The 56,847-nt window shown below is 64.1% G+C and carries 60 protein-coding genes (1 of these 60 only partly in view); 3 read left to right on the plus strand and 57 right to left on the minus strand.

What is annotated here, in order from left to right:
• Nucleotides 1-130, plus strand: a 130-nt coding sequence (locus ACY48M_RS08745) for an integrase core domain-containing protein (RefSeq protein ID WP_462820537.1), incomplete at its 5' end; no start/stop codon positions are given.
• Here ACY48M_RS08745 and rplQ read toward each other — a convergent pair.
• From rplQ to rpoB, 57 genes are all read right to left on the minus strand, one after another.
• Nucleotides 127-729 (minus strand): 50S ribosomal protein L17, encoded by a 603-nt coding sequence (gene rplQ / locus ACY48M_RS08750; RefSeq protein ID WP_462819902.1) that lies wholly within the window; start codon nt 727-729, stop codon nt 127-129. The two genes, ACY48M_RS08745 and rplQ, sit on opposite strands and share 4 nt — an antisense overlap.
• A gap of 58 nt (nt 730-787) precedes the next feature.
• Complete coding sequence (locus ACY48M_RS08755; RefSeq protein WP_462819903.1) at nt 788-1,783, minus strand: DNA-directed RNA polymerase subunit alpha; 996 nt, start codon at nt 1,781-1,783, stop codon at nt 788-790.
• Between the two features lie 185 nt (nt 1,784-1,968).
• Nucleotides 1,969-2,367, minus strand: a complete 399-nt coding sequence (rpsK, locus tag ACY48M_RS08760) for a 30S ribosomal protein S11 (protein ID WP_462819904.1) — start codon at nt 2,365-2,367, stop codon at nt 1,969-1,971.
• A 44-nt stretch (nt 2,368-2,411) separates the two neighbouring features.
• Entirely contained in the window at nt 2,412-2,786 is a 375-nt protein-coding gene (gene rpsM, locus ACY48M_RS08765; RefSeq protein ID WP_462819905.1) for a 30S ribosomal protein S13, read from the minus strand.
• 135 nt (nt 2,787-2,921) lie between these two features.
• Nucleotides 2,922-3,038, minus strand: a complete 117-nt coding sequence (rpmJ, locus tag ACY48M_RS08770; protein ID WP_022893853.1) for a 50S ribosomal protein L36 — start codon at nt 3,036-3,038, stop codon at nt 2,922-2,924.
• Between the two features lie 68 nt (nt 3,039-3,106).
• Nucleotides 3,107-3,328, minus strand: a complete 222-nt coding sequence (gene infA / locus ACY48M_RS08775; protein ID WP_022883252.1) for a translation initiation factor IF-1 — start codon at nt 3,326-3,328, stop codon at nt 3,107-3,109.
• A gap of 201 nt (nt 3,329-3,529) precedes the next feature.
• Nucleotides 3,530-4,354: a type I methionyl aminopeptidase gene (gene map, locus ACY48M_RS08780; protein WP_462819906.1), complete on the minus strand. Its 825-nt coding sequence runs from the start codon at nt 4,352-4,354 to the stop codon at nt 3,530-3,532.
• 4 nt (nt 4,355-4,358) lie between these two features.
• Nucleotides 4,359-4,952, minus strand: coding sequence for an adenylate kinase (locus ACY48M_RS08785; protein WP_462819907.1), 594 nt, complete (start codon nt 4,950-4,952; stop codon nt 4,359-4,361).
• Nucleotides 4,949-6,268: a preprotein translocase subunit SecY gene (secY, locus tag ACY48M_RS08790; RefSeq protein ID WP_462819908.1), complete on the minus strand. Its 1,320-nt coding sequence runs from the start codon at nt 6,266-6,268 to the stop codon at nt 4,949-4,951. The genes ACY48M_RS08785 and secY overlap by 4 nt, the downstream gene beginning before the upstream one ends.
• Before the next feature lie 65 nt (nt 6,269-6,333).
• Nucleotides 6,334-7,140, minus strand: a complete 807-nt coding sequence (gene rplO / locus ACY48M_RS08795) for a 50S ribosomal protein L15 (protein WP_462819909.1) — start codon at nt 7,138-7,140, stop codon at nt 6,334-6,336.
• A complete protein-coding gene (rpmD, locus tag ACY48M_RS08800) occupies nt 7,140-7,322 on the minus strand; it encodes a 50S ribosomal protein L30 (protein ID WP_462819910.1) in 183 nt (60 codons plus the stop codon). Before rpmD ends, rplO begins: the two co-directional genes overlap by 1 nt.
• Complete coding sequence (gene rpsE, locus ACY48M_RS08805; RefSeq protein ID WP_462820538.1) at nt 7,322-7,978, minus strand: 30S ribosomal protein S5; 657 nt, start codon at nt 7,976-7,978, stop codon at nt 7,322-7,324. The genes rpmD and rpsE overlap by 1 nt, the downstream gene beginning before the upstream one ends.
• A gap of 50 nt (nt 7,979-8,028) precedes the next feature.
• Nucleotides 8,029-8,400 (minus strand): 50S ribosomal protein L18, encoded by a 372-nt coding sequence (gene rplR, locus ACY48M_RS08810; protein ID WP_462819911.1) that lies wholly within the window; start codon nt 8,398-8,400, stop codon nt 8,029-8,031.
• Between the two features lies 1 nt (nt 8,401).
• Entirely contained in the window at nt 8,402-8,938 is a 537-nt protein-coding gene (gene rplF, locus ACY48M_RS08815) for a 50S ribosomal protein L6 (RefSeq protein WP_462819912.1), read from the minus strand.
• Nucleotides 8,939-8,942: 4 nt separating this feature from the next.
• Nucleotides 8,943-9,341, minus strand: coding sequence for a 30S ribosomal protein S8 (gene rpsH / locus ACY48M_RS08820; RefSeq protein ID WP_462819913.1), 399 nt, complete (start codon nt 9,339-9,341; stop codon nt 8,943-8,945).
• Between the two features lie 68 nt (nt 9,342-9,409).
• Nucleotides 9,410-10,000 carry a 50S ribosomal protein L5 gene (gene rplE / locus ACY48M_RS08825; RefSeq protein WP_462819914.1) on the minus strand — a complete coding sequence of 197 codons (591 nt, stop codon included), beginning with the start codon at nt 9,998-10,000 and terminating at the stop codon, nt 9,410-9,412.
• Complete coding sequence (gene rplX / locus ACY48M_RS08830) at nt 10,000-10,350, minus strand: 50S ribosomal protein L24 (RefSeq protein ID WP_462819915.1); 351 nt, start codon at nt 10,348-10,350, stop codon at nt 10,000-10,002. The genes rplE and rplX overlap by 1 nt, the downstream gene beginning before the upstream one ends.
• 2 nt (nt 10,351-10,352) lie before the next feature.
• Nucleotides 10,353-10,721, minus strand: a complete 369-nt coding sequence (gene rplN / locus ACY48M_RS08835; RefSeq protein WP_462819916.1) for a 50S ribosomal protein L14 — start codon at nt 10,719-10,721, stop codon at nt 10,353-10,355.
• Between the two features lie 59 nt (nt 10,722-10,780).
• Nucleotides 10,781-11,071: a 30S ribosomal protein S17 gene (gene rpsQ, locus ACY48M_RS08840; RefSeq protein ID WP_462819917.1), complete on the minus strand. Its 291-nt coding sequence runs from the start codon at nt 11,069-11,071 to the stop codon at nt 10,781-10,783.
• Nucleotides 11,071-11,397 (minus strand): 50S ribosomal protein L29, encoded by a 327-nt coding sequence (gene rpmC / locus ACY48M_RS08845; RefSeq protein WP_462819918.1) that lies wholly within the window; start codon nt 11,395-11,397, stop codon nt 11,071-11,073. The genes rpsQ and rpmC overlap by 1 nt, the downstream gene beginning before the upstream one ends.
• A complete protein-coding gene (gene rplP, locus ACY48M_RS08850) occupies nt 11,397-11,816 on the minus strand; it encodes a 50S ribosomal protein L16 (RefSeq protein ID WP_462819919.1) in 420 nt (139 codons plus the stop codon). The genes rpmC and rplP overlap by 1 nt, the downstream gene beginning before the upstream one ends.
• A gap of 2 nt (nt 11,817-11,818) precedes the next feature.
• Nucleotides 11,819-12,613, minus strand: a complete 795-nt coding sequence (rpsC, locus tag ACY48M_RS08855) for a 30S ribosomal protein S3 (RefSeq protein WP_462819920.1) — start codon at nt 12,611-12,613, stop codon at nt 11,819-11,821.
• Nucleotides 12,613-13,008, minus strand: coding sequence for a 50S ribosomal protein L22 (rplV, locus tag ACY48M_RS08860; protein WP_462819921.1), 396 nt, complete (start codon nt 13,006-13,008; stop codon nt 12,613-12,615). Before rplV ends, rpsC begins: the two co-directional genes overlap by 1 nt.
• A gap of 25 nt (nt 13,009-13,033) precedes the next feature.
• Nucleotides 13,034-13,315: a 30S ribosomal protein S19 gene (gene rpsS, locus ACY48M_RS08865; RefSeq protein ID WP_462819922.1), complete on the minus strand. Its 282-nt coding sequence runs from the start codon at nt 13,313-13,315 to the stop codon at nt 13,034-13,036.
• A gap of 27 nt (nt 13,316-13,342) precedes the next feature.
• On the minus strand, nt 13,343-14,182 hold the full coding sequence (rplB, locus tag ACY48M_RS08870) for a 50S ribosomal protein L2 (protein WP_462819923.1): 840 nt from the start codon (nt 14,180-14,182) through the stop codon (nt 13,343-13,345).
• Nucleotides 14,183-14,215: 33 nt separating this feature from the next.
• Nucleotides 14,216-14,515 carry a 50S ribosomal protein L23 gene (gene rplW / locus ACY48M_RS08875; protein WP_462819924.1) on the minus strand — a complete coding sequence of 100 codons (300 nt, stop codon included), beginning with the start codon at nt 14,513-14,515 and terminating at the stop codon, nt 14,216-14,218.
• Complete coding sequence (gene rplD / locus ACY48M_RS08880; protein ID WP_462819925.1) at nt 14,512-15,180, minus strand: 50S ribosomal protein L4; 669 nt, start codon at nt 15,178-15,180, stop codon at nt 14,512-14,514. Before rplD ends, rplW begins: the two co-directional genes overlap by 4 nt.
• A 5-nt stretch (nt 15,181-15,185) precedes the next feature.
• The gene (rplC, locus tag ACY48M_RS08885) at nt 15,186-15,836 is read right to left on the minus strand and encodes a 50S ribosomal protein L3 (RefSeq protein ID WP_462819926.1); all 651 of its coding nucleotides are present in this window, start codon (nt 15,834-15,836) and stop codon (nt 15,186-15,188) included.
• Nucleotides 15,837-15,844: 8 nt separating this feature from the next.
• Nucleotides 15,845-16,153 carry a 30S ribosomal protein S10 gene (gene rpsJ / locus ACY48M_RS08890; protein ID WP_021010896.1) on the minus strand — a complete coding sequence of 103 codons (309 nt, stop codon included), beginning with the start codon at nt 16,151-16,153 and terminating at the stop codon, nt 15,845-15,847.
• A gap of 390 nt (nt 16,154-16,543) precedes the next feature.
• A complete protein-coding gene (locus ACY48M_RS08895) occupies nt 16,544-17,503 on the minus strand; it encodes a DNA topoisomerase IB (RefSeq protein ID WP_462819927.1) in 960 nt (319 codons plus the stop codon).
• Nucleotides 17,500-17,994: a hypothetical protein gene (locus ACY48M_RS08900; RefSeq protein ID WP_462819928.1), complete on the minus strand. Its 495-nt coding sequence runs from the start codon at nt 17,992-17,994 to the stop codon at nt 17,500-17,502. Before ACY48M_RS08900 ends, ACY48M_RS08895 begins: the two co-directional genes overlap by 4 nt.
• A 120-nt stretch (nt 17,995-18,114) precedes the next feature.
• Entirely contained in the window at nt 18,115-19,308 is a 1,194-nt protein-coding gene (gene tuf, locus ACY48M_RS08905; protein ID WP_462819929.1) for an elongation factor Tu, read from the minus strand.
• 107 nt (nt 19,309-19,415) lie between these two features.
• On the minus strand, nt 19,416-21,530 hold the full coding sequence (gene fusA / locus ACY48M_RS08910) for an elongation factor G (protein ID WP_462819930.1): 2,115 nt from the start codon (nt 21,528-21,530) through the stop codon (nt 19,416-19,418).
• 120 nt (nt 21,531-21,650) lie between these two features.
• On the minus strand, nt 21,651-22,121 hold the full coding sequence (gene rpsG, locus ACY48M_RS08915; RefSeq protein WP_462819931.1) for a 30S ribosomal protein S7: 471 nt from the start codon (nt 22,119-22,121) through the stop codon (nt 21,651-21,653).
• A complete protein-coding gene (rpsL, locus tag ACY48M_RS08920) occupies nt 22,121-22,495 on the minus strand; it encodes a 30S ribosomal protein S12 (RefSeq protein ID WP_027692591.1) in 375 nt (124 codons plus the stop codon). The genes rpsG and rpsL overlap by 1 nt, the downstream gene beginning before the upstream one ends.
• Before the next feature lie 334 nt (nt 22,496-22,829).
• Complete coding sequence (locus ACY48M_RS08925) at nt 22,830-23,687, minus strand: hypothetical protein (protein WP_462819932.1); 858 nt, start codon at nt 23,685-23,687, stop codon at nt 22,830-22,832.
• 128 nt (nt 23,688-23,815) lie between these two features.
• Nucleotides 23,816-24,487, minus strand: coding sequence for a hypothetical protein (locus ACY48M_RS08930; protein ID WP_462819933.1), 672 nt, complete (start codon nt 24,485-24,487; stop codon nt 23,816-23,818).
• Nucleotides 24,484-25,179, minus strand: a complete 696-nt coding sequence (locus tag ACY48M_RS08935; RefSeq protein WP_462819934.1) for a hypothetical protein — start codon at nt 25,177-25,179, stop codon at nt 24,484-24,486. The genes ACY48M_RS08930 and ACY48M_RS08935 overlap by 4 nt, the downstream gene beginning before the upstream one ends.
• Nucleotides 25,176-26,219, minus strand: a complete 1,044-nt coding sequence (gene pilM / locus ACY48M_RS08940) for a type IV pilus assembly protein PilM (protein ID WP_462819935.1) — start codon at nt 26,217-26,219, stop codon at nt 25,176-25,178. Before pilM ends, ACY48M_RS08935 begins: the two co-directional genes overlap by 4 nt.
• Before the next feature lie 32 nt (nt 26,220-26,251).
• Nucleotides 26,252-27,100, minus strand: a complete 849-nt coding sequence (locus ACY48M_RS08945; RefSeq protein ID WP_462819936.1) for a prepilin peptidase — start codon at nt 27,098-27,100, stop codon at nt 26,252-26,254.
• On the minus strand, nt 27,097-28,854 hold the full coding sequence (locus tag ACY48M_RS08950) for a hypothetical protein (RefSeq protein WP_462819937.1): 1,758 nt from the start codon (nt 28,852-28,854) through the stop codon (nt 27,097-27,099). The genes ACY48M_RS08945 and ACY48M_RS08950 overlap by 4 nt, the downstream gene beginning before the upstream one ends.
• An 18-nt stretch (nt 28,855-28,872) precedes the next feature.
• A complete protein-coding gene (locus tag ACY48M_RS08955; protein ID WP_462819938.1) occupies nt 28,873-29,589 on the minus strand; it encodes a PulJ/GspJ family protein in 717 nt (238 codons plus the stop codon).
• On the minus strand, nt 29,586-30,980 hold the full coding sequence (locus ACY48M_RS08960) for a prepilin-type N-terminal cleavage/methylation domain-containing protein (protein ID WP_462819939.1): 1,395 nt from the start codon (nt 30,978-30,980) through the stop codon (nt 29,586-29,588). The genes ACY48M_RS08955 and ACY48M_RS08960 overlap by 4 nt, the downstream gene beginning before the upstream one ends.
• A gap of 105 nt (nt 30,981-31,085) precedes the next feature.
• Nucleotides 31,086-31,535: a type IV pilin protein gene (locus tag ACY48M_RS08965; RefSeq protein WP_462819940.1), complete on the minus strand. Its 450-nt coding sequence runs from the start codon at nt 31,533-31,535 to the stop codon at nt 31,086-31,088.
• Between the two features lie 153 nt (nt 31,536-31,688).
• Nucleotides 31,689-32,915, minus strand: coding sequence for a type II secretion system F family protein (locus tag ACY48M_RS08970; RefSeq protein WP_462819941.1), 1,227 nt, complete (start codon nt 32,913-32,915; stop codon nt 31,689-31,691).
• Nucleotides 32,915-35,041: a type IV pilus twitching motility protein PilT gene (locus ACY48M_RS08975; RefSeq protein WP_462819942.1), complete on the minus strand. Its 2,127-nt coding sequence runs from the start codon at nt 35,039-35,041 to the stop codon at nt 32,915-32,917. Before ACY48M_RS08975 ends, ACY48M_RS08970 begins: the two co-directional genes overlap by 1 nt.
• A gap of 78 nt (nt 35,042-35,119) precedes the next feature.
• Nucleotides 35,120-36,787, minus strand: a complete 1,668-nt coding sequence (locus ACY48M_RS08980) for a GspE/PulE family protein (RefSeq protein ID WP_462819943.1) — start codon at nt 36,785-36,787, stop codon at nt 35,120-35,122.
• A gap of 267 nt (nt 36,788-37,054) precedes the next feature.
• Nucleotides 37,055-37,828 (minus strand): hypothetical protein, encoded by a 774-nt coding sequence (locus tag ACY48M_RS08985; RefSeq protein WP_462819944.1) that lies wholly within the window; start codon nt 37,826-37,828, stop codon nt 37,055-37,057.
• Nucleotides 37,825-38,484 carry a hypothetical protein gene (locus ACY48M_RS08990; protein WP_462819945.1) on the minus strand — a complete coding sequence of 220 codons (660 nt, stop codon included), beginning with the start codon at nt 38,482-38,484 and terminating at the stop codon, nt 37,825-37,827. Before ACY48M_RS08990 ends, ACY48M_RS08985 begins: the two co-directional genes overlap by 4 nt.
• Entirely contained in the window at nt 38,481-39,089 is a 609-nt protein-coding gene (locus ACY48M_RS08995; protein ID WP_462819946.1) for a hypothetical protein, read from the minus strand. The genes ACY48M_RS08990 and ACY48M_RS08995 overlap by 4 nt, the downstream gene beginning before the upstream one ends.
• Nucleotides 39,090-39,161: 72 nt before the next feature.
• A complete protein-coding gene (locus tag ACY48M_RS09000) occupies nt 39,162-40,424 on the minus strand; it encodes a hypothetical protein (protein WP_462819947.1) in 1,263 nt (420 codons plus the stop codon).
• 33 nt (nt 40,425-40,457) lie between these two features.
• Entirely contained in the window at nt 40,458-40,760 is a 303-nt protein-coding gene (locus ACY48M_RS09005; protein WP_462819948.1) for a hypothetical protein, read from the minus strand.
• An 81-nt stretch (nt 40,761-40,841) separates the two neighbouring features.
• Nucleotides 40,842-41,129 (minus strand): WXG100 family type VII secretion target, encoded by a 288-nt coding sequence (locus tag ACY48M_RS09010; protein ID WP_462819949.1) that lies wholly within the window; start codon nt 41,127-41,129, stop codon nt 40,842-40,844.
• 115 nt (nt 41,130-41,244) lie between these two features.
• Nucleotides 41,245-45,741, minus strand: coding sequence for an FtsK/SpoIIIE domain-containing protein (locus tag ACY48M_RS09015; protein WP_462819950.1), 4,497 nt, complete (start codon nt 45,739-45,741; stop codon nt 41,245-41,247).
• On the minus strand, nt 45,738-46,940 hold the full coding sequence (locus ACY48M_RS09020) for an RDD family protein (RefSeq protein ID WP_462819951.1): 1,203 nt from the start codon (nt 46,938-46,940) through the stop codon (nt 45,738-45,740). The genes ACY48M_RS09015 and ACY48M_RS09020 overlap by 4 nt, the downstream gene beginning before the upstream one ends.
• A gap of 213 nt (nt 46,941-47,153) precedes the next feature.
• The gene (gene rpoC / locus ACY48M_RS09025) at nt 47,154-51,005 is read right to left on the minus strand and encodes a DNA-directed RNA polymerase subunit beta' (RefSeq protein ID WP_462819952.1); all 3,852 of its coding nucleotides are present in this window, start codon (nt 51,003-51,005) and stop codon (nt 47,154-47,156) included.
• A 45-nt stretch (nt 51,006-51,050) separates the two neighbouring features.
• Nucleotides 51,051-54,563, minus strand: a complete 3,513-nt coding sequence (rpoB, locus tag ACY48M_RS09030; RefSeq protein ID WP_462819953.1) for a DNA-directed RNA polymerase subunit beta — start codon at nt 54,561-54,563, stop codon at nt 51,051-51,053.
• Between the two features lie 354 nt (nt 54,564-54,917).
• On the opposite strand from rpoB, the gene ACY48M_RS09035 reads away from it, so the two are divergent.
• Complete coding sequence (locus ACY48M_RS09035) at nt 54,918-55,775, plus strand: spermidine synthase (RefSeq protein WP_462819954.1); 858 nt, start codon at nt 54,918-54,920, stop codon at nt 55,773-55,775.
• Nucleotides 55,776-55,961: 186 nt separating this feature from the next.
• Nucleotides 55,962-56,847, plus strand: the 5' portion of a protein-coding gene (locus ACY48M_RS09040; RefSeq protein ID WP_462819955.1) for a PQQ-dependent sugar dehydrogenase. 260 nt of this gene lie beyond the right edge of the window; only the first 886 of its 1,146 coding nucleotides appear in the window; it begins with the start codon at nt 55,962-55,964; the stop codon falls past the right edge of the window.

Below are 56,847 nucleotides of genomic sequence, written 5' to 3' on the forward strand. Positions count from 1 at the left end.
CAGCGACGAATCACGAGCCGACACCTATCAGGCCTGGCTCCATCACTACAATCACCACAGACCCCACACCGGCATCGGCGGAGCCCGACCCTCAGACCGCGTTCACAACCTCACGGGGAACTACAACTAGCGGTTGCCAGAGGTCTGCTGACCGGCCGGAGGATTCGCACCCTCATCGGCAGCGGTGGCTGCAGCATTCGACGCCTCAACCGAAGCGGCATCGGCGGGCGCCGCGGTCTCCTCGACGGGGGTTTCGGTCGCTTCGGTCTCGACCGAAGCATCTTCGTTGTCCTCAGCGGGCGCGTCAGCGGGCTCCTCGACCTTGGCAGCCTTGGCGGGCTTGTCGGCCTTCGCGTTCGGCTTGGCGTTCACGGGCTCGAGCACGAGCTCGATCTGCACCATCGACGCGTTGTCACCCTTGCGGAAGCCGAGCTTCGTGATGCGGGTGTAGCCACCCTGGCGCTCGGCGACGAGCGGCGCGATCTCGGTGAAGAGTTCGTGGACGACGCTCTTGTCGCCGATGATCCCCATCACGCGACGACGCGAGTGCAGGTCACCGCGCTTCGCAAACGTGATGAGACGCTCAGCGACCGGACGCAGGCGCTTGGCCTTCAGCTCAGTCGTCTTGATGCTCTTGTGGGTGAACAGCGCCGCCGCGAGGTTGGCGAGCATGAGTCGCTCGTGGGCGGGGCCGCCTCCGAGGCGAGGACCCTTGGTGGGCTTAGGCATTTTCTAGATCTCCAGTAATCAAAAGGGGTGTCAGGGGGCGACCGGTGGGCCGGAGCAGCTAGTTGCTGCCCTCGGCCTCGTCGTAGCCGCTGTAGAAGTGGGCGCCGTCAAATCCGGGAACCGCATCCTTCAGCGACAGGCCCATCTCGACGAGCTTGTCCTTGACCTCATCCACCGACTTCTGACCGAAGTTGCGGATGTTCATGAGCTGGGTCTCCGAGAGGGCGACCAGTTCGCTCACGTTGTTGATGCCCTCGCGCTTGAGGCAGTTGTAGCTGCGCACGGAGAGATCGAGGTCTTCGATCGGCATGCTGAGCTCGGTCGAAAGCACGGCATCGACAGGAGCCGGGCCAATCTCAATACCCTCGGCTGCCGAGTTGAGCTCGCGGGCGAGGCCGAAGAGCTCGGTGAGGGTGCGACCCGCAGACGCGATGGCGTCGCGCGGCGTGATGGCAGGCTTCGTCTCGACATCGACGACGAGGCGGTCGAAGTCGGTGCGCTCACCGGCACGAGTCGCCTCGACGCGGTAGGTCACCTTGAGCACGGGCGAGTAGATCGAGTCGATCGGAATCTGACCGGCTTCGCTGAACTCATTGCGGTTCTGCGTCGCAGAAACGTAGCCACGGCCACGCTCGACCGTGAGCTCAAGCTCGAACTTCGCCTTGTCGTTGAGCGTCGCAATGAGCAGCTCAGGGTTGTGGATCTCAACACCGGCAGGAGCCGAAATGTCGGCCGCAGTGACCTGGCCGGAACCCTGCTTGCGCAGGTACGCCGTGATCGGCTCGTCGTGCTCGCTCGAAACAACGAGCTGCTTGATGTTCAGGATGATCTCGGTGACATCCTCCTTCACACCCGCAACGGTGCTGAACTCGTGCAGCACGCCGTCAATGCGGATGCTCGTGACGGCAGCACCGGGGATCGACGAAAGGAGGGTACGACGGAGGGAGTTTCCAAGGGTGTAGCCGAAGCCGGGCTCAAGCGGCTCGATCACGAAGCGTGAACGGAACTCGGAGATGTTCTCTTCGGAAAGAGTGGGACGCTGTGCAATGAGCACGTGTATTCCTTTCGGCAAAGTGTCCGCTATTTGACACTGAGGCGTTTCGGACGGGTGGCTGGCCCGCCGGTGAAGCTTGTGAAATTGTGGATGTGCGCCGGTTGAGTAGGGCCCGTCAGGCCCGAGTGCAACCCAAGTGAGGTGTCACTACGGCCGCGGGCGGCCTACTCAACCAGCAAAAAGCGTTAGACGCGGCGACGCTTGGGTGGGCGGCATCCGTTGTGCGCCTGCGGCGTCACATCATTGATGCTGCCAACCTCGAGGCCAGCGGCCTGAAGCGAGCGGATCGCAGTCTCACGACCTGAGCCGGGGCCCCTGACGAAGACGTCGACCTTCTTGACGCCGTGCTCCTGCGCCTGACGCGCAGCAGATTCTGCCGACATCTGTGCGGCGTACGGCGTCGACTTGCGCGAACCCTTGAAGCCGACGACACCGGACGACGACCAGCTGAGCACAGCTCCGGTCGGGTCGGTGATCGTCACGATCGTGTTGTTGAACGTCGACTTGATGTGGGCCTGACCCACGGCGACGTTCTTCTTCTCCTTGCGGCGCGGCTTGCGAGCGGCCGATTTCGGTGTTGCCAATGTCTTCTCCTAAAACCTTGATGGCGATGCGTGCCGAGCGGCCGCTATCGTGCCTTCTTCTTGCCGGCGACGGTGCGCTTCGGGCCCTTGCGGGTGCGAGCGTTCGTCTTCGTGCGCTGACCGTGGACGGGAAGGCCACGACGGTGACGGATGCCCTGGTAGCTGCCGATCTCGACCTTGCGGCGGATGTCGGCTGCGACCTCGCGGCGGAGGTCACCCTCCACCTTGTAGTTGCCCTCGATGAAGTCACGCAGCGCAATGAGCTGGTCGTCGGTGAGGTCCTTGACGCGGATGTTGACATCGATGCCGGTTGCCGTGAGCGCTTCGAGCGACTTGGTACGGCCGACACCGTAGATGTAGGTAAGTGCGACTTCAACGCGCTTATCACGCGGAATGTCGACGCCTGCTAGACGAGCCATTGTGGCTTCTCCTGTGTAGTGAGTGGAGGTCTGGAGCAGTACCGGTGCACCGGCCTCCAACCGGTGGTGTCCCCCGCGCTGCGGGATCTGGTGCTGCTCGTTATGTATTCAGTTGTGGGTGGCGCTGGACTTGGCTTAGCCCTGGCGCTGCTTGTGGCGCGGGTTGGACTTGCAGATGACCATCACGTTGCCGTGGCGGCGGATGACCTTGCAGTGATCGCAGATCGGCTTAACGCTGGGGTTGACCTTCATTGTGATTCCTTGGATCTCGCTGTCTTCGTACCCTCGGGATGCCGCGGGCCGTTACTTTCCAGCAGTGCTTACTTGTAGCGGTAGACGATCCGACCGCGGGTCAGGTCATAGGGGCTCAGCTCTACAATCACACGGTCCTCAGGGAGGATGCGGATGTAGTGCTGACGCATCTTGCCCGAGATGTGGGCAAGTACTTTGTGGCCGTTGGTCAGCTCAACGCGGAACATTGCGTTGGGCAGAGCTTCGACTACTGCGCCCTCGATTTCGATGACACCGTCTTTTTTGGCCATAGCCTCTTCGTCGCTAAAAGTATTGATTGCTGGTCATGCGGATTGTGGTGCCAGAAGTCGTGTGAAACACAACGCGTCAGCGCACAGGAGCGGCCAACAGACACCAAGGGTCTATCTTAGGTTATTTCCGCGCATTTCGCCAAGCCGACGCTATACTTCGGCGCCGGGTTCTTTGAACGGCGCCACGCCGAAGAGACTCCACTACGGAATTGCGACCGGCGTTACGCCGAGTGGCGCGAGCGCAGCCGCTCCGCCGTCATGTGCCGTCGTCACCCAGATGCCTTGTGAATGCACCACGACGGAGTGCTCCCAGTGCGCTGCCGCGGTGCCGTCGGCGGTCGCGATAGTCCACTCGTCTTCGCGGGTGAAGGTGTCGATCCCCCCGAGGGTCACCATCGGTTCGATGGCCACGCAGAGTCCGGGCTTCACTGCGGGTCCGCGATCGCGAACCCGGTAATTGAACACGGTTGGCGCCTCATGCATTGCGCGGCCGATGCCGTGGCCGACATAGTCCTCGAGAATGCCGTACTGACCCTGCGCATCAATGTGGTCTTCGATCGCTTCGCCAACCTCGTTGAGGTGTTTCGCGGTGGCGAGCCTCGCGATTCCATGCCACAGCGACTGCTCCGTGACATCCGAAAGGCGCTGTCGTTCGGCGACGATCTCAGGGCGCGTCGCATCGGGGATAACGACGCTTCGCGCGGAGTCGCCGTTCCAGCCACCGAGCAGGGCACCGCAGTCGATCGACACGATGTCGCCCGCCGCCAGCACGCGGTCGCCCGGGATGCCGTGGACGACCTCGTCGTTCACCGATGCACAAATCGTGTGCCGATAGCCGGGGACGAGAGCGAAATTGGGCTCGCCACCGCCGGCGCGAATGACACCCTCCGCGATCGCGTCGAGCTCCAACGTGGTCACACCGGGAGCGATCCGGTCAAACACTGCGTCGAGCGCCTTCGCTGTGAGCACACCTGGGGCGAGCATTCCCCGCAGATCGGCAGCGCTCTTGTAGATGCCCTTGCGCACGAAACTACTGGACGGTGACGGGACGGATGTCGCGGGCCGCGAGCCCGGCGAAGATGCGCTCGGTGATCTCATCCATGTCGCCGAGACCGTCAACCTCGACAAGAAGACCGCGCTGGTTGTACACATCGATGAGGGGACGCGTCTCGCGAGCGTAGACCTCCTGACGGTGCCGGATCGCGTCTTCAGAGTCGTCGACCCGGCCCTGCTCGATGGCACGCTTGCGGAGACGAGCGACAACCTCATCTTGATCTGCGACGAGCTGGATGACAGCGTCAAGCGACGTGCCCTTGCCGCTGAGAAGCTCATCGAGGTAGGCCACCTGGTCGAGCGTGCGCGGGTAGCCGTCGAGCAAGAATCCTTCGCGGGCGTCGTCTTCTTCAATTCGACTCGCGATGAGGGCGTTCGTCAGCGAATCGGGCACGTAATCGCCCGAGTCGACAATCGCCTTCACCTCGACGCCGAGGGGCGTCTCGCGCGCGATGTTGTCGCGGAAGATGTCGCCGGTCGAGATTGCCGGGATGCCGAAGCCTCCCGTGAGACGAGCGGCCTGGGTGCCCTTGCCGGCGCCCGGGGGGCCGACGATCAGCATGCGGGTCATCGGAGAAGTCCTTCGTAGTGCCGCTGCTGCAACTGCGAGTCGATCTGCTTGACGGTCTCAAGACCGACGCCGACGATGATCAGAATGCTGGCGCCACCGAACGGGAAGTCCTGGTTGGCGCCGACGGTTGCGAGCGCGATGAGCGGGATGAGTGCGACGAGGCCGAGGTAGAGCGAACCGGGGAGGGTGACCCTGGTGAGCACGTAGTCGAGGTACTCGGCAGTGGGGCGACCGGCCCGGATCCCGGGGATGAAGCCGCCGTATTTCTTCATGTTGTCGGCGACCTCTTCAGGGTTGAAGGTGATCGCGACGTAGAAGTAGGTGAACCCGATGATGAGGAAGAAATAGATCGCCATGTACAACGGGTTGTCACCCGAGGTCAGGTTGTCTTGCACCCACTGCACCCAAGGCTCGGCAAGGTCGCCGTTCGCCGGCTGATTGAACTGCGCGATGAGGGCGGGAAGATAGAGCAGCGATGAGGCGAAGATGACAGGGATGACACCGGCCATGTTCACCTTGATCGGGATATAGGTGTTGTTGCCGCCATAGGTGCGCCGACCGACCATACGCTTGGCATACTGCACCGGAACCCGTCGCTGCGACTGCTCGACGAAGACGACGGCACCCATGATGAGGATGCCGACCGCGATCACCATAAGGAACGTCTCGAAGCTGCGGGCAACTGCGATGCTCCAGAGCGCGGACGGGAAGGTGGCGGCGATGGAGATGAAGATCAGCAGCGACATCCCGTTGCCGATGCCCCGCTCAGTGATGAGCTCACCCATCCACATGATGAGACCGGTGCCGGCCGTCATGGTGATGATCATGAGCAGGATGGCGTACCAGGCCTCATTCGTGATGAGCGACGAACACTCAGCTGCGGAGGAGCCGAAGAGCGTTCCGCTGCGGGCGACCGTGATGAGGGTGGTCGACTGCAGCACGCCAAGCGCGATTGTGAGGTATCGCGTGTACTGCGTCAGCTTCGACTGACCCGTCTGTCCCTCCTTGTGGAGAGTGTCGAAGTGCGGGATGACCACGCGGAGCAGCTGCACGATGATCGACGCCGTGATGTACGGCATGATGCCGAGCGCGAAGACTGAGAGCTGCAGGAGGGCGCCACCGCTGAAGAGGTTGACGAGCTCATAGAGGCCGGTCGCGCTATTGTCGGCCGCGATGCAGCTCTGCACGTTCGCGTAGTCGACGAACGGCGCGGGAATGAATGATCCCAGCCGAAAGAGCGCAACGATTCCGAGCGTGAAGCCGATCTTCCGCCGCAGGTCGGGCGTGCGAAAGATGCGCGCGATAGCTCTGAACACGAAGCCTCCAGGTTGTGCTTAGGGGAGCCGGTCGGGGGGCCCCATGCAGGGGCCACCCAAAACGACTATTTGACGGAGCCGCCGGCTGCGACGATCTTCGACTCAGCTGAGCCGGAGACTTTGTCCACTGCAACGTTCAGCTTAACCGCAATGTCACCCTGTCCGAGAACCTTGACCTTCTCGTTCTTGCGAACCGCGCCCTTGGCGACGAGGTCGCTCACCGTGACATCTCCACCCTTGGGGTAGAGCTCGGCGAGCTTCTCAAGGTTCACAACCTGGTACTCGACGCGGAACGGGTTCTTGAACCCGCGCAGCTTCGGTGCACGCATGATGCTGTTCAGGTTGCCACCCTCAAGGCCAACGCGCACCTGGTAGCGGGCCTTGGTGCCCTTGGTTCCACGACCGGCCGTCTTGCCCTTGGAGCCTTCACCACGACCAACGCGGGTCTTGGCCTTCTTCGAGCCCGGGGCTGGACGCAGGTGGTGCATCTTGAGCACCTGCGCACGAGCCTCCTCGGCAGGAGCAGCCTTCTTCGCCGGAGCCTTCTTGGCGGGCGTCGAAGCGGCCGTCTCGTCGGATTTCGCGGTCGACGCGCTCGATGCCTTCGCAGGAGCCTTGTCAGCAGCCTTCTTGGCCGGAGCCTTGTCGGCAGCGGCCTTCGCCGGAGCCTTCTTCGCAGGCGCCTTGTCAGCAGCAGCCTTCGCCGGAGCCTTGTCTGCGGCCTTCGTGGCCGGAGCCTTGTCGGCAGCGGCCTTCGCCGGAGCCTTCTTCGCTGGCGCCTTGTCAGCAGCGGCCTTCGCCGGAGCCTTCTTGGCGGCAGCCGGAGCTTTCGTCGATTCCGCCTTCGCGGTCGACTTTTTCTCTTCAGCCATTAGTCAATCTCCTCGACCTTCACCAGGTGAGCGACCTTGCGGACATAGCCGCGGTTCTGCGCGTTGTCCTCGCGGACGACTGAGTCGTTGATCCGCTTGAGGCCAAGGCTGCGAAGGGTGTCGCGCTGGTCCTGCTTCTCGCTAATTTTGGACTTGATTTGGGTTACCTTGAGGCGAGCCATCAGGCACCTGCCTTTGCTGTCGCTGCGGCCTTCGCCGTAGCTGCCTGGATGCGGAGGATCTGCTCGGGGACGACGTCCTCGATCGCGAGACCACGACGCGCGGCGACGGCGCTCGGCTCCTCGAGCTCCTTCAGCGCAGTGACGGTCGCGTGCACGATGTTGATCGTGTTCGACGAACCGAGCGACTTGCTGAGGACATCGTGGATGCCTGCACACTCGAGCACGGCGCGAACCGGGCCACCGGCGATAACACCGGTACCGGCGGCAGCCGGACGAAGAAGGACTACGCCGGCGGCAGCCTCACCCTGCACGGGGTGCGGGATGGTGTTGCCGACGCGGGGGACGCGGAAGAAGTTCTTCTTCGCCTCCTCGACGCCCTTCGAGATCGCGGTCGGAACCTCGCGTGCCTTGCCGTAGCCAACACCGACCAGACCGTTGCCGTCTCCGACGACGACGAGAGCGGTGAAGCTAAAGCGACGACCACCCTTGACGACCTTCGAGACGCGGTTGATCGTGACGACACGCTCCAGGAACTGGCTCTTGTCGGAGTCACGGCTGCCACGCTGCTGGTTGGGGTTGCGCTCGCGACCGCCACGACGGGCTTCACGGGGCTCGTTCCGGGTGGACTCCGTCGATGCGGCAGTCTCCACCGGCACGTCGGCTACTACTTCAGCCACAGCCTGCTCCTTGTTTGTTGTTTCTTCGCTCACAGGTTCAAACCACCCTCTCGAGCTCCCTCGGCGATGGCCGCGACGCGACCCGCGTAACGGTTGCCACCACGGTCAAATACGACATCGGCGACACCCGCCTGCTTGGCGCGCTCTGCGACGAGCTCGCCGACCTTGCGAGCCTTGGCGGTCTTGTCACCGTCGAAGCCGCGCAGGTCAGATTCCATCGTCGACGCCGATGCGACCGTGTGGCCCCGGCTGTCATCGACAACCTGGACGAAGACGTGACGCGCCGAACGTGTCACGACCAGACGTGGACGTGCCTCCGTGCCAACGACCTTCTTGCGAAGACGTGCGTGCCGGCGGCCCTTGGCGGCCGACTTGCTCTTGCCTCGTGTTCCGAGAGCCATGTTACTTACCACTCTTTCCGGCCTTGCGGCGGACTACCTCGCCGGCGTAGCGAACGCCCTTGCCCTTATAAGGCTCCGGCTTGCGGATCTTGCGAATGTTGGCGGCGACCTCACCGACCTGCTGCTTGTCGATGCCCTGCACCGACAGCTTGGTGTTGCCCTCGACCGCGAACGTGATGCCCGCTGGCGGGTCGACGGTGACGGAGTGCGAGAAGCCGAGGGCGAACTCAAGCGAGGCACCCTTCTGCTGCACTCGGTACCCGGTACCGACAATCTCAAGGCCCTTGGTGTAGCCCTGCGTGACGCCGACAATGTTGTTGGCGATGAGCGTGCGGGTCAGACCGTGAAGCGAACGCGAATCGCGCTCGTCGTCGGGACGGGTCACAATGACCTGGCCCTCTTCGACCTTGACCTCGATGGGGCGTGCGACGACGAGCGAAAGCTCGCCCTTCGGGCCCTTGACGGAGACGGCAGTGCCATCAACCGTGATGTCGACACCAGCTGGGATGTCGATGGGAAGACGTCCGATTCGTGACATGGGATTACCACACGTAGGCGAGGACTTCCCCACCCACGCCCTTCTTTGTCGCCTGGCGGTCCGTGAGGAGGCCAGAGGAGGTCGACAGGATGGCGACGCCGAGCCCACCGAGCACGCGCGGGATCTCGGTCGACTTCGCGTAGACGCGGAGGCCTGGCTTGGAGACGCGCTTAAGCCCCGCAATGGAGCGCTCACGGTTCGGGCCGTACTTCAGGTCAAGCGTCAGAGTCTGGCCGACGCGGGCATCCTCGACCTTCCAGCCGCTGATGTATCCCTCCTTCTGGAGGATCTCCGCGAGGTGCGTCTTGAGCTTGCTGCTCGGCATCGACACGGTGTCATGAAACGCCGAATTGGCGTTCCGCAGTCTGGTCAGCATGTCTGCGACCGGATCTGTCATTGTCATGTGTTCATATTCCTTAACTCGGCCGGTTTCGACATCCGTTGCGCGAATGCCGACCCTGCCGATCGGTGTTACTTGGTCTTTGCGTCGTCGGTCTTGAACGGGAAGCCGAGCGACTTGAGGAGCGCGCGGCCCTCGTCGTCGTTCTTCGCGGTCGTGACGATCGTGATGTCGAAGCCGCGAACGCGGTCGATCTTGTCCTGGTCGATCTCGTGGAACATCGACTGCTCGTTGAGACCGAAGGTGTAGTTGCCGTTGCCGTCGAACTGCTTGGGGCTGAGCCCACGGAAGTCGCGGATACGCGGAAGCGCGAGCGAGATCAGGCGGTCGAGGAACTCCCACGCGCGGTCGCCACGAAGGGTGACGTGCGCGCCGATGGCCTGACCCTCGCGGAGCTTGAACTGCGCGATCGACTTGCGGGCGTTTGTCACCTGCGGCTTCTGGCCCGTGATGGCGACGAGGTCGCGAACGGCACCGTCGATCACCTTGCTGTCACGTGCGGCCTCGCCGACACCGGTGTTCACGACGATCTTGACCAAGCCTGGGACCTGGTGAACGTTGGTGAAGCCGAACTGCTCCTTGAGCTGCCCGGCGATCTCGTTGCGGTACTTCAGCTTGAGGCGCGGCTGGATTTTGCCAGTCACGGTTGCTGTGTCAGTCATTACAGGTCCTTACCTGAAGCTTTGGCGTAGCGGACGCGCACGGTCTTGCCTGCGGCGTTGGTCTCTACGCGGTGGCCGACGCGAGTCGGCTTCTTGGATTCTGGGTCGACCAGGGCAATGTTCGAGATGTGAAGCGGAGCCTCATGCGTCTCGATGCCGCCAGTCTTGGTGCCGCGCTGCGTCTGGCCGACGCGAACGTGCTTCGTGACGAGGTTCACGCCCTCAACAACCACGCGGTTCTTCTCGACGAGTACCTCGAGCACACGACCCTGCTTGCCACGGTCTCCGCCGCGAGCCTGGGTGCGACCGGTGATCACCTGGACCAGGTCGCCCTTTTTGATCTTCGCCATGACTAAATAACCTCCGGTGCCAGCGAGACGATCTTCATGAACTTCTTGTCACGAAGCTCACGACCGACCGGGCCGAAGATGCGGGTACCACGGGGGTCCCCATCAGCCTTCAGGATGACCGCTGCGTTCTCGTCAAACTTGATGTACGAGCCGTCTGAACGGCGCGTCTCCTTCTTGGTGCGAACGATGACCGCCTTCACGACGTCACCCTTCTTCACGTTGCCGCCCGGGATCGCATCCTTCACCGTCGCGACGATGACATCGCCGAGACCGGCGTAGCGACGGCCGGAGCCACCGAGAACGCGAATCGTAAGCAGCGACTTGGCGCCCGAGTTATCGGCTACCTTGACCCTGGATTCCTGCTGAAGCATTTGTGTGTCCTTTAAATTTCAAAGCAAGTTGGCTGTTGTCTCGAACCCGAGACTGCGGCCTACTTGGCCTTCTCGAGGATTTCTACGAGGCGCCAACGCTTTGTTGCGCTCAACGGACGGGTCTCGCTGATGACGACGAGGTCGCCGATGCCCGCCGAGTTGGTCTCGTCGTGAACCTTGCGCTTTTCGGTGCGGCGGATGACCTTGCCGTAGAGCGGGTGCTTTACGCGGTCTTCGACCTCAACGACTATGGTTTTGTCCATCTTGTCGGAGACGACGTAGCCGCGCTGCGTCTTGCGATAGCCGCGAACGATGGGCTCGACGGCGACCTTCTCTTCTGCCTTCGCCATTACTTGGCCTCCTCGGTCTTGTCGGCCTCAGGAGCCGCGTCAGCAGCATCCTTCTTCGCCTTGGTCTTCTTCTCAGCCTTCGCCGGAACCTCAACCGGTGCGGGGGTGGCACGGATGCCCAGCTCGCGCTCACGGATGACCGTGTAGATACGAGCGATGTCGCGCTTGACGGCGCGCAGGCGTCCGTGGCTCTCAAGCTGGCCGGTGGCCGCCTGGAACCGCAGGTTGAAGAGCTCTTCTTTGGCCTTCTTGAGTTCGTCGACGAGTCGCTCGTCTTCGAATGTGTCGAGCTCGGGTGTCGCGAGCTCCTTGGAACCGATCGCCATTATGCGTCGCCCTCCTCGCGCTTGATGATGCGCGCCTTCAATGGAAGCTTGTGGATTGCACGGGTGAGTGCTTCGCGAGCGAGGGTCTCATCGACGCCGGCGACCTCGAAGAGCACGCGGCCCGGCTTGACGTTGGCGACCCACCACTCGGGCGAACCCTTACCGGAACCCATGCGGGTTTCGGCAGGCTTCTTGGTCAGCGGGCGGTCGGGGTAGATATTGATCCACACCTTTCCGCCTCGCTTGATGTGACGCGTCATGGCGATACGAGCGGCCTCGATCTGACGGTTCGTGACATAAGCAGGCGTGATCGCCTGGATGCCGAACTCGCCAAAAGTCACCGTGGTGCCACCGGTGGCGTGACCACTCCGGCTGGGGTGGTGCTGCTTGCGGAACTTGACCTTACGTGGGATCAACATGGTTATGCCTCAACTCCTGCTGCTGCTACTGGAGCGGCCTCAGCCCGGGGGGCCGAGCTCGGCGCGCCACCGCGACGCGGACGGTCATCGCGACGATCGTCACGACGGTCCGGACGCGACGACTTCTGGTTCGCCTGCTCGCGAGCGAGCTCCTTGTTGGTGATGTCGCCCTTGTAGATCCAGACCTTCACGCCGATGCGGCCGAAGGTGGTCTTGGCCTCGTAGAAGCCGTAGTCGATGTTCGCGCGAAGCGTGTGCAGCGGCACACGACCCTCACGGTAGAACTCCGAACGGCTCATCTCGGCGCCGCCGAGACGGCCGGACACCTGGATACGGACACCCTTGACACTGCCAGTGCGCTGAGCACCCTGGAGTCCCTTGCGCATTGCGCGACGGAACGCCACGCGAGCGCTGAGCTGCTCCGCGATGCCCTGGGCGACGAGTTGTGCCTCGGCCTCGGGGTTCTTCACCTCGAGGATGTTGAGCTGGATCTGCTTCTTCGTGAGCTTCTCGAGGTCAGTGCGAATGCGCTCCGCCTCGGCGCCACGACGACCGATCACGATGCCCGGACGGGCGGTGTGAATGTCGACGCGGACACGGTCACGGGTGCGCTCGATCTCGATGCGCGCAACGCCGGCGCGGTCGAGCGACGTCTTGAGCAGGTTGCGGATCTTGATGTCCTCGGCCACATAGTCGCTGTAGCGCTGGCCTGCCTTGGTGCTGTCAGAGAACCAGCGCGACACGTGGTCGGTGGTGATTCCCAAACGGAACCCGTAGGGATTGACTTTCTGGCCCATTACTTCTTCCCTGCCTTCGCAGTCGTCTTCTTCGCATCGACCTCGTCAGGCGTGGCCAGCACGACAGTGATGTGGCTGGTGCGCTTGAGGATCTGGAACGCACGTCCCTGCGCACGCGGCTGGAACCGCTTGAGCGTGGTGCCCTCGTCGACGTAGGCCTGGCTGATGTACAGGTCCTGCTCGTCGAGGAAGCTGTTGCTGGCATCCGCCTTCACCCGTGCGTTCGCGATCGCCGAGGCGACCAGCTTGAACACGGGGTCGCTCGCACCCTGGGGCGCGAACTTGAGGATGGCCAGGGCCTCATGAGCCTGCTTGCCGCGGATCATGTTGACGACACGACGAGCTTTCATAGGGGTCACGCGGATGTGTCGCACGCGGGCGATCGACTCCACCATTTCTCTACCTCCTTCACCACCGCGATTAGCGGCGGCGACCCTTCTTGTCGTCCTTCACGTGTCCACGGAAGGTGCGGGTGGGAGCAAACTCACCGAGCTTGTGCCCAACCATGGTCTCGGTGACGAACACCGGGATGTGCTTGCGACCGTCGTGCACCGCGATGGTGTGACCCAGCATGGCTGGGACGATCATCGAGCGGCGCGACCAGGTCTTGATCACGTTCTTGGAGCTGGCCTCGTTCTGTGCGGCGACCTTGCGAAACAGGTGCTCATCGACGAAGGGGCCCTTTTTAAGACTGCGTGGCATTTTCTACCCTGTATTCCTTTTCCTGGGCTACTTGCGCTTCTTGCCGACGTTGCGGCGACGAACGATGAGCTTGTCGCTCTCGCGTTTTGCCTTACGGGTACGACCCTCAGACTGGCCCCACGGGCTGACGGGGTGACGTCCACCGGACGTCTTGCCCTCACCACCACCATGCGGGTGGTCGACCGGGTTCATAGCGACACCACGGACAGTCGGGCGAACGCCCTTCCACCGCATACGGCCGGCCTTGCCCCAGTTGATGTTCGACTGCTCGGCGTTGCCGACCTCGCCGATCGTGGCGCGGCAGCGTGCGTCGACGTTGCGGATCTCACCTGACGGCATACGCAGCTGGGCGTAGGGGCCATCCTTGGCGACGAGACGCACCGAAGCACCGGCCGAGCGGGCGATCTTTGCACCGCCACCTGGCTTGAGCTCGATGGCGTGAATGACCGTACCGACTGGGATGTTCTTGAGCGGGAGGTTGTTGCCCGGCTTGATGTCGGCACCTGCACCCGACTCGATGATGTCGCCCTGCTTCAGCTTGTCTGGCGCGATGATGTAGCGCTTCGAGCCGTCGAAGAAGTGCAGCAGCGCGATGCGCGCCGTGCGGTTGGGGTCGTACTCGATGTGCGCGACCTTGGCGTTCACGCCGTCCTTGTCATTGCGACGGAAGTCGATGACGCGGTACTGGCGCTTGTGACCGCCACCGATGTGACGCGTCGTGATGCGTCCGGCGTTGTTGCGGCCACCCGTCTTGGGCAGCGGACGGAGCAGCGACTTCTCAGGCGTCGACCGAGTGATCTCAGCGAAGTCTGCGACCGAAGAACCGCGACGACCAGGGGTCGTGGGCTTGTACTTGCGAATTGCCATTAGTTATTCCTCTACGCGTCTAATCAGCGCCGGCTAGCCGACAGCCGTGAAGATGTCGATGGAACCGGACTTGAGCGTCACGATGGCGCGCTTGGTGTTCTTGCGCTTGCCGATGCCGAACTTGGTGCGGCGCGTCTTGCCCTGCTTGTTGAGCGTGTTGATCGATGCGACCTGCACGTTGAAGATCTTCTCGATCGCAAGCTTGATCTCGGTCTTGTTCGACCGGGGGTCGACCTCGAACGTGTACTTGCCCTGATCGATCAGGCTGTAGCTCTTTTCAGAGACGACCGGCGCGAAGATGACATCGCGGGGGTCTTTGTACGTGGCGCTCATGCGCTCACCTTCGCTTCCGTATCAGAGGCAGACTTCTCGGCCTTGGGAGCAACGAACGCGTCGAAGGCACCCTTGGTGAAGACGATGTCATCGCTCACGAGCACGTCATACGCATTGAGCTGGTCCTGGGACAGCACGTGAACGCCCGGGATGTTGCGAACGCTCTTGTGGCTGACCACATCATCTCGCTCGAGCACGATGAGCACGTTCCGGCTGTTCGCAATGTTCGCGAACAACTCGAGGACCGACTTCGTCGAGGGCACCTCGCCCAGGGCGAGGGAATCGACGACGTGGATGCGCTCGCCGCGAGCGCGGTCGGACAGAACCCCGCGAAGGGCTGCAGCGATCATCTTCTTGGGCGTGCGCTGCGCGTAGTCGCGCGGCACGGGCCCGTGGACGATGCCACCACCACGGTGCTGTGGCATACGAATCGAGCCCTGACGAGCGCGACCCGTGCCCTTCTGCTTGTGCGGCTTGCGGCCAGCACCGGACACCTCGCCACGACCCTTGGTCTTGTGCGTGCCCTGGCGTGCGGCTGCACGCTGGGCGACGACGACCTGGTGGATCAGGGGGATGTTGGTCTGGACATCGAACGTCTCGGCGGGAAGGTCGACCGAGCCGACCTTCTTGCCCTTCACGTCGATGACGTCAATTGCGGTAGCCATGGAGATCAGGCTCCCTTCACTGCGTTGCGAACGAAAACGATGCGGCCACGAGCGCCGGGAACGGCACCCTTGACGAGCAGCAGGCCCTTCTCGGCGTCGACCGCCTGAACCGTGAGGCTCTGGACGGTAACGCGCTCGCCACCCATACGACCGGCCATGCGCATGCCCTTGAAGACACGGCTGGGGGTCGACGAGGCGCCGATGGAACCCGGCTTGCGGTGGTTGCGGTGCGCACCGTGCGAAGCGGAAACGCCCTTGAAGTTGTGGCGCTTCATGACACCGGCGAAGCCCTTGCCCTTGCTGGTGCCGACGACGTCGACCTTCTGGCCTGCCTCGAAGATGTCGACCGTGAGCTCCTGACCGAGCGTGTACTCGGAGGCGTCAGCGGTGCGGATCTCGGTGAGGTGGCGGCGAGGCGTGACGCCAGCCTTGTCGAAGTGGCCGGTGGCCGGCTTGTTCGACTTGCGGGGGTCGATCTGCCCGTAGGCGATCTGCACGGCCTCGTAGCCGTCGACCTCTGGCGTGCGCACCTGGGTGACGACGTTGGGGGTGATCTCGATGACGGTCACGGGGATGAGCTTGTTGTTCGCATCCCAGACCTGGGTCATGCCGAGCTTCTTGCCCAGCAGTCCCTTTCGGGTCGTAGTAGTAGCCATGGTGATCCTTACAGCTTGATCTCGATGTTGACGTCGGCCGGCAGGTCGAGACGCATGAGCGAGTCGACAGCCTTCGGCGTCGGGTCAATGATGTCGATCAAGCGCTTGTGAGTGCGCTTCTCGAAGTGCTCGCGGCTGTCCTTGTACTTGTGAGGAGAGCGGATCACGACGACCACATTCTTCTCAGTAGGAAGGGGCACCGGACCGACGACGGTCGCGCCTGCACGGGTCACCGTGTCGACGATCTTGCGCGCCGAGCTGTCAATGACCTCGTGGTCATACGACTTAAGTCGGATGCGGATCTTCTGTCCCGCCATGTCTGACTCTCTCTCTTTAGTACCAAGTGCGTCTTCACGCACACGCTGCGGAGCACTTCTGCTGTCGCACCACTGTTTTTATGTCAATCGCTCTGCCTCGCGGCACAGCGCCGTACCAAACTCGACGCTCAGGCAGATGCCATCACTGGGCACACGGCGAACCGCATGTGTATTGAGTGTTGATGAAGCTTCGTTCTGCTCCCCGCGGCCTAGATGCTCACCCCGGCCGTGGCCCGAGCGTCAAATCTATGCACTGCCTGGCAGTGATCCCGACCCCGGCGTTGACCACCGGGCGGAAATGTTGAACTAGAAGAGTTTGCCACATTCATCACCATGCTGCAACCCGGGCGTGTCGCGGCGGCGAGTCGCCGAGGTCCCGACCCTCGACGCCTACGTCAGCAGGTCGATCAGGCTGGATTCTGCGGCGTTCAAGCGCAGCGGATCGATCGTGGCACCGCGCTCGAAGCGATCGAGAACACGCGGGTCGATGTAGCTTTTGCGCGCGATTGCCGGGGTGTTGCCGAGCACCTCGGCCGCAGCATCCGCCGCCCGCTTGATCGCGCGCGCCCGTGCCGCTGCCGAGCGTTGCGGGCCAATGCGCGCGAGGCTCACCGCGGCCGCAATCGTGCCGTGCAGAGTGCGGAAGTCCTTCGCCGTGAAGTCCCCGCCAGTGCGCCGGCGCACATCGTCATTGATCTCCTCAGCCGAAAGCGGATGCCACAGCTCACCATCGCGCCAGGCGAGCAGTCGCTCATCACCACCACGCCGCTTGAGCATGCGCAGGAGCCGCGCAAGGTCGGGATCGGCGATCGTGGACGACCATTCGATGCCGCCCTTCGCCGGAAACTCCAGCGTGATCGCGTCGGCCCCGATTCGGGCGTGGCGGCACAGCAGCGTGGAGAGACCGTGGCTGCCGTTCGCATCGACGTACTGTTCTGAGCCGACACGCAGGCTCCCCCGATCGAGCATCCTGAACGCCCCTGCCAGTATCCGCTCGCGCGACGCCCCGTCGCCGCGCAGGTCGATCGTCACCGATCGCCGCGCCCCCGTGAGGCTGCTCGCAAGCTCAAGCGCCCGGTCGAACTTGACCCGATCTTTCTGCTCGCGCCACGACTGGTGATAGAGGTACTGCCTGCGACCGGCCGCATCGACCCCGGTCGCCTGGATGTGCCCATTCGGGAAGGGAGAGATCCAGACATCCGTCCAGGCTGGCGGAATCGCGAGCGCGGCGATGCGGTCACGAGTCGCGGCATCCGCGGGAGATCCGGCCGCGTCACGATAGGAGAAGCCACTGCCACTGCGGCGGCGAGAGAAGCCCGCCCCCGAGGTGTTGGATCGCCGCAGCCTCATGCGCTCGCTCCGTGCTCTGGACGGCCGAGCCACCAGAGGTGTGTGATGGCGGCCGCGATGATCGCGGACAGCGCGAAGAGTGACGCCGTGACGAGCGAGATCGCCACAATCAGGAGCGCCCAGCCACCCTCAACGAGCGCCACGAGAAACCACCCGAGCGTTGTCGCCCCCGCACACGCGAGCGTGATCACTACCGTCGCCGCAAACAGTCGTGAGCCCGGGCGGTGACGCCAGCGGATGTTCACCGCCACGACGAGCGCGCACCAGACCGGGACCGTGAACCAGAGGGTGCTCCACAGGAGACGCGGCCCGCCAGAGAGAAACGCGGACGCGACATCGTCGCCGCCGACGAGCTCGACGGTGCCAGCACCGAGCAGCGTCAGCAGTGCCGTCACGCCGACCGTGAGGCTGCTCGCCGCGAAAGCCCGTCCGAGCGTGTGCACCGTCGCGGCGGCGTCGCCCGGTCGGAGTCTGCGTTCAACCTTCTCCATGGTGCGCTCAGGCTAGCCCAACGCGCGGGCCCCCAGCAGTCCCGCGAACGGGAATGCCACTGGGGACGACAAAGGGCCCACGACCGAAGTCGTGGGCCCAACGCGCGAGTGGTCTTGCGACTACTTGAGAACCTTCGTGACCTTGCCGGCGCCAACGGTGCGGCCACCCTCACGGATGGCGAAGCCGAGGCCCTCCTCCATGGCGATCGGCTGGATCAGCTCGACCGTCATTTCGGTGGTGTCACCAGGCATGACCATCTCGGTGCCCTCAGGCAGCGTGATGACGCCGGTGACGTCGGTGGTGCGGAAGTAGAACTGCGGACGGTAGTTCGCATAGAACGGGTTGTGACGGCCACCCTCATCCTTGGAAAGGATGTAGGCGGTGCCCTCGAAGTTCGTGTGCGGCGTCACCGAGCCGGGCTTGACGACAACCTGGCCACGCTCGACATCTTCGCGCTTGGTGCCACGGAGGAGCAGACCACAGTTCTCACCGGCCCACGCCTCGTCGAGCTGCTTGTGGAACATCTCGATACCCGTGACCGTGGTCTTCTGCGTCGGGCGGATGCCGACGATCTCGACCTCGGAGTTGATCGCGAGGGTGCCACGCTCAGCGCGACCCGTCACGACGGTGCCACGACCGGTGATCGTGAACACGTCTTCGATCGGCATGAGGAAGGGCTTGTCCTTGTCGCGCACGGGGTCGGGGACGTTGTTGTCCACGGCCTCCATGAGCTCCAGCACGGAGTTGACCCACTTCTCGTCACCCTCGAGAGCCTTGAGGCCCGAGACGCGAACGACGGGAGCGTTGTCGCCATCGAACTCCTGGCTCGAGAGCAGCTCGCGAACCTCGAGCTCGACGAGCTCCAGGATCTCTTCGTCGTCGACCATGTCGGACTTGTTGAGCGCAACGAGCAGGTACGGAACACCAACCTGGCGAGCGAGCAGCACGTGCTCACGCGTCTGGGCCATTGGGCCGTCGGTCGCCGCAACCACGAGGATTGCGCCGTCCATCTGGGCAGCACCCGTGATCATGTTCTTGATGTAGTCGGCGTGACCAGGAGCATCGACGTGCGCGTAGTGGCGCTTCGGCGTCTCGTACTCGACGTGCGAGATGTTGATCGTGATGCCGCGCTGGCGCTCTTCTGGAGCGGAGTCGATCGACGCGAAGTCGCGCTGAACGTTGGTCGCCGACGGGTACTTGTCAGCAAGCACCTTGGAGATCGCCGCCGTGAGCGTCGTCTTTCCGTGGTCGACGTGACCGATCGTTCCGATGTTTACGTGCGGCTTGGTCCGCTCGAACTTGGCCTTAGCCACTATGGTCCTCCTCAGGACTCTGGTGCAGGCATCCGAAATCATCGGACGCGTGCTGGGTGGAGTGTGTATTTATGTTACTCGGGGCAGGCTGCCCCAGCGAATTCGGGCTATTCGCCCTTGTTCTTCTGAACGATCTCGTCGGCGACTGCCTTCGGGACCTCCGCGTAGCTGTCGAAGGACATCGAGTACACCGCACGGCCAGAGGTCTTGGACCTCAGGTCGCCAACATACCCGAACATCTCTGACAGTGGAACCTTGGCCGCGATGACCTTGACACCAGTCGCATCTTCCATCGACTGAATCTGTCCACGACGAGAGTTGAGGTCACCAATAACGTCACCCATGTACTCTTCGGGCGTGCGCACCTCGACCGCCATGAGCGGCTCAAGGAGCACTGGGCTCGCCTTGCGAGCGGCCTCCTTGTACGCCATCGAACCGGCGATCTTGAACGCCATCTCCGAAGAGTCGACGTCGTGGTAGGCGCCATCGAGCAGGGTCGCCTTGACACCGACCGTGGGGAACCCGGCCAGAACACCCGTCTGCATGGCGTCTTTGATTCCGGCATCGATCGACGGGATGTACTCGCGCGGCACACGGCCACCCGACACCTTGTCGACGAACTCGTACGAGACCTCAGGAGTGACCTCCATGGCCTCGAGCATGATCTGCACCTTGGCGAACTGGCCGGAACCACCGGTCTGCTTCTTGTGGGTGTAGTCGTGCTTCTCGACCGTGCGACGGATCGTCTCACGGTAGGCCACCTGGGGCTTGCCCACGTTGGCCTCAACCTTGAACTCGCGCTTCATGCGGTCAACGAGGATGTCGAGGTGAAGCTCACCCATACCCTTGATGACGGTCTGGCCGGTCTCGTAGTTGAGCTCGACGCGGAACGTAGGGTCTTCTTCAGCGAGCTTCTGGATGGCCGTGCCGAGCTTCTCCTGGTCGGCCTTCGTCTTCGGCTCGATCGCCACCTCGATGACGGGCTCTGGGAACGTCATCGACTCGAGCACAACCTGCTGGTTGAGATCGCAGAGCGTGTCGCCCGTCGTCGTGTCTTTGAGGCCGATGACCGCGTAGATGTGACCGGCGGTGACGCTGTCAACCGGGTTCTCTTTGTTCGCATACATCTGGAAGATCTTGCCGATGCGCTCCTTCTTGCCCTTGGTGGAGTTGGAGACGGCAGATCCGCTCTCGAGCTTGCCCGAGTAGACGCGGATGTAGGTGAGGCGACCGAAGAAGGGGTGCACCGCAACCTTGAACGCGAGTGCGGCGAAGGGCTCGTCGGCGCTGGGAAGGCGCTCGATGATCTTCTCTTCGTCGCGGGGGTCGCGGGCCTCGGTGGCACCGACATCGAGCGGGTTCGGCAGGTAGTCGACGACCGCGTCAAGCATCGGCTGCACGCCGCGGTTCTTGAACGCCGAGCCACAAAGCACCGGGTAGATCTCGCTCGCGACGGTGAGCTTGCGGATGGCGGCCTTGATCTCAGCAACCGTCAGCTCTTCGCCGCCGAAGTACTTCTCCATGAGCGCGTCATCGGTCTCGGCGACGGCCTCGAGCAGCTGCGTGCGGTATTCGGCAGCCTTCTCCTTGAGGTCTTCGGGGATCTCTTCGATGTCGTACTTGGCGCCCATCTGGACGTCACCCTTGGAGTCGCCGCGCCACGTGAGCGCGCGCATCTCGACCAGGTCGACGACACCCTCGAAGTTCGACTCCTCGCCGATGGGCAGCTGAATGACGAGCGGCTTCGCACCGAGGCGCTTCACGATCGTGTCGACCGTGAAGTAGAAGTCGGCACCCATCTTGTCCATCTTGTTGACGAAGCAGATGCGCGGGACGTTGTACTTGTCGGCCTGACGCCAGACGGTCTCAGACTGGGGCTCAACGCCCTCCTTGCCGTCGAAGACAGCAACGGCACCGTCGAGCACGCGGAGCGAACGCTCCACCTCAACCGTGAAGTCGACGTGACCGGGGGTGTCGATGATGTTGATCTGGTTCTTGTTCCAGAAACACGTCACAGCAGCGGACGTGATCGTGATGCCACGCTCCTGCTCCTGCTCCATCCAGTCGGTGGTCGAGGCGCCGTCGTGCGTCTCGCCGATCTTGTGGTTGACGCCCGTGTAAAACAGGATGCGCTCAGTCGTGGTGGTCTTGCCAGCATCGATGTGCGCCATGATGCCAATGTTGCGGACCTTGTTCAGGTCGGTGAGCACTTCCTGTGCCACGGTGGTCCTCCGAAAGTTGGGGGTGAAAGGGGTGACGGGCCGAGCAGGCCGCAAGGAACCGTGCCGAAACGAGGTTTCGATACGGCCCTGGCGGGCCTACTCAACCAGCAGAGCTGACTGCTACCAGCGGTAGTGCGAGAACGCCTTGTTGGCCTCAGCCATCTTGTGCGTGTCCTCGCGACGCTTGACCGCCGCGCCGAGACCGTTCGATGCGTCGAGGATCTCATTGGTGAGACGCTCGGTCATCGTCTTCTCACGACGGCCCTTCGCGTAGGTCGTCAACCAGCGGAGCGCGAGCGTGTTCGCACGGTGCGGCTTGACCTCGACGGGGACCTGGTAGGTGGAGCCACCGACGCGGCGGCTCTTGACCTCAAGGGTGGGGCGCACGTTGTCGAGCGCCTTCTTGAGGGTGACGACGGCATCCTGACCGTTCTTGGCGGCGACCGCCGCGAGCGCGTCGTAAACGATGCGCTCAGCGAGGGACTTCTTGCCGTCGAGAAGGATCTTGTTGACGAGCTGGCTGACGATGGGGGCGCCGTAGACCGGGTCGATCGCTACGGGGCGCTTAGGAGCTGGTCCCTTGCGAGGCATTACTTCTTCTCCATCTTCGCGCCGTAGCGGCTGCGAGCCTGCTTGCGGTTCTTGACGGCCTGCGTGTCAAGGGCACCGCGAACGATCTTGTAGCGGACACCGGGGAGGTCCTTGACTCGGCCACCGCGCACGAGCACCATCGAGTGCTCCTGCAGGTTGTGACCCTCGCCCGGAATGTAGGCGGTAACCTCGGTGCCGTTCGAGAGCTTCACTCGAGCGACCTTGCGAAGGGCCGAGTTCGGCTTCTTCGGGGTCGTGGTGTAGACACGCGTGCACACGCCGCGCTGCTGGGGATTGGCCTTCAGGGCGGGAGCCTTGGTCTTGACGACCTTGGGGCTGCGTCCCTTACGGACCAACTGCTGAATAGTTGGCACTGCTTACTCCTTGGATATCCTGCACGGTGACAGTCTGTTGCTCATCGCATCCGACGCCATCTCGAGGTCCGAGATGATCTGGATGCTTGCTAGACCCATCGGAATGGCAGGACGAGTCCTGGATTCACAGTGATGGGTATGCCGTGGGAGCCCGGCGCGACCGTGAGGTCACGCCCGAAACTCGATTCCGGATGGTGCCAGATCGTGCACCCCTCACGCCCCGTCGTAAACTCCCGGGCACGAGCAAGCGCACAGCAAAGCGCACACCTACTAGAGAATAGTCGGCGCGGGTCAGCGGGTCAAATGGCGATGACCCCGGAACGCGGTGAGAATGCTAGCGCTCAACCGCGCCGTAGCGGGCACGGTTCTCTGCCAGCTCGCGCTCGTAGGCCGCGCGCGACTCCACATTGCGCGCCTTGACGCGACGGCCGCGCGACGCGATTGCCGCGCCAAACCAAATCGCCACCTCTCGAGCAACGATCAGGGCGACGAGCATCGGGGCGCTCATCGCGAGCCGCTCCCACGTGCCCTGCGCCTCGGCCGGCGTCATGGCAACCACATTCTGGAGCAGCATGATGATGCCGATCGACGCGAGATAGGTCACAATCGCGACGACGAGGCTGCCGAGCACCCACGCCCACCATCCCGCGCGATTGATCATGAGGACCGCGAGGACAAAGACGACGAGGAACACGAGGGTCGGGACGATAAAGCCGCTCGACGCAATGAACCCGGCGAGGTCGAAGGGCCGACCAGCCGCGACGTAGGCGATTGCGGTGATCATGCTGTGGAGCAGTGCGAACGCGATCGCGCCGAGCACGGCGAGCAACGTGCCGATGCCGCGGTTGCCCTTCTTGCGGGGCGGGGTGGGGGCGGTGACGTAGACGGTCTGCGGCTGCGCGGCCGGCGCGGGAGCAACCGGCTCGGCGACTGGGTGGGCGGACGTTGCATCGGTCTGCGCGCCACCCGTCTCTGCGCTCTCAGCGCTCGTTTCAGTAGCGAGCGGCTCCTGCACCCCTGTCGGAAGCGGGGATGCCTCGGCGGCTTCGGTCTGCTGCGGCTCGACGAGGGGCTCCGGCGGTGTGGGTGCCGTGTCGACATGCTCCTCGACTGCTGCGTCGTCGACGGGTGTAGCGGCCGACTCATCGGCAACGTCGGACTGGGGGCGTTTGTCGTCAGACGCGTTGGTCATGGTGACTCCTCAGGCTCGGGCGCGCCGCGATCCGCGGAAAGCGCGCGCCCCATGCTAGCAACGCCCCCGAATGCGGGGCGGGCGGCGTGCCGACTCGCAGCCGACTCCCTGCACACCAGGGGTTGCACTCAGTTGACTGCGACGTCGTCCTCTTGAGCGACAGAATCCGTCGACTCGGTGGCCGACACCGACGATGCGTCGCGAAGGATGAAGAGTTGGCCGGTGACCGTGGCTGTCGTGACGGGCGAGAGCCCGCTAAAGCCGTCTGGGAGGTCGAGATCGTGGATCAGCGTGTATCGATTGGTCTGCTGCAGGCGGGAGATCGCGTCGAGGACCGCCGATTCCGCGCCCTGGACCTCGATCGTCAGGGTGAGCGTGAGGAAGTTGTCCGGGCTCACGGTGCCGAGTGCCGCTTGCAGCTCGGAGTTGTTTGTCTCCACTTCGGGCGCGATGTAGACCTCGGGGCCTTCGAAGCCCACGAGACTAATGATGGTGCCGGAGGCGACACCGATCGCCTCGATTTCCCGGTAGAAGTCGGAGAAACTCGAATTGGAAGGAAACGCCGCGCGCAGCTCTTCAAGTTCAGCCTCAAGGGCGGGCAGATCTGCATCGAGCGCCTTGAGCTGCTCAATGGTCGCCTCATGTGCAGCGTTCGTCGCCTCTACCGACGCGCGCTCCGCGTCGGCGGTGCTCGCCTCATCGAGCCTCGGCGAGATGCCCAGGAACCAAGTGCCCGCAAGTAGTCCGAGGATGACGACCACGGCGATCAGGGTCGCCAATCGTGATGTCGAGTCGTTCATTCCTGCGTCTCCTCATCGGTCGACTCTTCGTCGGAATCCGCGGCACTTTCGAAGTACCGCAACTCGTGGGCACCCTCATCGATGTTCAGGGAGAGTTCGACGATGTAGCGATTGGACTCGTCGAGAACCGCCTCAGAGATCGAATAGCCGACGAAGCCGGGGAGGTCCTCGATGTTTTCAAGCCAGGCCGCAATGCCCGAGAGGGATTCGAAACTGGCGCCGAAGACGATCGTGCCTGTGCGCGGGGCCTCCACTCCCTCCTTGGGAACAGGAGGAGTTTCGGTCGTGGTCAATGAGTCGACAGTGACCGAGGTGATGATGCCATCACCCGGCAGCACGGCCCGGGCTTCAGTGAAGTAGGGCACCCAGAGCACCTCATTGGCGGAGGCCACCAGCCGGGCGCTCTTCGCCGACTCGAGTGTCATAGAAACGTTTCGCGCTTCTGAATACTCGCCCTGCTCTTGCAGGAGAGCCTGCGTGCGCGTTCGCTCCACATCGAGATTGAGTTGGCTGGCGATCGCGAGCGTCGTGACGGCGCCGTAAGCGACAATACAGACCCCCAGCACGGCGATCGTGAGCAGGATCAGGCCGCGGACTGCGCGGCGCGCCAGCTTCTTCTGCCGTATCTCTGGCGGCAAGAAATCGATGCGGGGCTCGCCACCGATGACGACGGCGGTGTCTTTGGCGCTCATGCCTTGCTCCCCAATGCGAGTCCTAGCGCAACCGAGTAGCGATCGGGGTTGCCTGATCCCGATTCCGCGGACTTGGCCACCTTGACCCCACTGAATGAGTCGTCGCTCACAACCGTGACGCGCGTGAGTTCAAACAGGGCCGCTGCGAACCCAGGGAGCCGCGATGCACCGCCGGTGAGGACGATGCGCACGATCGGGTCATCCGGGTGCGAGTTGACGAAATAGTTGAGCGTGTTGCGGAGGCCGTTGAGCAACTGCCCGGTCGACTCGTAGATGACCTCGATCGCAGGACGATGCTCTGGCGCCGCCCCCGCGGTGATGATCCCGAGTCCACGCTTGACCTGCTCGGCGAGCTCGCGGGTCATGTCGAGGCGCTGGACGAGCGCATCCGTGATGTCGTCGCCACCCGCCGGGATGATTCGCACGAATTGAGGGATGCCATTGCTGGCGATCACGACGTTCGTCGTTGTCGCACCGATGTCGACGAGGGCGGTCGTGCCGCGGGCGTTCTCACCACGTACATGCACTCGGGTGAGCGCGAACGGAATGAGATCGACTTCCACTGGCACAAGACCAGCGAGCTCGACGGCATTGACGTTGGCCATCACGGCCTCCTTGATGGCGGCAACGAGCAGCCCGTGAATGACCGGGCCGTTCTCGCTGTCGCCCTCGGAAACGGGGTAGAAGTCGAGGAGGGCGTCTGCGACTGGCACCGGCAGCATCTCCTGCACCTGGAACGGCAGGGATTCACGGATGCGTGCGAGCGGCATCCTCGGCACGGTGAGGTCGCGCGCGAGCACCCGCTGGTTGCCCATGCCGAGCGCGACGGTCTTGCTCTTGAAGCCGCCCTCACTCCAGAGCCGCTTGAGGCTCGCCGCCACCGTGTGCACTTCGAGAACGTCCCCGCTTCGCGCGGCGCCCTCCGGCAGCGGCACTTCGTGAAATCGCTCGATCGTCGGACGCGAGCCCGCAGGATCGAGTACCTCAACGGCTCGGATGGCATCGTTTCCGATGTCGACTCCGACAATGCGTTTGGCCATAGTTCAGCCCTCCCCCGGGTCGTAACTTGGCATCAAGCCAGACCGAACAGTGACAAGTAGGTATGCCACAGAAATTCCCCCATAAACACGCCCACCCAGGCGCCCCCCAACATCCAGGGCCCGAATGGGATTCCACTCTTGCGGTTCACCTTGCGAAGCGCAAGCAAAATAGCCGAAAAGAGACCCCCCAATACGAAGGCCGCGAAAGCGCCAACGAGGAGCGCGCCCCAGCCTATCCATGCAAGGAAGAGTCCGAGTACACCGGCGAGCTTCACATCACCGAGCCCCATGCCACCGGGGTAGGCCAATGCCATGGCCAGGTAGGCCACAAACATCGCGGCCATGCCGATGACCGCGCGGAGCATCGCCGACCAGTCACCACCGACCGCCGTAGCGATGACGAGCACCACGCCACCGACTACGTAGGCCGGCAGCACGATGCGATTTGGGAGGGTGTGTGTGTCGAGATCGATGAGCGCCAGCGCGACCGTGATGGCGGCGAGATAGAGGAACGCGGAAAGGCTGATGAGCGTTGCTGCGGGACTTCCAGCCACAGCCGACGGGGCTGCGCCGCCCAGCATCCACGCGACAACCCCGGCGAAGAAGACGCCCGTCGACAGCTCGACGAGCGGGTAGCGAGGTGAGATCGCCTCGCCGCAGTCACGACAGCGTCCGCGCAGTACCAGCCAGGAGATGACCGGAAGGTTGTCGAACCACCTGATCGCGTGGCCGCAGCGAGGGCACGCGCTGCCCGGGTGGCTCAGCGACTCACCCCGCGGCAATCGCCAGACGACCACGTTGAGGAACGAACCGATGATGAGACCGAGCAACCCGCCCAGGATGACCAGCGTGACCAGGAGTGCAGGGTCAGCGAACGTCATCGATAGGTACCATCCGAGTTGAACACCGAGCCGACTTCGATCCAGATATTGACGCCATAGGTTGTCGTGACGGGTGAGAGGAACTTGGGCGGCGCCTTGTACTTAAATCGATCGTCATACACATAATTCTTGAGGTAGCCGGTCGGGGCGTTGGTGCCGACGGCACCACGGAACTTCTGCGCGATGGCACCGTTCACCGTGAGTGTGCCGCGCACCCCGTTGCCCTTGTCATAATTCTGGACTGTGAAAGTGTGCTCGAGCGAGAGAATCGCCGCGTCGATTCGGTCGACGATCGCGCTCCCGGTCAACAGCGGGGTCCAGGAGGTCCTGTTGCTGCAGCTGCTTGAGCACGACATCGGATTCCAGACCCAGACTGCATTGCGGCCGATCAGCCCGAGCATGTCGTTGTCCGGGTCTGCATACGTGATGTCGCCCACAACGTAGATGTAGTTCTCGGCGCCGACAGTGAGGGTGGTGCCCGACAGCGTGCCAGAGATGAACACGTCACCGTTGCGGCATCCGTATGAGGCATCTGCTCCGGTCCCAGTATCCGTAACATTCTCGGACGAATGCTTGGGGTAGCCGACAGCGTTCGTCGTGATCTGAGTCCCAGAATAGCTGCGGCAGCGAGTGCTGCTGTAGGTGGTGGTGTTTGCGCTCGACGCGTTGGCCCCGGAGGTGGGGATGTTCTGCACGTAGATGACGTTGTTATCCGGAACCGGAACGGTTGCCCCCGCCGTCGAGCGCAGGGCAGTGATTGTTCCACAGGCGTTGTTCGTGACACCGGTTGCGAGATCGTCGCCCCGGGCGTTCGTGTACCGAGTCCAGGGTGACTTCACCGTCATCGTGCCGTCCGAATTCAGCTTGATGTCGGTGGGCCCGGTGTAGAGGCAGCCGGGGGTGTCGACGCCCTCGCTCGCGAGGTCGGTGCGGGTCTGGCGTGCGAGATCTTTATTCGTGTCCGGCAGCCCCAGGCCCTCGGCATAGACGGGCTCGCCCTCCTGGAAATCAGGGGTGCCACAGCCCCCGTCGATGTCGTAGTCGCCGCTCGGATTGCCTGTCGTCACCTTGCCCTTGAATGTCGCCGCGCACGTGAGGATGGTGTCATTTGTGTGGAGTGGCCCATCGATCACATCACCAGTAGCGAAGCGGATGGTGCTGCAGTTGCTGCGCGACCCCTCCCACTCGTACCGCACCTGGCACGAGGGGGTATTGGCGACCACCGGGTCGGCGATCTCGTAGTCGGTGAAATAGAGGAAGTCGATGAAGCCTGTCTGCTTCAGGTCGGCGACGAGCGACCGCGTGCTGTCTCCGACTTTGCCGGTGACGCGCACCTTGATGATGCCGGTCGTGCCGTACACCGTGTTGTTCACCTCATAGCGGAACTGAGAGGCCCCGTCGCTGCCGGGCACATCGGCCCAGGTACCCGTGGCACCGACCCCGAACGCCGGGTTCTCACTCCCGGCAGGAGGCAGTTCAACGCCAGGGTCCGCCACGCCATCGGGGTTGCTGTAGGAGGACGCAGGGTTGCCAAACCGAAGGTAGTCCGGATCATCAGACAGACGGCTCTGATACTCCTCAACACCTGCATACGCCGCGGCGAGAGCGGAGTTCCAATCCCGGTCGTCGCCAGACTTGGTGGACCCGCCCACGGCAAACGACACTGCAGCGACCATGAGCAGCGTGAGCACGGAGGAGATGCCGATCACCATCACCATGGCGATGCCACTCTCATCGCGTGCACGATCGAACATTCTGAGCCTGGTAAACATCTAGAGCTCCAGCCGCGAAACACCCAGGTTGGGAATGCCCACCCGGTTGGTGATGGTGACTGGGTCTGCACGCCCGGTCTGATCTGCCTGCACCTTCAACATGACCTCGACTACCGCGATAGAACCAAGGAGGGACGCGCTGACACCGGACGCGCCCGGAACGATTTCCTCAGAGAGCCCATCGACGACGCGGAAGTAGGTGAACATGCTGGGTTCACCTGCAGATGGCGCCACGATTTTGCGGGCAATGACCCGCGATGAATCCGGCGTGGAGTAGAACAGCCAGGCACCCGGGCTCGAAGGGTTCTCGTATGAAAGCCACCGCGTTTCGACGAGGTCGCGAGTCACCGGATCGATCTCAAACTGCACCCGCAGCGGCTTCGGGTCTGCCGACTCCGTGTCGATATAAGCGTGGAGAGTGACGCTTTCTGGCTTCGCCTCGACAAACACGGGGAGGTCGGTGCCCGATGCTTGAGGAATCTGCGTGCCTGATCGCACAATACGAGTCACCTCGTTCATGCCGATCGCTGCGACATTCGTGCTGTCGGTCGCAGCGCGCTCGCGCGTGAAGGTCGACGACACCGTCACAACCAGCGATACCGCGAGCGTCGAGACAACACCAAAGAGAAACATGGCAACGAGGAGTTCGGAGAGTCCGAATCCCGCCTCGCGGTCGGAGCCCTCCGGTGCCAGCCTGCTTCGAATCTGGGCTATCACAGTGGCACCCTCGGATCGAGGTACACGTCGTTGCCCACCAACGAGTCGCCACCGGTGACGGTCACACGAGTGGACACGAGGAGACGGTCGTGATCTCCCGCGTTATCACCCGAGTACAGCTCCCAGATGCCGTACGGGAGCGTGATAGTCGCGGTAGATGCAGAGTTGGCTATCGCGGTAAAGGTGTATTCAGTCTGGTCCGTGGGGTTTCCCGAATCATCGCTAGGACATCCCGCTTCTGGATGCACCGCGACCGCCGTGATGTAGCGGTTGCGATCACCACTCGACCAGTTGGGGCCGGACCGGGTGGCGAAGCCGTTCAGACTCACACGGCGCATGGGAAGGTCGATTGCGGCGGTGCCACCTGCCGCGACCGTCACGGGAGCCTGACGCTCTCCAGCGTTCTTAGTTGCGCTCGCTTCCCAGCTTTGCGGATCGACCATGGGGCATTCGGTCACCTTGCCGGCCACGAGTGTGTAGCCGTCAGGGAAGGGATAGACGGAGAGCGTTGACGATCCGTTGTGCGCCACGGCGACCGTGCCGTAGGTGCTGATGGTCGACACGTCCATGTTGTGCGGCAACTGTGCGGCGGGAACATCGACACCGTCTACGACGAAGTCGACGTCGATCTTGCCGGCGACATCAATCGTGAAGCTCGTCGCCGTCGAGACCCCCGCGGCGACCGAGGCCGTCTTCGATGGCGTGGTGTCTTGATCGACGTCGACATATGTTGTTCCACCGGCCAACGCGACCGTATACACCCCTGGCTCGACGCGCAGGAGGTAAGCGCATCCATTCGCGTCGGTCGTGGCAGTCAACACGGTGGCCGAGGCAGATCCGCTGAGCTGTGCGGTCACGGGGATGCCTTCGATTGCGGTGCCATTCACATTGCCGACCGAGACGAGCACGGTGCCCAGCGCGGGGTCGTTGAGCCGTTCGTTCGGGTTAAGCAGCGTCGTGCTCTCAACACTCTTCGACGTGCTGCCGGTGCCCCACGCGACCGTCACGGTCACACTCTTGTACTTGAGCGTGCCGCCCCCGGCGCCGCACGTCTCGAGCGTGCCCTCGGGGTTCGTGACCCAATCGGTCGTGCGGGTGATGGTGTAGACCTCATCGTTGAGGACAACTTCGCGAGCCGGGTCACCGGCGACCGGGTCATCGACGACGTCGAAGATGTCGTTGATGTCGCGAACGAGGTCGATCTCCTGCGCCGCAAGGTTGGCCGCGACCTGACGCGCCCGCGAATCCCTCGTGACCACGAGGACCTGCATCACCGAGTAGATGATTCCGGTGGCGACCAGACCGAAAATGAACATGGCGACGACGACCTCGATGAGCGAGAATCCGCTCTCGCTCTTCTTGTCGAGCCTGCGGCGAATTGCCGTGATCATCCGTCACCCCCCGGTTGGATGGAAGCTGGTAGCAGCCGAACTAGCGTAAAGACGCGAATGCGGGCCGCCGCCGAGGCGACGGCCCGCATCCTTTGCTTCTAAGCCCTACTCAGACTCTTCGATCTTGCCGTCGGCGCTGCTGTACACCCAGTCCCTGGTGTCCGGCTCCAGTTGCGCGTGGGTTGCGGTGAGCGTGTAATCACCGGGGCTGGCTGTGTCTTCTGCGAACGTAATGGAGACGTCTGTCGTTCCGTTGAATCCGGCCTCGTCCCACTCGCTGTCAGCAGCTACGTCGCCCTCGGTTGACACTGTCGCCTCGGTGGGCAGGGCGCCGTTGTTGTTCACAGCGTGCTGCTCGACCGCGAGCGCGGCGTTCTTGAGGTCGGACTCGACCTGGGAGATCCAGCTGCTCTCACGCTGGTTGAGGAACGCCGGGATGGCGATAGCGGCGAGGACGCCGATGATGAGGATGACGACGAGGAGCTCGATCAGGGTGAAGCCCTTTTCGCCGTCCTCGCGCTTCTTCGCAATTGCGTTGTTGATCGTTGCGATCATGATGATCTCTTCCTGTCGATGAAACTACGGACAGGTGGCCCCCCAAAAAGTTCAGACCCCCTAGAAAGGATTCTCCCGGAAGGGCGAAGCTGTGAGAAGCCCCCGAACCGGCAAAAACCTCAACAACTCGCCCCCAATGCGGGGGGCGTCGGCTCAGATCTGCTCGAAGATGCTGAAGATCGGGAGATAGAGCGCGACGATCATGCCACCGACGACAACGCCGATGATGCCGATCATGAGCGGTTCGATCAGGGCGGTGAGTTGCTCCGCCGTTGCCTCGACCTCCTGGTCGTAAAAGTCGGCAATCTTGTTGAGCATCGTCTCAAGCGCACCCGCGTCTTCACCAACCGCGATCATTTGCGTCACCATGGCGGGGAACACGGGCTCAAGCGCGAGCGGCCCCGACACCGACTTGCCCGAGCGCACCGAATCGGCCACCTTCTTGAGCGCGGTCTCGATCACGTAGTTGCCCGACGCCTCGCCGACAATGCTGAGCGACTGAAGGATCGGCACACCCGAGCCCATCATCGTCGCGAAGTTGCGAGTGAACCGCGCGATCGCGACCTTCGTGAAGAGCGCGCCGAACACGGGGATCTTCAGCTTGATCGGATCGAGCGTCTGGCGCACCTTCTCGGTGTTCTTATTCGCCCGCCACCAAAAGACAAACATCACCGTGAGCACGAGCAGTAGCGGCCCGGCCCACACCATGTTGTTCGACAGAACCACCAAGAACTGGGTCGGCAACGGCAGCTCGCCACCCAGGTCTGCGAACATCTCCTCGAACACCGGAACGATGAAGATGAGCATGCCGATAACCGCCACGACGGCGATGCCGAGCACAGCAATTGGGTAGGTCAGCGCCGACTTGATCGTGGCGCGCAGCTTGACCTCGGTCTCGTAGTTCTCGGCAACCGAGACGAGGGTGTCTTCGAGAAATCCACCGGCTTCACCGGCGCGCACAAGGTTGATGAACAGCGGCGGAAAATGCTTCGGATGCTTCGCCATCGCCGCCGACAGCGCGAACCCGGCCTCGACATCGCTCTGGATCGCCGCAAGCGCGCGGCCGAGAACCTTATTCTCGGTCTGCTCCGACAGGATCGTGAGCGTGCGGATGAGCGAGAGCCCTGAGGAGGTCATGGTCGCCATCTGACGCGACATGATCGAGAGATCCTTGAGGCTGACGCTCTTCTCCATACCAGGAAGGCTGATCTCCTTCTGCAGCCCCGTGCCACCCGCCGACTCCTCGATCGAGATCGGCGTGACGTTCATTGCGCGGAGCTTGGTGGTGACAACCCCCTCGGAAGCGCCCTCGAGTCGGCCCTTGACGACCTTTCCCGAAGCATCCCGGCCCTTGTAGGCGAACTCCTTCGTCGCGGCCATCAGCGCTGCACCGAGTATGCGTCGGAGAAGTTGAGGCCGTCACTCATGGTCGCTCCAAGGGCACCGGATGATTCGGTGCGGGTCACCAGGCGCTTGAGCACCTCGACGTCTTGCGCCTTCTCGACGGCCGCCTCGAATGAGACCTGCCCGCTATTCACGAGATCGGCAAGGTGCTGGTCCATCGTGTGCATGCCGGCCTCACGACCAGCCTGCATTGCGGAGTGCACCTGATATGTCTTGCCCTCGCGGATGAGGTTCGCGACGGCGTGGGTAGCCATGAGCACCTCGGTCGCGACGACACGGCCCTTGCCATTCGCCCGCTTGAGGAGCGTCTGACAGACGACGCCCTGGAGCGTTGCGGCGAGCTGGGCACGGACCTGGTTCTGCTGGTGCGGCGGGTAGACGTCGATGATGCGGTCGATCGTCTGCGGGGCATCCTGCGTGTGAAGGGTCGCGAAGACGAGGTGCCCAGTTTCGGCCGCCGTGAGGGCCACCGAAATCGTTTCAAGGTCACGGAGCTCGCCGACAAGGATGACATCTGGGTCTTGCCGAAGCACGTGCTTCAGCGCCGCAGCGAAGGTGTGCGTGTCGTGGCCGACCTCGCGCTGATTGACCAGCGACTTCTGGTTCTGGTGAAGAAACTCGATCGGGTCTTCGACCGTCATGATGTGGTCGGTGCGGGTCTTGTTGACGAGGTCGATGAGCGCGGCGAGTGTTGTCGACTTGCCCGAACCGGTTGGGCCAGTGACGAGCACGAGGCCACGAGCGAGCCTCGCGAACGACCCGATCGACTCCGGCACGCCGAGCGCCGAAAGCGGCTTGATCTCGGTCGGGATGAGGCGGAACGCCGCACCCATGTTGTGCCGCTGCTGGTAGAGGTTGACTCGGAATCGGGCATTCTCCGAGAGCGTGTAGGCAAAGTCGAACTCGAGGTTCTCCTCGAAGATCGCCTTCTGCTTAGGGCTGAGAATGCTGTGCAGCGCTGATGCGACCTTGTCCTGACTCCACACCGGCGCACCCTCCATGGGCTTCAGCGCACCGTCAACGCGGATCATCGGCGGAGCCCCGGCAGAAATGTGAAGGTCGGAACCACTCGTCATGAGCACGCGCTGCAGCGCCGAATCAAGATCGGGATCTGCGTTGAGTGATGCATCACGGCGCGAGGTGAACCCAGCGGGCGTCGCGGGCATCGCCGTAGTGGGCTGCGGGGACGACACCTGAGACGTGGGGGCGGAAGCCTGCGATGCTGGCGCCGCGACCGGGACAGGGCCGGGCAGCGACGACACGTCGGCCTGCCGTGCTGCGGGTGCGGCCTGCGGGGGTGCTGCTGGAGCTGAGCCGCCGGCCGGTGCTGCGGAAGCTTGCGGAGCGGCGGCGGCCGCAGCCCTGCGGGACGCGGGTGGCTGCTGGGCGGGTGCCGTCGGCTGTGCTGCCGTCGGCTGTGCTGCTGCTGGCTGTGCTGCTGCTGCTGGCTGTGCTGCCCCTGGCTGGACCGCTGTCGGCTGAGCTGCCCCTGGCTGGACCGCTGTCGGCTGAGCTGCCGCTGGCTGGACCGCTGTCGGCTGTGCTGCCGCCGGCTGCATCGCTGCTGGCTGTGCCGTCGAGAGTTGCGGAGCAGGAGCGGACTGCGCTGGTGGCGCCGAGCGGCGCTCTGAGACGGGCGTCGTGACAGGTCGGGCCGCGGCGGCCGCTGCTGCCGGGACTGCGGGGGGTGGTGCGCTCGCGACCGCGCCAGGCACGCTCGCAGCGCCCGGAACCGATGCGGAACCCGCGGTGGGAGCCGGCATGTTCGAGAGTGCCGACGCCGAAACGGCCGGAGCAGCGGGCGCACTCGCCACAGACGAGACGGGCGCCGGTGCCGCCTGCGTTGGGGCTGGAAGGCTCTGAAGGTACTCCGACACCGAGTCCGAGGGCGATGCCACGGAAGGTGCCGACACAAACGGTGCCGCCGCAGCGACCGGAGGGGCAGCAGCATCGAACTGGGGCACGAGGTTCACCGGGCCGGTGACGGGCTGATAGCTCGACGGGAGATACCCCGGCGGCTCATACATCGGGTCGGCCTCACCTGGCGCCGACGGCGCGCCACCGCCAACCGACGCCGAAAAGTCATAGACCGGATCACTCATGCGATTCCCCCTCGCTCACTGCAAACGGCACTGCCGCCGATCTCGCCACACCCCACAGGCTGTCCCCCGCCCATGGTGCTACACCACCACGCGCAGAATCTCTTCTACCGCCGTGTGCCCCATCAGGGCCTTGGTCCATCCATCCTGCCGCAGTGTCGCCATGCCCTGCGACACGGCAAGCTTCGAAATTTCCATGCTCGACGCGCGTGCGACAGCAAGACGCTCGACCTCCTCGGACACGATCATGACTTCGTGGAGGGCGAGGCGACCCCGGTATCCGGTGTTGGAGCAGTGCGTGCATCCGACCGGTCGGTAGAGCATCGGGGCCGGTTTGCTCGGGTCGAGGAAGAAGCCGAGGTTGGCGAGCCCCTCGATCGTGCTCTGGTACTGCTCCTTGCAACGGTCGCAGAGGCGACGTGCAAGACGCTGGGCGACCACCGCTTCGAGCGCGGAACCAACGAGGAAGGGCTCGATATCCATCTCGATGAGACGGGTGACGGCGGCCGGCGCGCTGTTCGTGTGCAGCGTTGAGAGCACAAGGTGGCCTGTCAGCGACGCCTCGATCGCGATCTGCGCCGTCTCTTTGTCGCGGATCTCACCGATGAGCACAACATCGGGGTCGGAACGCAGGATGGAGCGGAGTGCCGCGGCAAAGGTGAGGCCAGCCTTCGGGTTGACCTGCACCTGGTTGACACCCGCCATGCGGTACTCGACCGGGTCTTCGACCGTGATGACGTTGACCTCTGGCTTCGCAACCGCGTGCAGCGTCGTGTAGAGCGTCGTCGACTTGCCAGACCCGGTCGGGCCCGTCACGAGGATCATGCCGTTGGGCTTGACGAACGAACGACGGTACTTGTCGAGGTTGCTGTCGAGCATGTTGAGGTCGCTGAGGCTCAGCGTCGTCCCCGAGTTGTCGAGGATACGCATGACAACCTTCTCGCCCCACACCGTCGGGAGGGTTGCGACACGAAGGTCGATCTGGCGCCCACCGTGGTTGACCGAGATGCGGCCATCCTGCGGCTTGCGACGCTCAGCAATGTCGATGTCGGCCATGATCTTGAGGCGCGAGATGACGCCGTTCTGGATCGCCTTCGGGGCACGCTGCACCTCGTGCAGCACACCGTCAATGCGATACCGCACACCCATGTCGTGCTGACCGGGCTCAATGTGGATATCGGATGCCTTGTCCTGGATGCCCTGGCCGATGAGCAGGTTCACGAACCGCACAATCGGTGCGTCGTCTTGGCCCGGCTCATTGTCGCTGAGCGCGAGCTCCTGCCCGGTGCTCTCCTCTTCGAGCACCGTCGTGAGGGAGTTGATCTCGTTGTCGGCGCGGTGGTAGCGGTCGATCGCAGCAAGCAGGTCGGTGCGCTCGGCGACGACAAGGTTGACCTGCATCCGCACCGCAGTGCGCACATCATCGATAGCGAAGACGTTGCCAGGGTCGACCACAGCGAGCGTGAGCGTGTTGCCGATGTTGGCGATGGGGAGCACCTCGTGGCGACGGCAGATCGCCGCATTCACCTGCGACACGGCCATCTTGTCGACCGGATACTCGGTGAGCTCAACGAAGGGAAGCCCGTGCTGGGCTGCGCGCGCCGACGCAAAATCTTTGGCAGAGATGGCGCCGTCGGCGACGAGCTTGCGCACCATCTCGTCGTCGCCCTTCCAACCGTCGACGACGTTGTCGAGCGCCTCGATCGGCATGACACCGCGAATGATCAGAATCTCGGTAAGAGATGACATAGCTGGACCCCCCTGCTTACTACCGCCCCCGGTAATGCTCCGACCGGGCCGGTAGGCACGATCGGTCTAGTCAAGCTACCGCACGCGTGCCCGCATTGCCATACCCGCATTCGGGCACCGATGGGGGGCAACACGCCGCGCGCGGTGTGTTCGTTAGCGCATCCGCAGCGCGAGGTCACCCAGGTCGGTCGAGCGCGCGCGCTCGACCGACTTGGGTGGCCTCGCGCTGCGGATGCGCGAGCGAACACGCCGCGCGCGGTGTGTTCGTTAGCGCATCCGCAGCGCGAGGTCACCCAGGTCGGTCGAGCGCGCGCGCCCGGCCTCGTCCGCGCTGATGAGCCCGCGGCGCTCCAGGTCGAGGATTGCAGCATCGAGATCGTGCTTGATCGCGGCGCGATCGGCCTCAGCCAACTCCGCGACCGCGTCGCGGCGTGCCTGCAGCTGCGCCACCATGTTCTTTGGGAGCGACGCGTCGGAACCCTGCTTTGCTGCGCCGCTGCGTGTCTTCGCGATGACCAGCGCCATCGTGAACAGTGCACCGAGCACGATCGCGACCACCACCGGGATGAGCCACGACTGCCAACCATCAACCCCGGCTTCCGCCCCACGGTCCGCGAGCGTGATCGCGGTGAGCGCACCGAGCACCACTGTCATCACCGCGAACGTCACGGCAACGCCCGAGTAGCTTCGGTCTGTCAGCATCCAGCTGATGAACCAGGCGAGCAGCGCCACCGCTGCCCACGCGTAAAAGAGCCCAGCGAGCGGGATCATCTCTTCGGGTGGGGCCTCGAACTCCTGGAACCGGCCACGCGCGATCGCCGCGACGCCGAGGATCGGGGTCAGCATCGAGAGCACCATCAGGATGGCGATGGGAATCGCGAGGAGGACCTGCCAGCGCGGCCTGGTGCGCCGAGCCGCCGGGCGGTTGCCCTCAAGAGCCGCAAGCACGGATGGGTGCCCGGCGAAGCCTGCCTTCTCAAGACGATCCCACCGCACGGTTGACCCTGGCTGGGCTTTGGCGGCGAGCGAAGACGCGCTCACGAGACCGCTCCTGCCGAACCGAACTCCCACGCCTCATCGTTGCGCTGCAGCACCGCCAGGTCGACTGACGCCCTGCCCCAGTCGCGGCCGTTCTCGACGTCAACCCGGATGGTGTTGACGACCTCGCGAAGGGGGTCGCGCATCGCGCCGATGAGCTGCGGGAGCGTGGGGTCAACACCCACGTAGAGGTAGCCGACCTCGCTCTCGAAGAGGTAGTTCAGCACGCCGACCGTGTAGGGGGGATCGTCGTCGAGGGCGATCAGCGCGGCCGACTCCACACCCGTGCCGAGCGTCTCGCTTTCGAACGGGATGCTCTGCGGTTGCGCCACGAAGGGGCCGTCATCGAGCGGGATCGTGCGCCGCGTGGCATCGGGTGCGAATGTGCCGGCGACGATATGCACAATGGCGTTGATCACCGCGGCACCCGGCCAGTACTGGAGCGTCAGAGTGTCATCGGGTTCAACACGACTCACCGCGTGCCGCAACGCGCCACGCACGAGCGGTTCGACCCGTGGGGTGAGGGCGCCGTTCCACGCCTCGCGCATCTGGGACACGACGCGGTCCTCCCACTCTGTCGCGCTCTCGCCCGCAGCGGTGGGGAACGAAGCGGGCACGACAAGCCAGCTGCTGCTGTCGACCGACAGCGAAACCGTCACGCTGCGACCCACGCAAACGTCGAGAGGTGCGCGTCGAACACGTGCTTGAGCGCGGAGACGAACTGCTCATCGCCCTCTTCGTCCGGGTTGTGCGTCAGCACGAGCGTGAAGCGCAGCGCCCTGGTGCGGCCGGACCCCGGAATTGGAGTGAAGTACACGACGGTTGTCGTCGCGGCACGAGTGCCGTCGATGTTCTCGACAGATTCGCGCTCCCAGCGGAGGAACCGCTTATCGTCGCCGAGGGGTGTCGCCCCCTCCGTGCGAATTAGGTGGGCAACGGTGTCGTCGAGTGCCTGGCCGTCCTGGCTGCGTTGCACGGATGCCGTCAAGGTCGCCGGCAAAAACGCCTCAGCGGGCGCATCTGCGGCCGGGCTGAAGAACGCGACCGTCTCGACGCGACGCATCTCTGCGAACAGCTTCTTCACGAGCGCGGTCGTCTGCCCATACAGATCGGGACGGTGCGCCTGCATCAAGCGGCGCTTCGCGGCGGCGAGCATCTCGTCGCGCACCTCGTCACTCGGGGGCTTCCGCTCCCACCCGTTCGGAAGGACGAGAGTGAACTCGGGGAGCGTTTCTCCCTTGAGTTCTGCCTTGAGACTGGACATCGTGACGCGCTATCCCCTCCGAGCGGCGACACCGGGGCCGCGGATGCGGTCGGGCCTGCTGCTCATTCCACGTTACCGCTTTGGCGAACCGAACAACGGCTGCTCAAGCTCGGACGTCGGGAACCACTCGTTGTGCAGGTCGCCGATCGTGTCGGGAATGCCGAACACGTTCTTGAGGCCACCATCGCCCCAAACGCTGCCGAGCACGCTCAGCCCGTCAAGCCCATCGTCACCCCAGTGCGCCATGTTCTGGCCGGTCATGAGCCGCGAAAGCATGTTGGCGGCCCCCGCCCCGTTGGGCCCGGCCCACTCCATGATGCCGCCTCGAAGACCTCGGACGACTCCGGGGAAGAAGCTGTTGGCCCTGCCGAACCCGGTGAGGAACCCCTGCGGCATTCGGCCGATTCGGCCAAGATCCACAAGAATGTCTGCCCTGCTCCCGGCCGTGAGAAGGCCCCCTGCCATGTCGTCGAAGAACCCAAGCTTGTTGCCGTTGAACAACTTGCCGAGACTGCCGAACGGTATGACGCCAATGATCGCGAACACGAGATCGCCCCACGTCGAGTTGCCACGAGCGAACGAGTAGAGCGTGAGGAGGAGCGTCGCGATCGCGACAATCGCAGCGAGCGCCGCGATGAACGGACCGCCGATGATGACGCCGAGGATGGCGAGGGCAAGACCCACCCACTTGAGCACCTCGAGAGCACCGGCCACGAAGCCGTCGAGGTCATCCCACTTGGAGTCCTTGATGCCGCCTTCGGTCGCGTCGGTGAGATCATCTGCGGCCGTATTGAAGGCCTTCTCCCACGTGTCGTAGTGGGTGTCGAAGTTCTTTGCTTCTTTCTCCCACTCGTCGTACGCGTCGTCAGCGACGTCTTGGGCATCGCCCATGGCCTCCTCGCGGAGCTCCTCTGGGGTCTTCGCATCTGCCGGCGCGTCATCGGCTGGCGGCGCGTAGAAATCAGTGGCGGCATCCCACACCGCATTCCGCTTCGTTGTCACCGTCTGCCACTCCGTCTCGCAGTTCGCGACGGCAGTCTTGATGAGCGGCTGAAGTTCGGCCACGGCCTCACCGTAGGTCACCAGCACCGGCCCGGACGGCGTGTACCGCTCCCCCGCGAGCTTGAGCTCAGCGTGGCAATCGCCGACAATCTCCTGCAGCTTCTCGACCGCGAGGCCCTGCTGCCCTGACGCACCGTCGGCGATGCTCTTGAGCAGCGCGGCGGAGGTCGTCATCTGCTCGCCGAGTGCGGTGATCGCGTTGCCTCGCGAGATGATCGTGTCCGGGACGCCGGCGAGATGCTTGATCTCGCGGCCCTTGGGTGAAGGATCCATGTTCTCTTCTGTCTCCAGCGTGTGAGGACCGGCCTAGGAGGCCGACGTCATTTCGTTTGCAGTGTCGGAGTCCCACTGCTCGAACCCGTCGAGCACCCCCGCGACATGCTGCTGAACCTTCTCGATGTCCTCAAGGAGCGCGTTGCGGCGGTCATCCCAGCCGCTCTCGAACTCACTCGCGGCATCCTTGAGCTTCGACTCACCCCAGGGCTTGTCGATCGCGTCTTCCAACTCGTTCGAACGCTTGGATGCCTCTTTGAGCTCGCTGATGATCGCCTTCAACGCGTCATCGACGTTCTTGAGCTCGTCGTACTTGATGAGAACACCATCACTCATGGCAGGCACCCTTCCTGTTCGATCGGTCTAGTCGGCGAAGAAGGGCCGGCGAAGCCGCCGACCCTTCTTCCGTGGCGGTACTTAGTTGCCGGCCATCTTGGAGTCGAGCTCCTGGATCGCCTGCATCATGCCCTTGAGCGCTTCGCCCATGTCGCCGATGCCGTCGGTCGCGGTCTTGAGGCCGGTGGTGAGCTCGCCGTAGCCCTCACCGAACTTGTTCGACGCCTGCTGCGTCTTGAAGTCGCTGCCGAGCAGGTCGTCGACCGCCGACTTAAGGTCTTCGAGCTGACCCTGGATGTCTTCGCGAGCGGTGCTCAGCCGGTTCGACATCGCTTCCATCGCGCCGTAGGATGCTCCGAAATCTGCCATTGTTAGGACCCTTCTTCGTTGCCGATTGTGGTCCGATCAGTGGACCAATGTGATCAAACTATCTTGGTCGCGAGACAACGGACAATGGGGAGCACTCCCCATGCCCGACCCCACATCACATCCGTGGGATCTGCACCGTCACGAGACGACCGCTCTGCACGAAGATGCCTCGACCGGCGGGGAAGTCACTGCGCTTCACCTTGGGGAACGGGAGCTTAAAGAGCGAGTCCCCGTCATAGGCATCCGGCTTGAGGACAATGCCCTTGCGGCCCGCCTTGAAGTCACCGACGAAGCCGAAGCCGCTCGAGAGCAGCGACACATCGGCGTCACCGATGAGGAAGTGATCGCTGCGGTTGATCGCCTGGAAGAGCTCCTTGAGGGGGCGCTCGGCATCCGAGTCGGCGAACTGCGTCACGTTCTCGATGACTATCATGATGCGGCCAGGAATCGACTCGTCCGGCACAATCTCGACCAGCTCTTTGGCGAGCGCCTTCGCATCCTCGACCGTCGTCGCGCTGCGCACCCACGGGGCGAACTCCGCAAGCTGCGAGCGTCGGCCAGCGATGTGAAACAGCTTGATCTCGGGGTCGTAGCGTGTCATCGACGTCACGAGCCACTTCAGCGCGTTGGTCTTGCCACTCTGCGGTGGGCCGGAGACCGACATTGTGCCGACGGGCTCGAAGCCGCGGGGTCCGAGCGTGTCTTCTGCGATGCCGATCACGGGCTCGCCCGCGATCTCCCTCGGCAACGAATCGCCCTCGAGCTCTGTCGGCAGCGCCCCGATCTCCGACGCCTCCCTCGCCCCGGCGGCTCGGAGTCGCTCGGCGAGCATCTCGAACGCCTTCGACTGCTCCGCCACATTCGAGGTTCCGCCAAGCACCGCGAGCTGAGTCTCGAATCCGTCAACGATCGCCCGACCGACGGGTGAGCGCTCCGTGAGCACGTCTTTCGCGACACCGAGCACCGAGTACGCCGTCTCGTCGGAAAGCCGGAGCACGATGCGCTTCGACACGTTGGCACTCACCGACGTCGGCACGCTGCCGGAGCGGTCGGCCGTCGCGACGACATGCACCCCGAGGGGTCGCCCCTCGCCCAGGATGCGCATGAAGACGTTATAGAACGGCAGCCTGGCAGACGTCGCCTCCCACTCGGACTTGAACTGGCCGAAGCCGTCGAGCAACAGGATGACGCGGGGCATCCGTTCGCCCGTAATGGCGCGATACTCGGTGATGCTCGCGGCATTCACCTCGCTGAAGCGCCGGCCGCGGCGGTCGAGCATGTCGCCGATCGTGCGGAGCAGCCGCTGCACGCGCTCCGCGTCGTCGCCCGTGATGATCGAGCCGACGTGCGGCAAGACGTCGAGCGAGCGGAGCGACCCGGCGCCGAAGTCGAGACCGTAGACCTCGACATCGGCGAGATCCGGGCGCATGCCCGCGGCCGCCCCGATCGACCGCAGGGTCGTCGACTTGCCAGAGCCACTCGTGCCGTAAACGAGCATCGAACCGTCGCGGTCTGGCACGAAGTACACCGCCTCCTGCAACTGCCGCTCCGGCACGTCGGCCTTGCCGAGCACGATCTGCGCGTCGCCGTGCACCGGGAGATCCGCGATGTCGACCGTCATCGACAGGTCGTCGAGCCACGGGCGCCGAGGGGCGGGGATGGCGGCGATCTCGGTCGCCCGCACAAAGTTGCTCACCATGCGCTTCTGGTCGTTGGGCCCGAGATCTTCGTCGTGCGACTCGGACTCCGGCTCCACCTCGCCTTCCCAGAGGACGAGGGAACCGAATCGCAGTTCGGCGACACGCACCTCCGGGTTCGTGGCGACCTCGCCCGTCCACCCGCCCGCATAGGCGGACTGGAAGGGGACCAGGCGCCCTGGGCCCGTTTTGGCGATACCGCGCCCGGGGATTGTCGGGTCGAAGGTGCCGGCGACGGGATCGCCGACAACATCTTTCGAATCCGATTCATCGGCCATGCGAAGCGCCACGCGGAGGTTGGTGTTGGCCCGGAGGTTGTCCTTGATGACACCCGCGGGTCGCTGCGTCGCCATGATGAGGTGGATGCCGAGCGAACGGCCGCGCTGGGCGATGTCGACAACGCCATCGACGAACTCTGGAACCTCGCCCGCGAGGGCGGCGAACTCGTCGATCACCAAGACCAGCGCCGGTGGCGTTTCTGGGTCGCGACGCTTCTCGAGCTCGAGGAGGTCCTTCGCCTTCTTGCGGTTGAAGAGGTGCTCGCGGTGATGCAGTTCCGCCCGGAGACTCGTCAGCGCGCGGCGCACAAGGTGCGGGCTGAGGTCGGTGACAAGGCCGACGCAATGGGGCAGCGCGACACAGTCGGCGAACGCTGACCCACCCTTGTAGTCGACGAACAGGAACGTCACGCGGTCGGGACTGTATTCGGCGGCCATGCCGAGCACCCAGGCCTGCAAGAACTCCGACTTGCCAGAACCCGTCGTGCCGCCCACGAGCGCGTGCGGCCCCTGGGTGCGCAGATCGAGCGTCATGGCATCCGGGCTCCCCTGCCCGACGAACGCCTTGAGGGTGCCAGCGCGCTTGAGCCGCCCGAGGGGCTCCCCGTGCCGATCGATGATCGAGTTGTTCTGACGCCACCGCTCGATGACGGCGCTCGGTGCCGTGGCTGCCTCGGTGCCGACCAGGCTCAAGAGATTGATGCTGCGCGGGATGTCGCTGGCATCGGCCTCGACGGAGCTGGAATCCACGACCGGGGCGAGCCGCTTCGCGAACACCTGCGCGTAGGCGTTAGAGACACCCTCGACGGCGACATTCTCGTAGCTCTCGCCCGAGCGGACATAGCCCACCTTGGCGCGCTCCAAACCGTCGGTCGCATCGATGAAGGTGCGGCATCCAGCGGGAAGCGAGGCAACAGAGGGGCCGACGAAGACGGTGTAGATGCCCGAATCCGGTCCGCGCTCAATGACCTGCGTGAGTCGGGGGCGGTCAACCGGCGCATCGCTCGACACGAACACGACCATGACGAGGTCACCGTCGAGCGAGCCGGCCTGCATGACCGGCTCCCCCACGTTGGCGCCGAGCGACATCGACCCTTGGTCAGTCTTGAGGGGACCGCGATGCCCTGCGCGCGCGCCCTCGCGATGGAGGATCGCCTCCTCGAGCGCGTTGAGCAGTGCCGTGCCGGCCGATTGGCTATCGGCAAGCGCGATGTCGGCGAACGGCGACTGCGAACTCGTTGTGTGTGGCAGCCACTTCATCCACTCCAGCTCGGGCGTCCACGACGGATGCACGATGGCCGCCGTGACAAGCTCGTTCGGCGCGTGCATGCCGAAGAGCTGCACCGCGAGACCGCGAAGCACATCGGCGGCAACCTCGCGTGTGCCCGCGATGCCGATCGAGCCCGCGGAGGGCAGGGTCTCGACGAAGGGCACGTCATCAACCCACTCGTGCCGTTTGCGGAGCTTCTCGATCTGCCGCGCGTACTTGGGAATCCCGTCTTGGTTCTGCGGTTCAGCGATCGAATTTCGACTCAACGCGCGCCCCAGCCCGAGCCGCAGCGCGAGAAAGTTCCAGTGCTCCGGCCTGCGCGTCCACAGCAGCGGACCGAGCTGCATGGCCTGCTCATAAATATGCGCCACAGCGGGCGCTTCGGCACGTCGGCGCTCCTGCTCGATTGCCGTCTGCTCCTCGAGCTCATCCTCGAGACTCTCGATCTGCTGTTCGTAGGTCTCGATCTCGCGCTGGAGCTTCTTGCCCGTCTGCCCTTTGCCGCTGAAATAGTTTGCGAGCATCATCATCGGGGTCATCACGATCATGAGCAGGGCGTAGGGGCGGCCGGTGAACGCGAACATCGCGAACCCGAGCATGATTGGCGACACCACCATCGGCCACGGGAACATCCTTGGTTGCGCCTCGGTCGGCACCTTCGGGTAGGGATACTCCTTGCCCGGGTAGCGCACCTCGACACGGGGAGAGCGGTTGAACATGAGGGCGCCACCGCGCTCCAACACCGGGTCGGTCTCCTCCGTCTGCGACACGACCGGCGTGATGGTGAGTGCGGTGTCACCGAGCGTGACCACCTGGCCGGGCACCACCCGGAGACGCTGCACCATGCCGCCGTCGACGAGGACACCGTTCGCCGAATTGAGGTCGACGAGCTCGATCGTCTGGCCAACCTCGAGGCGAGCGTGGCGCTTCGACACGAGGGGGTCGGAGAGATCGACGTCGGCCCCAGGCCCTCGGCCGATGATGCTGTGACCCGAGGTGATCGGAATCTCACGCCCCGCATCCGGGCCGGCCTGCACCCGCAGGATTGCCGCAACCGAGGGGGCGCCATCGCCATTGGCCCGCGGCTGCGCCCGACTTTGCAGGGGGGTCACCGAGACGATGAACCCCGAACCGATCTCCGCCTCGCCGATGAGGGCATCCGGATGCAGGGGCACCATGGCATCGGTCGTTGGTGGCGACACCGAGAGCGTGAGGACGGGGCTCGCGACATGGACGCGGCTCGATGACATGGGGTCGGTCTCGGCGATCGAACGCGCGACATCTTCGACCGTCGCGGTCGAATCGGCGGTGACGACGATATCGACCATCGAGCCGGACTGACGCCGGAGGGAGAGCTTGACCTTCACGCTGTACCACCATTCGAATTCGGGTCGGGGACGATCGTGAACGTGCGGCCGCCAAGGGTCACCACGGTGCCCCACGGCAGCAGTTGCCGCGCCCAGGGCACGAGTTCGCTCTCGGCGGCACCCGGACTCGCGACGGCGACGCCGTTGACCGAACCGCGGTCGACGAACCAGCAGCCGGATGCATCCACCGTGAAGGCCGCGTGCGTCTTGGAGATGAGGCGCGATTCGTCGTCGACCGGCAGGAGGTGATCGACGGACTCACCCTCCTGCGCCTGCGGTGCGCGGCCCAGCAGGCCGGTGCCCGAAACGCGGACGCGTGCCCCGTCGTCGAACTGCAGGATCGCGCTCGGCTGCGCCGGCGTCGCCGCGGCGGCAACAACCGGCGGCACGACCGAAGGTGCCAGGGCGGGTTCCTCGATCGGTGGCGGCTGCCACGCGATCGCCTCCTCACCCTCGAAGGGTTGCAGCGAGATCACGCCGGAGCGGGAACGCGCCGACGGCACGAACTCGGTCACCGCCCCGGAGGTGCCGGTCGCGAGCGAGGGGATGCGCTCCTCCGGCGTCAACTCCGGCTTGTCGAGGCGTCGCCGCGCGTGGCGCATGCCCTTCGTGTCGAAGGGGTCGAGGCCAAGGCGGATGTCAACGAGCCAGTTGCCGCCCATCCGGTCGAGCCACCCGCGCCCACGCTTCTCCGGGTCCCACAGCGGCGAAAGGAGGAACGGGACCGCGCCGAGGATCGGAATGATCGAGAGCGAGGCCCAGAACACGATGCCCCGCAGGGTCATGCGCCAGAAGCCCGGCTTCGTGAAACGAACGACATTCACCGAGCGGATGCCGACGATCTTCTTGCCGATCGTGATTCCCCGCCTGCCGTGCAGAATCAGCTGAACGAGCAGGTACACCATGAGGAGCAACTGGCCGATCCCGTAGAAGATCAGGCCCAGCACGAAGTCCCCATTGCTGAACAGCTCATCCGGCCGCTCGAGCAGCTCTGTTGCGGCCCGCATCCAGAGCGGGAACGTGCCGAGCGAGAGCGGCAGCGTCACGATGAGCAGGATCGCCGCATCGATCGCGAACGCGAGCGAGCGACGCCCAAGAGGGGCCGGGAGGATGCCGAGCGAACGGGGGTACGCGGGGTCGGGACGGCCGTCGGGGCCGAGCCCGTGGACGACTTCTTCTTCGTCGAGAGTGACGCTCACTCGGTCTCCTTGCCTGCCCCGCCGCGCGCGAAAGCCACGTCTAAGCTCACTCGTCCGTCGCCCGCCTGTCGATGGGGAGGACTCCCCTGCGTGCAACAGTATCGCGCTGCCGTCCCCTGCACACGGCAAACGGCCCGCCACCGTGAGGTGACGGGCCGTTCGTGATGCTGGTTTCGATACGGCGCCGGGGCGCCTACTCAACCGGCATAACTGCTAGTTGTACGTGCCGGGCGTGAAGTCGTCCGAGCTGAAGCTGTCGAAATCGACGAAGCTCAGGTCGGCCTCAGTGAACGACGAGTCGTCGGAGAAGATGCGGTTGGGGTACCGCTCTGCCTTCGCCTCCTCGGTCGCCTCGACCGACACGTTGCGGTAGCGGGGAAGACCCGTACCGGCAGGGATCAGCTTTCCGATGATCACGTTCTCCTTGAGGCCGAGCAGCGGGTCGGACTTGCCGTCCATTGCCGCCTGCGTGAGCACACGCGTGGTCTCCTGGAACGATGCCGCCGACAGCCACGACTCCGTCGCGAGCGACGCCTTCGTGATACCCATGACCTCCTGGCGGGCCGAGGCAGTCTTCTTGCCCTCGGTCAGCGCGGCACGGTTGAGGTCGTTGTACTTCGACCGGTCGACCAGCTCACCCGGCAGCAGACCGGTGTCGCCGTGGTCGACTACCGTGACCTTGCGGAGCATCTGGCGCACGATGACCTCGATGTGCTTGTCGTGGATCGGCACACCCTGCGAACGGTAGACACCCTGGACACCGTCAACGATGTGCTGCTGCACCGCGCGGACCCCGCGCACCCGGAGGACCTCCTTGGGGTCGATCGCTCCCACGTGAAGCTGCTGTCCGAGCTCGACGTGCTCGCCATCCTCGACGAGGAGCGTCGCGCGCTTGAGCACGGGGTACGCAACCGGCTCGTCACCACTGTCGGGGGTCAGGATGAGCTTGCGGCTGCGATCCGTGTCCTCGATCGTGATCTTTCCGGCGGCCTCGGCGATCGGGGATGCACCCTTGGGGGTACGGGCCTCGAAGAGCTCCGTGACGCGGGGCAGACCCTGCGTGATGTCATCAGCGGATGCAACACCACCGGTGTGGAAGGTACGCATCGTGAGCTGCGTTCCAGGCTCACCGATCGACTGTGCCGCGATGATGCCGACGGCCTCACCAATGTCGACGAGCTTGCCGGTCGCGAGCGAACGGCCGTAGCACGCAGCACACACACCGGCGGCGGACTCACACGTGAGCACCGAGCGCACCTTGGCGTGGGTGATGCCGGCGGCGATGAGCACGTCGATGAGCACGTCACCGACGTCGTCACCGGCCTTCGCCACCACCGTGCCCCTGGCGTCGACCGCGTCCTCTGCAAGGCTGCGGGCGTAGAGCGAGTTCTCGACCTCGGCATCGACGACGAGCACGCCATTGGCGTCGGCCGTCGCGACGAGCAGCTCGAGACCACGCGAGGTGCCACAGTCGTCCTCACGGATGATGACATCCTGCGAGACATCGACGAGACGACGCGTGAGGTACCCCGAGTCGGCCGTGCGGAGCGCGGTGTCGGCAAGACCCTTGCGCGCACCGTGCGTCGCGATGAAGTACTCGGCGACCGAGAGCCCCTCGCGGTAGCTCGAGATGATCGGACGCGGGATGATCTCACCCTTCGGGTTCGACACGAGCCCACGCATACCGGCGATCTGACGAACCTGCATCCAGTTTCCGCGGGCACCCGAGGTGACCATGCGGTTGATGTTGTTCTCGGCCGGCATGTTGTCCTGCATCGCCGTGGCGACCTCTGCCGTGGCTTTGTTCCAGATCTCGATGAGCTCCTGGCGACGCTCGGCGTCGGTCGTGAGGCCCTTCTCGAACTGGCTCTGCACCTTGGCGGCCTGCTTCTCGTAGCCACCGATGATCTCGCGCTTCGAGGGCGGTGTCAGGATGTCCGAGAGAGACACCGTCACGCCAGAGCGTGTCGCCCAGTAGAAGCCCGCGTCCTTGATGCGGTCGAGCGCAGCCGCGACCTCCACCTTCGGGTACCGCTCTGCGAGGTCATTGACGATCGCGGAGAGCTGGCCCTTGTCGGCAAGCTCCTCCACCCAGTGGTAGTCGAGTGGGAGCGTCTCGTTGAAGAGTGCACGACCGAGCGTCGTCTCCTTGAGCTCGACTCCGCCCTCGAACTTGTCGCCGACCAGGCGGATGCGCACCTTCGAGTTGAGGTGCAGCGAGTGCTGGTCGAACGCGAGGATCGCCTCGGCGATCGACGAGAAGGCGCGACCCTCACCCTCGCCACCCTCGCGGATGGTGGTGAGGTGGTGCAGGCCGATGATCATGTCCTGCGTCGGCAGGGCGACCGGGCGGCCGTCTGAAGGCTTGAGGATGTTGTTCGATGCGAGCATCAGCACGCGCGCCTCAGCCTGCGCCTCGACCGAGAGCGGCAGGTGCACCGCCATCTGGTCGCCATCGAAGTCCGCGTTGAACGCGGCACACACGAGCGGGTGCAGCTGGATGGCCTTGCCCTCAACGAGCTGAGGCTCGAACGCCTGGATGCCCAAACGGTGCAGGGTGGGTGCGCGGTTGAGCAGCACGGGGCGCTCGCGGATGATCTCCTCGAGCACATCCCACACCTGCGGACGCGAACGCTCGACCATGCGCTTGGCGCTCTTGATGTTCTGCGCGTGGCTCAGGTCGATGAGGCGCTTGATGACGAACGGCTTGAACAGCTCGAGTGCCATCTGCTTGGGCAGACCACACTGGTGCAGCTTGAGCTGCGGGCCAACAATGATGACCGAACGGCCCGAGTAGTCGACGCGCTTGCCGAGCAGGTTCTGGCGGAACCGGCCCTGCTTGCCCTTCAGCATGTCGCTGAGGGACTTGAGCGCGCGGTTGCCGGTGCCCGTCACCGGACGGCCGCGGCGACCGTTGTCGAACAGTGCGTCGACGGCCTCCTGCAGCATCCGCTTCTCGTTGTTGACGATGATCTCGGGGGCACCGAGGTCGAGCAGACGACGAAGACGGTTGTTGCGGTTGATCACACGGCGATACAGGTCGTTGAGGTCAGACGTCGCGAAACGGCCACCGTCGAGCTGCACCATCGGGCGAAGCTCCGGCGGGATGACCGGGACAACCTCGAGCACCATGGCGGCCGGCGAGTTGCCGGTCTGGAGGAACGAGTTGACAACCTTGAGGCGCTTGATGGCGCGGATCTTCTTCTGACCCTTGCCGTTCGCGATCTGGTCGTGGAGCTCGTCGCTCTCGGCCTGGAGGTCGAACGTTTGGAGACGCTTCTGGATCGCCTCGGCGCCCATGAAGGCCTCGAAGTAGATGCCGAAGCGGTCCTGGAGCTCGTGGAAGACGCTGTCCTCAGGCTTGAGGTCACCGATCTTGAGGGTGCGGAAGTCCTCCCACACGCGCTCAAGCTGGGAGATCTGCTCGTCGAAGGACTTGCGTGCCTGCGACATCTCCTTCTCGGCGCCATCCTTGGTGCGACGCTTCTGGTCGGCCTTGGCACCCTCTTCTTCAAGTGCCGCGAGGTCGGTCTCGAGCTTCGCGAGGCGGTCGGCGATGCGCGAATCGCGCTGCTTCTCCAGCTCGGCGATCTCCAGGCGGATCTCGTTCTCGAGGCCGGGCATGTCGTCGTGACGACCCTGCTCGTCGACCGAGATCACCATGTAGGCGGCGAAGTAGATGACCTTCTCGAGGTCTTTCGGCGCCATGTCGAGCAGGTAGCCGAGACGGCTCGGAACACCCTTGAAGTACCAGATGTGCGTGACCGGAGCGGCGAGCTCGATGTGGCCCATGCGCTCGCGGCGCACAGAGGACTTGGTGACCTCTACGCCACAGCGCTCACAGACGATGCCCTTGAAGCGGACGCGCTTGTACTTGCCGCACGAGCACTCCCAGTCGCGGGACGGGCCAAAGATCTGCTCTCCGAAGAGACCATCCTTTTCGGGCTTGAGCGTGCGGTAGTTGATCGTCTCAGGCTTCTTCACCTCACCGTGCGACCACTTGCGGATGTCGTCGGCGGTTGCGAGGCCAATGCGAAGCTCATCGAACGTTGTTACGTCGAGCAATTTATCTCCTTGGAAATGAAAAACTGAAGTGTGTCTGGCCTGGGACTAGATCTCGTCGATCGACGACGAGTTCTCGAACCGGGTGGAAATGTTGATGCCGAGTTCTTCAGCGGCGCGGAAGACCTCGTCATCGTTGTCCTTCAGACTCACTGCTGTTCCGTCGGCCGAGAGGACCTCGACATTCAGGCAGAGGGACTGCATTTCCTTGATGAGGACCTTGAACGACTCCGGGATACCGGGCTCCTGGATGTTCTCGCCCTTGACGATGGCCTCGTAGACCTTCACGCGGCCAAGGATGTCGTCGGACTTGATCGTCAGAAGCTCCTGCAGCGCATAGGCGGCGCCATAGGCCTCGAGAGCCCACACCTCCATCTCACCGAAGCGCTGGCCACCGAACTGCGCCTTACCACCGAGCGGCTGCTGGGTGATCATCGAGTACGGTCCCGTCGAACGCGCGTGGATCTTGTCATCGACGAGGTGGTGCAGCTTCAGGATGTACATGTAGCCAACCGAGACAGGCTCAGGGAACGGCTCGCCGGAGCGGCCGTCGAAGAGCCTGGCCTTGCCGCTGGACCCGATGAGGCGGTCACCGTCACGCGTGGGGAGCGTGGAGTCGAGGAGTCCCTCGATCTCGCTCTCGAGCGCGCCGTCGAACACCGGGGTCGCAACCTTCGTGCCCGGTTCGGCCGAGTAGGCCTCTGCGGGAAGCTGCTTCGCCCACGACGGCTTGCCCTCGACATTCCAGCCCTGCTTCGCGATCCACCCGAGGTGAATCTCGAGCACCTGGCCGAAGTTCATTCGACCGGGCACGCCAAGCGGGTTGAGGATGATGTCGACGGGGGTGCCGTCCTCGAGGAACGGCATGTCCTCGACCGGGAGGATTCGCGAGATGACGCCCTTGTTGCCGTGGCGACCGGCGAGTTTGTCACCCTCGGTGATCTTGCGCTTCTGGGCGATGTACACGACCACACGCTGGTTGACGCCGGAGCCGAGCTCGTCGTCGCCATCCTGCGCGTCGAAGACCTTGACACCGATGATGGTGCCGGCCTCGCCGTGTGGAACCTTGAGCGACGTGTCGCGCACCTCGCGGCTCTTCTCGTTGAAGATCGCGCGGAGGAGGCGCTCCTCGGCACTGAGCTCGGTCTCGCCCTTCGGCGTGACCTTGCCAACGAGGATGTCGCCTGGGCGAACCTCGGCACCGATGCGGATGATGCCACGCTCGTCGAGGTCGGCCATGAGCTCAGGGCTCACATTGGGGAGGTCACGAGTGATCTCCTCCTTGCCGAGCTTCGTGTCGCGGGCGTCGACCTCGTACTCCTCGATGTGGATCGACGAAAGCACGTCGTCTTTCACGAGGTTCTGGCTCAGGATGATCGCGTCTTCGAAGTTGTGACCCTCCCACGACATGAACGCCACGAGGAGGTTCTTGCCGAGCGCGAGCTCGCCCTCTTCGGTCGCGGGGCCGTCAGCAACGACCTCGCCGGCCTCGATGCGGTCGCCAGCACTGACGACAACGCGGTGGTTGTAGCTCGTGCCCTGGTTGGAGCGGTCGAACTTGCGCAGGTAGTAGTCCTGCGTGCCACCCTCATCGAGCTGCACGGTCACGACGTCGGCCGAAACCTCGGAGACAACACCCGCCTTGTCGGCGGTGATGACGTCACCCGCATCGATCGCGGCGAAGTTCTCCATACCGGTGCCGACGAGCGGCGACTCGCTGCGGAGCAGCGGCACAGCCTGACGCTGCATGTTGGCACCCATGAGGGCGCGGTTCGCATCGTCGTGCTCGAGGAAGGGGATGAGCGAGGTTGCCACCGACACCATCTGGCGCGGCGAAACATCCATGTAGCCCACATCGTCGACGGGGACGAGGTCGACCTCGCCGTCCTTCTTGCGAGCAAGCACGCGGGGCTCCGCGAAGCGGGCGTCCTTCGTGAGCGGGGCGTTGGCCTGCGCGACGACGAACTCGTCCTCTTCGCTGGCCGTGAGGTAGTCGATCGTCTCGGAGACGACGCCGTCAATAACACGACGGTAGGGCGTCTCGATGAAGCCGAACGAGTTGATGCGCGCGAACGATGCGAGCGAACCGATCAGACCAATGTTCGGGCCTTCTGGCGTCTCGATCGGGCACATGCGGCCGTAGTGCGAAGGGTGCACGTCTCGCACCTCGACACCGGCACGCTCACGCGACAGACCACCCGGGCCAAGCGCCGACAGGCGACGCTTGTGGGTCAGACCCGCGAGCGGGTTGTTCTGGTCCATGAACTGCGAGAGCTGCGAGGTGCCGAAGAACTCCTTGATCGCGGCGACGACGGGGCGCACGTTGATCAGGGTCTGCGGGGTGATCGCCTCGATGTCCTGCGTGGTCATGCGCTCGCGGACGACACGCTCCATGCGGGAGAGACCGGTGCGGACCTGGTTCTGGATGAGCTCGCCGACGGCACGGATGCGACGGTTGCCGAAGTGGTCGATGTCATCGACGTCGAGACGGATGTCAACCTTCTTGCCGTCACGGATGCCGGAGATCGTCTTCTGCTCATCGTGCAGCGCGACGAGGTACTTGATCGTCGCGATGATGTCCTCGCGGGTCAGCACAGAGGAGCTCAAAGGCGCCTCGATGCCGAGCTTGCGGTTGATCTTGTAACGACCCACCTTGGCGAGGTCGTAGCGCTTCGGGTTGAAGTAGAAGTTGTCGAGCAGCGCACGCGCGGCCTCGGCAGCAACCTGCTCTCCCGGGCGAAGCTTGCGGTAGATGTCCTTGAGGGCTTCTTCCTTCGTGAGGATGTTGTCCTTCTCGAGGGTGGCCTCAATCGACGCGAAGCCCTTGAACTCCTCGAGGATCTCCTCGCTCGTCATGCCGAGCGCCTTCATGAAGACGGTCACCGACTGCTTGCGCTTGCGGTCGATGCGCACGCCGACCTGGTCGCGCTTGTCGATCTCGAACTCGAGCCAGGCACCGCGGCTCGGGATGATGCGAGCCGAGTAGAGGTCCTTGTCAGAGGTCTTCTCCGGCGAACGGTCGAAGTAGACGCCGGGGCTGCGGACGAGCTGCGACACGACGACACGCTCGGTGCCGTTGATGACGAAGGTGCCCTTCGGGGTCATGAGCGGGAAGTCGCCCATGAAGACCGTCTGCGTCTTGATCTCACCCGTGAGGTGGTTCATGAACTCGGCCTCGACATAGAGCGGAGCGGAGTAGGTCTTGCCCTTCTCCTTGCACTCGTCGATCGAGTACTTCTTCTCCTCAAGGAACGGGTTCGTGAAGGAGAGCTGCATCGTCTCGCCGAGGTCCTCGATGGGGGAGATCTCCTCGAAGATCTCCTCGAGGCCCGTCAGCGACGGGAGGTCCTGGCGACCGGAGGCCGTGGCCTCGGCAGCGCGAGCCTTCCAAAATTCGTTGCCGACGAGCCAGTCGAAGCTCTCGGTCTGGAGAGCAAGAAGGTCGGGAACGGTGAGGTTGTCCGAGATCTTGGCGAAGGAAAGCCGAGAATGGTTGCGACCGTTCTTAGGCTGTCCCTTCTGTGATGAGTTCGTGGTGGACGCGTTGCGCGCAGCAGCCAAGGAAATAACCTCCGTGACCCAGTGGGTCAATACAGTCGGGCGTTGCCAGCCGGTGAGTGTTCAGTGTGCTTGTTTGAGATGGAGTTCGTGCTCGAAATGCGCTCTCCAGAACCTAAATTTGGGTGATCAGGACCGCGGGTCCGATACGCACAGGCCGACCGCAATATGAAGGCAGAGTAATTCTGGGAGCGCAAAGGTCAACTATAGTTCGATACTTTCCACATTGTCCAGTCGAATCTTGACCTGAATCCGGAATTCGGCTATAAGTGTGGCCGCATCGGGTTTCGATACGGCCCTCGCGGGCCTACTCAACCAGCGAACGTATCGAAAGCACAGGCGTGGGATGATGCGGGGATGGCCCAGCACGAGCATCCGACAACCGTCCTTTCGCTCAGCGGATACCGGGCCAGCATCGAACCAGAACGCTGGCTCGACGGCAGCTACACGCTCGTCGTCGACGGCACCCCACAGTCGAACGTGCACCCGGATGACCCGACAAAACTGCTCTTCGAGTATGTGCAGCGCATCGCCCACGTAATCGACCAACTTCCAGACGGACCCATCACGGCGGTGCACCTCGGCGCCGGCGCGCTCACCCTGCCGCGCTACGTCGAAGCCACACGGCCAGGCTCGCGACAGCAGGTCGTCGAACTCGAAAGCGACCTCGTCGACTTCGTGCGCGAACACCTGCCATGGTCGAAGCACGCCTCACTCCGCGTGCGCCACGGCGACGCCAGGGCCGTGCTCGAAAAACTGCCGCCCGGCCTCCACGGCAACGTCGACCTCGTCGTCGTCGACGTCTTCGGCGGCTCCCGCATCCCCGCCCACGTCACCAGCGTCGAGTTCTACCGCTCCGTCGCCGCACTGCTCTCCCCTGGCGGCATCGTCGCCGTCAACGTCGCCGACGGGCCAGGCCTCGCCTTCGCCCGCGGCCAAGCCCGAACCCTCGCCACCGCCCTCGGCAGTGTCGCCGCCCTCGCCGAAACCCAGATCCTCAAAGGCCGCCGCTTCGGCAACGTCGTGCTCGTCGGCTCGGCCACCCCGCTTCCCCTCGAATGGATGCCGCGCCTGCTCGCCGGCGGACCCCACCCCGCCAAAGTCGTCACCGGCCGCGAACTCGACGAATGGATCGCCGGGGCGCCCATCGTCACCGACCAGACCGCCATCCCCTCACCCCCGCCGACGAAGAACGTGTTCGGCGTCGGGAGCTGAGCGGCGGCCCCCTGTGTCGGAAATTCAGGAAAACCGCGCCAGCGAGCTGGCGGGTCGGGCCTGTCTGCGGTAACTGCGCAGGGGCTGCGGGAGCGCGGCATGGCAAACTCCTGAATTTGCGACAGGGCGGGTGGTGATGCGGCAGCGCCGGTGATGAGATTGGGGGATCTGTCGAGGAGGAGTCCGATGCGCCGTGCCGTGCTCGCCATGCTCGCTGCCACCGTGCTGCTCGCGGGATGCGCGAGTGACCCGGCACCCACACCCACGCCGACACTGCCGTCGGTGGAGCCATCGGCGAGCGCCGAGGCATCCGATTATCCGGGGCCTGCCGAGCCGACCGGCGAGGTGACAGTGATCGCGGAGGGGCTCGACGCCCCGTGGTCGATCGTGCGCCTCACCGACGACCTTGTAGCGGGCGGCTCCACCCTCGTGAGCGAGCGCGACACGGCCGCGGTGCAAGAGGTCACGTCCGATGGCTCGGTGCGCGAGGTGGGCACGGTCGACAGCGTGGCCGCCGGCGGCGAAGGGGGGCTCCTCGGCCTTGCCGTGCTGCAGCAGGACGACACCGTCTGGCTCTATGCCTACTTCACCTCCGCCTCAGACAACCGCATAGTACGGATGCCGCTGCTGGGCACCGCGGGAGCCCTCACGCTTGGCGCCCCCGAGTCGGTGCTCACGGGCATCCCCAAGGCGGGCACCCACAATGGCGGCCGCATCGCCTTCGGGCCAGACGGAATGCTCTACGCCACCACGGGCGACGCCGGGGTGCCGAGCCGCGCGCAAGACCCGGCTTCGCTCGCCGGCAAGATTCTCCGCATGACGCCGGAGGGTGCTGCGCCGGGCGACAACCCGCTCGGCGGTCTCGTGCACAGCATGGGTCACCGCAACCCGCAGGGGGTGACCTGGGGTGATGACGGCACCATGTATGCGAGCGAATTCGGCCAGAACACGTGGGACGAACTCAACATCATCGTCGCGGGACAAAACTATGGCTGGCCGACGGTCGAGGGCATCGCCAACCGCGACGGCTTCGTCAACCCCATCGCGCAGTGGTCGACCGACGAGGCGAGCC

It is taken from the genome of Homoserinimonas flava (genome assembly GCF_054969005.1).

What these genes read in the sequence shown, in the direction of transcription:
- rplQ (WP_462819902.1), bottom strand. Translation starts at nt 729, where the DNA reads ATGCCTAAGCCCACCAAGGGTCCTCGCCTCGGAGGCGGCCCCGCCCAC.
- rpsM (WP_462819905.1), bottom strand. Translation starts at nt 2,786, where the DNA reads ATGGCTCGTCTAGCAGGCGTCGACATTCCGCGTGATAAGCGCGTTGAA.
- rpmJ (WP_022893853.1), bottom strand. Translation starts at nt 3,038, where the DNA reads ATGAAGGTCAACCCCAGCGTTAAGCCGATCTGCGATCACTGCAAGGTC.
- infA (WP_022883252.1), bottom strand. Translation starts at nt 3,328, where the DNA reads ATGGCCAAAAAAGACGGTGTCATCGAAATCGAGGGCGCAGTAGTCGAA.
- ACY48M_RS08785 (WP_462819907.1), bottom strand. Translation starts at nt 4,952, where the DNA reads ATGACCCGCATGCTGATCGTCGGCCCCCCGGGCGCCGGCAAGGGCACC.
- rplO (WP_462819909.1), bottom strand. Translation starts at nt 7,140, where the DNA reads ATGGCTGAAGAGAAAAAGTCGACCGCGAAGGCGGAATCGACGAAAGCT.
- rpmD (WP_462819910.1), bottom strand. Translation starts at nt 7,322, where the DNA reads ATGGCTCGCCTCAAGGTAACCCAAATCAAGTCCAAAATTAGCGAGAAG.
- rplR (WP_462819911.1), bottom strand. Translation starts at nt 8,400, where the DNA reads ATGGCTCTCGGAACACGAGGCAAGAGCAAGTCGGCCGCCAAGGGCCGC.
- rplF (WP_462819912.1), bottom strand. Translation starts at nt 8,938, where the DNA reads ATGTCACGAATCGGACGTCTTCCCATCGACATCCCAGCTGGTGTCGAC.
- rpsH (WP_462819913.1), bottom strand. Translation starts at nt 9,341, where the DNA reads ATGACAATGACAGATCCGGTCGCAGACATGCTGACCAGACTGCGGAAC.
- rplE (WP_462819914.1), bottom strand. Translation starts at nt 10,000, where the DNA reads ATGACTGACACAGCAACCGTGACTGGCAAAATCCAGCCGCGCCTCAAG.
- rplX (WP_462819915.1), bottom strand. Translation starts at nt 10,350, where the DNA reads ATGGCGAAGATCAAAAAGGGCGACCTGGTCCAGGTGATCACCGGTCGC.
- rplN (WP_462819916.1), bottom strand. Translation starts at nt 10,721, where the DNA reads ATGCTTCAGCAGGAATCCAGGGTCAAGGTAGCCGATAACTCGGGCGCC.
- rpsQ (WP_462819917.1), bottom strand. Translation starts at nt 11,071, where the DNA reads ATGGCGAAGGCAGAAGAGAAGGTCGCCGTCGAGCCCATCGTTCGCGGC.
- rpmC (WP_462819918.1), bottom strand. Translation starts at nt 11,397, where the DNA reads ATGGCGATCGGTTCCAAGGAGCTCGCGACACCCGAGCTCGACACATTC.
- rplP (WP_462819919.1), bottom strand. Translation starts at nt 11,816, where the DNA reads ATGTTGATCCCACGTAAGGTCAAGTTCCGCAAGCAGCACCACCCCAGC.
- rpsC (WP_462819920.1), bottom strand. Translation starts at nt 12,613, where the DNA reads ATGGGCCAGAAAGTCAATCCCTACGGGTTCCGTTTGGGAATCACCACC.
- rplV (WP_462819921.1), bottom strand. Translation starts at nt 13,008, where the DNA reads ATGGTGGAGTCGATCGCCCGCGTGCGACACATCCGCGTGACCCCTATG.
- rpsS (WP_462819922.1), bottom strand. Translation starts at nt 13,315, where the DNA reads ATGCCACGCAGTCTTAAAAAGGGCCCCTTCGTCGATGAGCACCTGTTT.
- rplB (WP_462819923.1), bottom strand. Translation starts at nt 14,182, where the DNA reads ATGGCAATTCGCAAGTACAAGCCCACGACCCCTGGTCGTCGCGGTTCT.
- rplW (WP_462819924.1), bottom strand. Translation starts at nt 14,515, where the DNA reads ATGAGCGCCACGTACAAAGACCCCCGCGATGTCATCTTCGCGCCGGTC.
- rplD (WP_462819925.1), bottom strand. Translation starts at nt 15,180, where the DNA reads ATGGCTACCGCAATTGACGTCATCGACGTGAAGGGCAAGAAGGTCGGC.
- rplC (WP_462819926.1), bottom strand. Translation starts at nt 15,836, where the DNA reads ATGGCTACTACTACGACCCGAAAGGGACTGCTGGGCAAGAAGCTCGGC.
- rpsJ (WP_021010896.1), bottom strand. Translation starts at nt 16,153, where the DNA reads ATGGCGGGACAGAAGATCCGCATCCGACTTAAGTCGTATGACCACGAG.
- ACY48M_RS08895 (WP_462819927.1), bottom strand. Translation starts at nt 17,503, where the DNA reads ATGAGGCTGCGGCGATCCAACACCTCGGGGGCGGGCTTCTCTCGCCGC.
- ACY48M_RS08900 (WP_462819928.1), bottom strand. Translation starts at nt 17,994, where the DNA reads ATGGAGAAGGTTGAACGCAGACTCCGACCGGGCGACGCCGCCGCGACG.
- rpsG (WP_462819931.1), bottom strand. Translation starts at nt 22,121, where the DNA reads ATGCCTCGCAAGGGACCAGCTCCTAAGCGCCCCGTAGCGATCGACCCG.
- ACY48M_RS08925 (WP_462819932.1), bottom strand. Translation starts at nt 23,687, where the DNA reads ATGACCAACGCGTCTGACGACAAACGCCCCCAGTCCGACGTTGCCGAT.
- ACY48M_RS08930 (WP_462819933.1), bottom strand. Translation starts at nt 24,487, where the DNA reads ATGAACGACTCGACATCACGATTGGCGACCCTGATCGCCGTGGTCGTC.
- ACY48M_RS08935 (WP_462819934.1), bottom strand. Translation starts at nt 25,179, where the DNA reads ATGAGCGCCAAAGACACCGCCGTCGTCATCGGTGGCGAGCCCCGCATC.
- pilM (WP_462819935.1), bottom strand. Translation starts at nt 26,219, where the DNA reads ATGGCCAAACGCATTGTCGGAGTCGACATCGGAAACGATGCCATCCGA.
- ACY48M_RS08945 (WP_462819936.1), bottom strand. Translation starts at nt 27,100, where the DNA reads ATGACGTTCGCTGACCCTGCACTCCTGGTCACGCTGGTCATCCTGGGC.
- ACY48M_RS08950 (WP_462819937.1), bottom strand. Translation starts at nt 28,854, where the DNA reads ATGTTCGATCGTGCACGCGATGAGAGTGGCATCGCCATGGTGATGGTG.
- ACY48M_RS08960 (WP_462819939.1), bottom strand. Translation starts at nt 30,980, where the DNA reads ATGATCACGGCAATTCGCCGCAGGCTCGACAAGAAGAGCGAGAGCGGA.
- ACY48M_RS08965 (WP_462819940.1), bottom strand. Translation starts at nt 31,535, where the DNA reads ATGATCGCAACGATCAACAACGCAATTGCGAAGAAGCGCGAGGACGGC.
- ACY48M_RS08970 (WP_462819941.1), bottom strand. Translation starts at nt 32,915, where the DNA reads ATGGCCGCGACGAAGGAGTTCGCCTACAAGGGCCGGGATGCTTCGGGA.
- ACY48M_RS08975 (WP_462819942.1), bottom strand. Translation starts at nt 35,041, where the DNA reads ATGAGTGATCCGGTCTATGACTTTTCGGCGTCGGTTGGCGGTGGCGCG.
- ACY48M_RS08980 (WP_462819943.1), bottom strand. Translation starts at nt 36,787, where the DNA reads ATGTCATCTCTTACCGAGATTCTGATCATTCGCGGTGTCATGCCGATC.
- ACY48M_RS08995 (WP_462819946.1), bottom strand. Translation starts at nt 39,089, where the DNA reads ATGTCCAGTCTCAAGGCAGAACTCAAGGGAGAAACGCTCCCCGAGTTC.
- ACY48M_RS09000 (WP_462819947.1), bottom strand. Translation starts at nt 40,424, where the DNA reads ATGGATCCTTCACCCAAGGGCCGCGAGATCAAGCATCTCGCCGGCGTC.
- ACY48M_RS09005 (WP_462819948.1), bottom strand. Translation starts at nt 40,760, where the DNA reads ATGAGTGATGGTGTTCTCATCAAGTACGACGAGCTCAAGAACGTCGAT.
- ACY48M_RS09010 (WP_462819949.1), bottom strand. Translation starts at nt 41,129, where the DNA reads ATGGCAGATTTCGGAGCATCCTACGGCGCGATGGAAGCGATGTCGAAC.
- ACY48M_RS09035 (WP_462819954.1), top strand. Translation starts at nt 54,918, where the DNA reads ATGGCCCAGCACGAGCATCCGACAACCGTCCTTTCGCTCAGCGGATAC.